We start from the raw sequence: 57671 nt of genomic DNA on the forward strand, positions 1-57671 counted from the left end.
TCTGGACCGATGATGGCGTCCACGGAATGGAGCCCTGGGTGACGGACGGCACGCCCGCGGGCACCCACCTGCTGCGCGACATCCGGCACCAAAACGCCTCCGAGCCCGCGCACCTCACGAACGTGGAGGGGTAGTCAGTGCACGGTGCCGGCCGGGCTCGAGGCGGAGTCCTCGGGCCTGGCCTCCTCGGGCGGGTGCGCGGTGACGGGAGCCAGGGGAAGCCGCACGCGGAAGGTGGAGCCCACGCCGGTGCGGCTCTCCACCTCGATGCGTCCCCTATGGGCCTCGACGATGCGCCGGGCCACGGACAGACCGAGGCCCACGCCCGGAGCCGTCTCCCGGGCGCGCCCCGTGCGGCGGAAGGGCGCGAAGAGGTTGCGCAGCTCCTCCTGGGAGATGCCGATGCCCCGGTCCACCACGGACAGCACGGCCTCGTCGCCCGAGCGCTCGACGAGCACATCCACGCGGCTGCCCATCGGGGAGTACTTCAACGCGTTGCTGACCAGGTTGTGCAGGACCTGCTCCACGCGCGTGGCGTCGGCACGCAGGAGGACGGGCTCCTCGGGCAGCACCAGCCGCAAGTCGTGCGAGGAGCCGCCGGCCAAGTACAGCTCCACCACCTCGCGGGCCAGCTCGCGCGCGTCCCGGTCCTCCAGGCTCAGCTCGAAGCGGCCGGCCTCGATGCGGGTGGCGTCGAGCAGGTCGCCCACCATGCGATCCAACCGGGCCACCTGGCGGCGCACGAGCGCCATCGTCTTGCGCAGACGATCCTCGGGGAGGGGGCGGTCGGAGGTGACGAGGGCAGCGGACATCTTCAGCGCGGAGAGGGGGTTGCGCAGGTCGTGCGCCACGCCGGCGAGGAAGGTGAGCTGCTCCTCCTGCTGGCGCCCCAATGAGTTGGCCATGTCGTTGAAGGTACGGGCGATCTCCCGCAACTCGGTGGGGCCCGCCTCGGGAGCGCGGGTGCGCTTGCGCCCGCCACCAAAGCGGCGCATGGCGAGGCTGATGTCGAGCAGGGGGCGGAAGACGGAGCGGCGAAACCACAGCAGCAGCGCCGCCCCACCGAGCACCAGGAACGCGGCCGCGCCCACCCCAGCGATGTTGGCGAGCTGGTCCCACTGGTCGGCCCGGGCCCGGGCGGCGTGGGCCTCGTTCACGTTGAAGTCCACGAGCCGCGTCAGCGCCTCGAGCGCGTCCTCCAGGGGAGGACCCAACACCTGGGCCAGCTCCTCGTCACTCGACAGGCCGCGCGCCCCTTCACGCTTGTACAGGTAGAGGGAGATGGCCTGCTCGGCCTCGGCGAGCAGCGCCCGCTCCTGCTCCGACTGGGCCTGGAGCCGGGCCTCGGCGAGGTGGACGCGGATGGCGGCCTCCGTCTCGAGGCGCGAGCGGTCCGTATCGGAGGGCAGGCTTCGCGCGGGGCTGGACAAGCGGACGAGGTTGAGCAGGTCGACCTGGAGCGCCTCGGCGAGCCGGACGCCTTCCACGGAACTGCCGAGGCTCTCGGTGGTGCGGTGGAGGTAGCTCGTCAGGAGGACGAGCGAGGCGGCACCCGCCAGCGAGAGCGCCCCCAGGACGATCACGGCGGTGGTCATGACCCGCTTGAGGCTCATCGCGCCTCCGGACGGAAGGAGCACAGGCTGTGCGGAGCGCGGTGGGGGCAGCGAGGGTCCACGCGAGTCCTCCCGGAGTCGAGGGCGCGGACCTCCGCGCCGTACCTTCCCCAACAGGAAGATGTGTCCGGAAGACGCCGCTCCGTGGAGCCCGGCTGGAGGGCAGCCGGGCAACCCCTCCCGCGGCTGCTCGTGTTACGGGCCCACGGGCTTGATGCGCGCGTCGGAGGCCTTGGCGGTATCGGCCTCGGCGTAGCCCGGACCGGAGGCGGGGTACATGGCGGTGAGGTAGTCGGCGAACGCCTTCTGCTCGGTGCCCGGGAGGGTGACGGCGTTGAAGCGCTCCTCGTTCAGCACCTTGTAGTGGGAGAAGGGATAGACGTCGCCGCCCGTGGTCAGGAAGGCGAGGACCACCACGCGGAAGGTGCGGTCGGGGTCACCGGCGAGGGCGCCATTCTCCACCAGGGTGTCCACCACTTCGCCGCTGGCGTTCACGATGACGGCCTTGCGGATGCGCTCACCGGGCTTCGTGACGGAGAGGTCCCCAGTGCTGACGACTTGGGCCTGCTTGCTGGAGTCGTACTCGAAGCGGATGCCGCTCACCTGGGGGAACGCGCCCGGGGTGTCACCGGGACGCACGCCCGAGACACCGTGCTCGAGCACCTCCTTGAGCTGCGCGGCGGTGACGGTGACGAGCGCCAGCTCGTTGTTGAAGCGCAGGCTGTTCTCGATGTCGAGCTGGCTGATTTCTCCCGCCTTCTTGTTGGCGGCGGGGTTGGCGGCGGGAGGGCCGTAGGTGGGGTTGGCGCCGGTGCCCACGGTGCCGATGGAATCACGGATGCCGCCACCGTTCTTGAAGGAGATGACGGTGGAGGGATCAGTCTTCTGGGCGTACCAGAGGTTGGCATCGGAGGTGATGTTGCCGAGGTTGGTCTCCTCGGTGCGGACGGAAGTGCGCAGGCCGTTGAGGTACACCTGGGTCTTGCCGTAGATGGTGCCGTCCTTGGCGAGCACCACGCCCTTGACCGCGTCGGCGATGGTCTTCACCTCGGGGTCCACCTTGGAGGAGGCCTCCAGACGCGCGACGCCCGCCTCGTCGGCGGCGTAGGCACCGTTCCTGGAGGTGTCATGCAGCTCGCGCATGAGCACGCCGGACTCGTCGAAGTTGGCGATGAAGCGGCCCACGTAGCGCCAGTTGGAGGCCACGTTGAGCACGGCGAGGGGCTGGCCGGACTTGGAAGCCTTCCACTGCGGGTACGGCAGGGAGTCCTCGGAGTGGGTGTCGCCGGAGAAGAGCACGTCATCCTCATCGGTCCAGACGGCGTGGTTGCCACCGGAGATGATGATGTCCACACCGTCGAGACGCTTGGGCAGCTCGTCCACCTCGATGAAGTGCTGCTGCATGTGCGCCATGAGGATGATCTTGTCGATGCCGGTGTTGCGCAGCTGATCGACGTGCTTCTGGATGATGGCGGCGAGCCCGTCATAGTCGACGGGGTCGGCGGGCGAGGAGACGACGGAGCCCGGCGAGGAGATGCGCGGGAGCTGGGGCGTGGTGGCGCCGACCACGCCGATCTTCTGACCATTCACGTCGAAGACGACGCTGGCGGAGATCTTGTTGAACATGCTGTTGCCCGGGTTGTTGGCATCGAGGACCTTGCCCGGATCAACGACCTGCGCCTTGAGGTCGCTGTTGGCGCTGAAGTCGAGATTGGAGGAGAGGTAGGGGAACTTCGTGCCGGACCAGGTTCCGTCACTGAGGAGGATGTTGCGGATCTCCCGGGGGCCGCTGTCGAACTCGTGGTTGCCGAACGAGGCGGCGTGGAAGCCCATCTCGTTGAGCATGGCCATGTCGGCGCGGCCGGAGCTCGCCTTGCCGATGGCGGGGATGCGCTCCATGGCCTTGTCGCCACCGGAGTTGAAGAAGACACCGGGGAGCCAGAGGTCGCCGTTGGCGAGCTTGAGGGTCTGGGTGGGGTACTGCTCCTCGAGCGCGCGCAGGACGGCGGAGAAGCGGGGGGCGACGTCGGTGGCGGGGAGACCGGACTCCATGTCCGAGGCGTGGAGGACCTGGAGGGTGAAGGAGGGATCCTTCGGATTGGGAGTCGGAGTGGGGTCCGGCTCGGTGGGCTCACAGCCAGCGGAGAAGGCCAGCGCCAGGAGAGCGCTGGCCAGGGAGACGGGTCGTTTCTTCGAGTGGAGCATGATGCGTTCCGTCGGTGAAAAGGGCCTGGGAGGCCGTTGGGGGGCCCGCAGGGTACCACCGGAAACGCCACTCCACGGAAGGGGTCAGGCGCCGAACCCGCCGAGGGCGGTGCGGCTGAAGCTGGCGGCACCCTGACTGACGCGGACGGCCGATTGACTGAAGACCTGGAAGGCCTTGCGAATGTCCTGGGCGCTCTGACCGGGAGTCAGGATCCACTTGTCCTCGATACCCATCTCGCGGAAGACCTTGCGGAAGTCGGTGCTGCCGTCGTCGATGCCCATGGCGGCGACGATGTGGTTCTCGGAGCGGCGCAGATCATTCACGAGCGAGGCGACATCACGGGGGCGAGCGCTCTGGGAGTGGCAGTCGGCACCATCGGTGATGAGGAGGGTGACGGTGCGAGTGGAGACGCCGTTGCGGGTGAACTCCTGGGACTTGGCGAGGACGGTGCCGAGGAGGACGACGGCCTGGTCATAGAGGGGAGTGCCCTTGTCGGGGTCGTAGTTCTTGGAGTGCATGCGGACGACGTCCTCGAGGGGGCGGAAGGGATTGAGGACGAAGCCATTGAGATAACGGGTGTGGAAGAGGATGCCGTCCTTCTGCTGGGAGGAGAGGAGGGCATCGAGGACAAGGTTGTGCCCATCGCAGACGGTGCGGGAGTGACCGGAGTGCTGGATGGAGCCGGAGTCATCGGGCATGACGGTGACGAGGACGACCTCGCTGGCCTGGACGTCATCGACGCTGATGCCGAGCCCGGCCTGTATCTGGGCACCGAGGTCGACGACGGTCAAAGCCTGAAGGGCCTGGGGGCTGAGGACGCCCTCGGCGTGAGCGGCATCGAAGAGGGAGGAGACATTGACACTGCCGGAACCATTGCTGGACGAGGAGCTCATCTGAGCCTCCGTGTAAGTCCCCTCTCCCTCTGGGAGAGGGCTAGGGTGAGGGTATAGAGGGACGGTGTACCGGCTAGGAGATCCGCAGATCCGGCCACGAAGCGAGAGGATCCGTGGACTTCACGAGGTGCATGCCGGCATCGGCGAAGCGCTTGAGAGCGGCATCGGCCTGGGGAGTGAAGTCAGCGACGAACCCGCCCTTGCCATCGGGGATGGTGACAGCGGACATGCAATCGGTGAGCAGATACACCTTGCGAGCGAGGGCGGCATCCTGGGCGAGGATCTCCCCGAGCAGGTCATCGATGGAGCTCTTGACGCAGTGGCTGGCGGCCTGGCCGGCGATGACGACGGCATCGGCGGTGAGGAGCGTCTTGATGAACTGGGTATTGCGCTGAGCGAGCGGCTGCCCGTCGTGGCGGGTGAGCACCTCGGGGCGGAGCACGGAGTAGTTCTCGGTGAGCGGATTACCGCCCTTGACCTCGGCCCAGGACTGGGCGCCGCGGGCGAACGAGTGGAACAGGCGGGCCTCCTGGACGACACCAGCGATGGCATGCCCGTCGCTGCCGAGGAGGCAGTGAGGAGGCCAGAGGTAGAGGGTGTACTTACCGGCGCGCTCCAGCTCCTCGCAGTAGAACTTCACCTGCTTGAGGAGCCAGGGGTAGTTGCCGCCGCAGAGCCATTTGGCGACGGCGGGGTTGGGGCGCACCTGGCCGCGTTCGATCTGCTCGCGGGTGATTTCGCGGTAGGGGGTGAGGGGCTGGTCGTTCTGGTCGACCCAGAAGGAGGGGAAGAAGATCTGGTAGGCGAAGTGCGTATCGAGGGTGGTGGTGATGTTCGTCAGTGCGCCGAGGTTCTTGTAGACGAACTCGGCGATGCGGCGGCTGTCGTCGATGGCGCCGCGGCCGGAGCGGCCGGCGACGTAGAGGGAGCCCTCGGGGAAGCAGAAGTCCTTCTGGACGTCGATGAGGAGGAGGTGGAGGTTGAAGGAGTCGGTGGCGGCGGCGGAGAGGCCGTGGGCGCCGCGCCAGGTATTGGCCTCGGCCTGGAGGTTCAGGGCGTTGGGGCCGTAGCCGTAAGAGGCGGCATGGGCGGGCTTGTAGAACGACGGGAGAGGCAGCTCCTTCAGCTTCGACGTGGCCTTCATGATGCAACCCTCCGTGGTTGCGGGTGGGGGGCGGAGAGCACCGCTCGCCGCACCACCCTTCGTGTTTCTACAACACCAACATAGTGTCAAAACAACACCATGTCAAATCAGAGTGGACTGCTTGGGGGGAGCCCCCAGGTACGACGGGGTGTCAGGACATGCGCAGGGCGGTGACGTCCTGGCGGCGGACGACGGTGAGCCCGTGGCGCGTGAGGAAGAGGCGGCTGTCGGCGTCGACGAAGGGCTCGGTGTCGGGGAACTCGCGGACGACCTCGAGCTGGCCCTGACGCAGCTCCACGCGGACGAGTCCCGCGTCCGTCGCGGCGAAGAGGGCCTCCCCGGCGGCGCACTTGCCTCGCAGCGAGCCCAGCCACGAGCCATCGCCCGCGTCCGTCCTCGCACTGGCCTTCACGGAGCCATCCGCCCCCACCACGACACAGTGGTGCACCGTGCGGCCCCCTGTCTCCTCCGCGAGGAAGAGCCAGCAGTTGCCTCCATCGAAGACGGCCTCCGCGTCCACCAGCCTTCCCGAGGGCCACGGCAGGACCAGGCCATCCTTGAGACCCGGGCGATCGGCATCGAAGACGAAGGCACCGCGCAACGAGCCCGCGCGGTGGAAGCCGAGCCCGAAGCGAGGCCCCACGAAGAGGCGCGTCTGCCCTGCGAGCACCTCGCCGAGGCGCTCGGGTCCGAAGCTCCCATCCCGCCACAACGCACCGGCATGGGCCCAGTAGCGGTGGTGGGCGTTCGCCGCGAAGGCGGGGCGCTGGTCCGGGGCGTCCACGCCGAGGCGCTCGGGTCTCTGGCCCGAGGCGAGCACGGCGAGCTCCCCGCCCTTCCCCACCAGCGTGGCGCCGCCCTGGAGCCCCCAGTGCAGCGAGGGGTCCATCGAGCCCTGAAGCACGGCCACGCCATCCTCGCGCCGGTACGCCCCCTCCGCGTGGAAGAGCCAGCGCAACGCGCCATCCTCGACGCAGGCGTGGAGGATGACGCCCTCGGTGGTGAAGAGCCGCGTGGCCACCACCTGGCCGCGCACGGTGGTGACGGGAGTGGTGGCCGCCGTCGCGCTGGGGCGGCACGTGGGACACGAGGCCCGCGCATGCTCCACGCCACACGAGGCACAGACGGTGAAGCGCAACGAGTCCAGCAGCGGGAGCGGAAACGGCCCACGAGCGTCCTCGACGAACACCCGGTGGAGACAGTGCAGCAGGTCATCCGGGAGGACACCATAGGGCGTGGCGGGCTTGGGGTACTGGACGTCCGGGTGGAAGACGGTGAGGCGCTGGAGGAGACGCGCGGTGGGCGTGGCCTTGGGCGCGGGAGGCTTGGGGCGGTGGATGCCGCCATAGGGCCCCACGAACAGGAGGCTCTGCATCAACGCGACGGTGAAGGCATACCAGTCACTGTCCGTGGAGGCCGGGCGAGACGGCATGAGACCACTCGTCGCACCGCCCAGGCGCAGCGGGTCGAGGAACTTCTCGGTGAAGACGGTGGCGAGGTAGGGACCGAACTGGAAGCTGTCCGCGTCGATGAGCCAGGCGTCGTTGCCGGTGACGAGGATGTTCAGGTCATTGAAGTCCCCCACCACCACGCCGCTCCCGTGGAGCGAGGAGAGCGTGCGGTGCAGGCCGCGGAAGAGCTCGGCGACACGGGAGGACGGCACTCCGGCGCGGCGGAAGGCCGGCTCACCGAAGCGGCGCAGGAGCTCGGCGTTCTCGAGCTTGCGCATGGCGTAGCCGAGCACCGTCTTCCCCTTCTTGTCCGTGGCGAGCGTCTCGGGCGAGACGATGCGCCCGGGCAGGGGCCGGGGAAAGGCGGGCAGCTTCCGCTGGTGCTCGGCAATGCGGGCGCGGGCGGCGGCCTGCTCGTCGGGGAGGTTGCCGTAGTCGGGGTGCTCGGGCGGTTTGAAGAGCTTGAGGACGCGCCCGTCCCCGAGGTCGAAGACGTCCGCCTCGCCGCCCTTGCCGAGCGCCTTCGTGGGATCCAACCGCAGCTTCTTCCCTTCGAGATAGACGTCCATGGCCTCAAGCCCTCCCCTGCCGGCGGCGCAGGACGACGAGGGTGGTGTCGTCGGTGAGCAGCCCGGGCACTCGCACGAGGCGGCGGGCCGGGAAGTCGGCGCGGACGGACTCGCGGTTGAGGAGCGCGAGCCGGCGGCGCAGCGCATCCGGGTTGGAGAAGTACCGGTCCTCGCTCCAGAACTGGGAGAGCGGGCCCACGGGCTCCTCGCGCTCGGGCACCTGGGCCCCGGCGAGGCCCACCAGGTCCGACACCCCATCCGTGCCGAGCAGCAGCGAGTCCACCTCGGCGGTGGGCCGGAGGGCATTCGCCTTCAGGGCGACGACACCCGGCTTGAGCAGTCCATAGGCGAGGTACGGCGGCGCGTTGCCAGGGAAGGGCCCGAGCCTGTGCACGTCGCCATTGAGGGCCCAGAGCCCATCGCCCGCGGAGAAGACGAGCGTGTGCTCCGGGGTGACGACCGCGCCGACGATGGTGAAGAGGAGGGCCTCTCCGATGGCCCGCTCGCCGAGCTGCCCGGAGATGGCCTGCAGGAAGCAGAGCACGTCCGCGCCCAGGCGCTGGAGGAACTCGGGCGAGTCGACGGGCACCTGCCCCAACAGCGAGAGCGCCCCCTCCACGACGCGCCGGGCGCCGAGCTGCGCCCCCAGCTCGCTCTGCGCTCCGCTGCCGCACCCGTCCGCGACCACGGCGGCCAGGCCGTGCTCGCTGGCCCTCGCCCAGAGGGCATCCTGGTTGTTGCGTCCCGCTCGGGCGTGCTCCCGGCCCAGGACGGTGGCGGCGGCGAGCTCGAAGGGCAGCGAGGACATGGCTCTCCTCTCCGGGTGGCCCGGCATGACTTCGTGTCTACAGGACACATAGTTAGTGTCCTTAAAACACCAAGTCAAGCCAGACCGCTGCCCCGCCCGCTGGCCGTGTCCGGAGGCCTACAGCTCGAAGTTGAAGCCTGCCTTCTCCAGCTGCTTGTACTTCTTGTGGTCGAACCGGTAGAGCCGGGCGGCGCGGTGGGAGACGTCCTGCTCCACCTCGTCCAGCTCCTCGAGCAGGTCCATCGAGAGGATCTTCTTGCGGAAGTTCCTCTTGTCGAGCTCGCGCTCGAGGATCTTCTCGTACATGCGCTGGAGCTGCGTGAGGGTGAACTTGGGGGGCAACAGCTCGAAGCCGATGGGCTGGTAGCGGACCTTCCCCTTCAGCCGCTGCAGCGCCGTGCCCAGGATGTCCGCGTGATCGAAGGCCAGCTTCGGCACGTCATAGACCGAGAACCATGCGGCCTCCTTCGCATCCGTGGCCGCGTGCACCCGGTGGTCCGATAGCTTCACCAGCGCGAAGTAGGCCACGCTGACCACCCGGCCTCGCGGGTCCCTGTCCGGCGAGCCGAAGGTGTAGAGCTGCTCCACCAGGCTGGGACGCACCCCCGCCTCCTCCTGAAGCTCGCGCCGCGCCGCGTCCTCGAGCGACTCCTCCATCCGCACGAAGCCTCCCGGTAGGGCCCACCTGCCCTGGAAGGGCTCCAGCCCTCGCCGGATGAGCAGCACCTTCAGGTCCTCTTCATCCAGGCCGAACACCACGCAGTCCACCGTCAACGCGGGACGCGGGTAATCGTAGGTGTAGCTCACGGGGGCTTCCTTTCGTGTCGTTCTCGTCCCCGCGTAGTGTTGGTGGGACACGAAGTCAAGACGGTGACGGGTACCCTCACCCCGGCCCTCTCCCGGAGGGAGAGGGTGTGTGGGTCCTCCGGAAGGACTCGGGGCTCATCCCCCACCACCGCTTGAAGGCCCGATGGAACGTCGCCGGCTCCCCGTAGCCCAGCAGGAAGGAGACCTCCGCGATGGACATCCGGCGCCTCAGATAGTCCTCCGACAGCTCGCGTCTCACCCCCTCCAGGATGCCCGCATAGCTCTGTCCCTCCTCCGCCAGCTTCCGCTGCAACGTGCGCTGCGGCATGTGCAGCGCCCTCGCCACCGCCTCGAACGAGAAGTCCCCTCCCGCCAGCGTCTTCCTCACGTGCTGCCGCACCCGCTCCGTGAGGCTCGCGCTCACCGGCAGCTTCGCCAACGCGCGTTGCGCCTGCTGCTCGAACATCGAGCTCAACAGCGCATCCGCGTGCACGAAGGGCCTCGCGGCGTCCTCGTGGGAGAACTCGATGTCGTTGTGTGGGGCTCCGAAGACGAGCGGACAGGCGAAGACCGTCTCGTGCTCCCGGATGTCCGCGGGCGCGGGGTGGACGAAGCGCACCTGGAGCGGGCGCACGTCCGCTCCGGTGAAGAAGCGCATCCCCACGGCGAGCTGGACCATGGCGATCTCCGCCATGTGCCGGTGGGCCGGACGCCAGGCCCCCACCGGGGTGAAGCGCATGCGCACCCCACGCTCCGTCTCCTCCACCTTGAAGCGCTCCCCGTCACCCCAGACGCGCTGGTAGCGGCACCCGCGCACCATGGCCTCCTTCAGGGTCGCGCTCGTGAGGATGACGAGTGAGGCGGCATCGTCCGGATCCACATGGCTCATCCGCGCCATGTGCAGCCCCAGGTTGTCGTCCCCCGTCATCTCCACCGACCGCTCCAGGAGCGTGTCCAGCACGGTGTAGGGAATGCGCAGCTCGGGGTCGTCCAGCTCGGCCGGGCGCAGGCCCACCTCGCGGCAGAGCGCCTCGACGGGCACACCGTGCTCGGCCGCGATGTTCAGTGCCTGAAGGACCAGCCGGGAAGAGAGGGCGGCGGGAGGGGATGACATCGCCCGACAGGACGCTAGCGACCGGCTGGCGCCGCCGGCAAGCCGTTCTGGCGTCAGCGGTCAATGCGGGACGGAGACCTCGCTGGCAATTTCCAGCCATGAACGAGACCCTGACCGCGATGACCCCGCTGCCCCGGCTGCACCTCTTCGAGCTGATCGACCAGGACTGGTACCCGCGCGCCCTGAGAGATCTCGGCACGGACTACCTCGAGACCATCAGCAGCCGGATGGGCATGTTCGACGGCGCGGTGGACGTGCTCGCCCGCGCCCTTCGCGCCTCCGAGCGCCAGGAGTTGATCGACCTGGGCTCGGGTGGCGGAGGCGCCCTGCCCGGGTTGCGCGAGCACCTGGCCTCGAAGCACGGGTTGAAGCCCCACGTGCTGCTCACCGACCTGTATCCCAACGCCCAGGCGGCCGAGCGGGCCCGGGCCCTGGGCGTCGACTATCTGGAGCGGCCGGTGGATGCCCTGAAAGTACCCCAGGAGCTCCGGGGCACGCGCACCCTCTTCAATGCCCTCCACCACTTCCGCCCCGAGCAGGTCCGGGCCATGCTCGCGGATGCCCAGGCCAGCGGCGTTCCCATCGCCGCCTTCGAGGTGGTGGAGCGCACGCCCAAGGGCCTCCTCGGCGCGCTGTTCGTTCCGTTGCTGGTGCTGCTCTTCACCCCGCTCATCCGGCCGCTGACGCCGCTGCGCCTGCTGCTCACCTACGTGCTCCCCGTGGCCCCGATCACCATCACCTGGGATGGGCTGGTGTCCGTGCTCCGGGCGCACCGCCCCGAGGAGCTGCGCGCCGTGACGGCCTCGCTCGCCCGCGAGGGCTACACCTGGGAGGTGGGCCAGGTTCCCATGGGCGGCAAGGGCACCCTCACCTACGTGCTCGGGCACCCCACGGCGCGCGCCAACGGCTGAGACGGCACGCGCCGCCGCGCCTCACGCCACCCCGACCAGCCGCCGCAGCTGCCGCCAGTCCACCAGCTGCACGGACTCCTGGGCCAGGCTGAACTCGAGCGAGCGCCGCATCCCCATCACGTCGCCGCCCATCTGGAAGGGCACCTCGCGATCGAAGTCCATGCGCAGGCGCTCGACGAAGAAGTCGTGCATCTTCGGCATCGGGTGCTGGCCACGCCACAGCTTGAACATGTTGCGCGTGGCCTCCAGCACGCCGGCACCGTAGACGCGCACGGAGAGCCGGTGCGGCACCGCCTGCGCGAAGGGGAAGGCCTTGAAGCCGAAGCCCCACTCGGGCGTGGTGGCCGCTCCCGCGACTCCGGCGGGGCCCTCGTAGAGCAGCGCTCCGGTCTCCCCCCGGGGCAGGGGCATCACCGAGCCCCGCTCATCCACGGTGAGCGCCGGGCTCCCCAGGTTGTACACCTTCACCTTCGGGTCTCCCGCGCCGAACGTGTGCCGCGGAATGGTGCGGGTGAACATGGCGCCCAGATAGCCGCGCAGCCCGGCATTGACCTCGCGCAGGGGGCCGGGCGGGAACTTCGCCAGCTGGTCCTTGAAGTCCTGCAGCATCTCCGCGTCCCAGCCGGTGCCGGCGAAGGGCGCCACCTTGTTCTCCACCCGCACGAGCGAGAAGAGGCGCAGGGGCGGCAGGCGCTCGCCACAGGCGGCCAGGTGGCTCAGCGCCACCGAGGGCTTCGGCGCTCCGGTGACGCGCGCCCAGGCGTTGCCCGTGCCCAGCGGCAGCACCCCGATGGCCGGCAGCGACAGCCCCTGCTCGCGCAGCTCGTTGAGCAGCCCGGTGATGGTGCCGTCTCCGCCTCCAGCCAGCAGCAACGTGGGCGGATTGGGCCGGAGCTGCTCGGAGATCCACGTCCGGGCCTCGTCCAACGAACGGGTGAGCGCCAGCCGGGCCCGGGGGAAGAAGCGTTGCACCATCCCACCCACTCGTTCCGAGCTGTGGCGGGCACGCAGGTTGACCATCACGGCGATGTTCATGGCGTTGTCACTCTCCCCGAGCCATGTCATGGCTTGGTCATGAAGGACCAGCCCGGGCGTCACGTTCCGGTGGCGGACACATGGGGGGTGCTTCCCCTCCCCCGCGCCCACCCAGGCTGTGGCGCGCTCGTGTCTGGCGCAAGCCCGGCATCAGGGCCAGCCGTCCACCCGCCAGCAGAAGGCGCCGGGTCCCCTCTTCCTCGTTCCGCCACGCGTGCCGCATCAACCCTCGACCCATTCCCGGAATGGCCGGGAGTCCCCGCCCGGCCGAAGGACCTCCAGTTGACCAAGATGGCGATGGCCCACGGCGACGCACGGGAGCACGCTCCGTTCCCCCGCTGGGCGGGCGGGGTAGCGGTATCCACCCCGGGATGGTCCGTCCATGATCGGGACGGCGGCGGCATCCACGGTGGAGAGGAGGCCACCCCCGAGGAGGAACCACCGTGACGGGTAGGAAGCCCGGCACCCTCCCAAGTCCTTGGAATGAGGGGCTTTTCGCGTCTGGACGGGGAGGTTGTGGGCATGGCGCGGCGGCTGGTATTTCGAGGCCGATCGTCTGGCGGCCGACGGAACGGGCCGTGCAATCGAGCCCACATCATGAATCTCGCCAGACCCCTCAGCCCGCTCCGAGGTGGAGACCCTTCCACGCGGAGTGAACCCCATCGGACCGGGGCAACCCTGAGCTCCTGGGGCTGGACCTACCAGAAGCACCCGCCCACGGCACACGAACTTCCAACGAATCGAGGAACGACATGAAGAAGATGATGGTGGTACTCGCCCTCGCGCTCAGTGGCGCCGCGGGTGCGGCTCCGCGCCGCGTGGTGGTGGCCAGCGGAGACTGCAAGGACGCGGAGCTCAGCAGTCAGACCAAGGCCTTCTACAACGCGCTGATGGCCCGTCCGGGGGAGAACGTCCTCTCCGCGGCGGACTTCACCGAGCGGCTGTTCCCCATGCCCTCCGGCAGCTTCGAGGACATCAAGCGGCAGCTCGACGCCGCCCAGGGCCAGTTCTACGAGGCGCGCTACACGCGGACCGCCCAGGCGCTCGAGGAGGTTCTCAAGCAGGTGGCCCGCCTCCCCGTGGGCGAGGCCCGCTGGAAGCTGTACGTCGAGGCCCAGCTCCTCCAGGCCCTCAACTACCGCGCGATGAACCGCGTGAAGGAGAGCGATGACGCGTTCCGCAACGTGTTGCGGCTCGACGCGCAGTACACGCTCGACCCGGACTACTACACCCCCTCCACGCGCCAGGCCTTCGACAAGCTGCGCAAGGAGCTGGCCAAGACCAAGAAGGTGAAGCTCTCGGTGAAGTCCACCCTGCCCGCCTCCGAGGTCTTCCTCGAGGGCCGGAGCATGGGGCAGACGCCGCTGACCCTGGAGGTCCTCGCCGGCACCTACGAGCTGGCCCTCAAGAATGGCGATGCCGTCAGCTTCCCCCGCCAGATTCCGGTGCAGGGCGAGGAGACGCCCGTGCTCGTGGACCTGGCCTACGAGGGCTCCATCTCGGCCAGCCCCTTCCCCTGCCTGGCCTCCAGCGACGATGACGACCAGGTGCTCTCGCATGCGGTCCGCATGGGCGGCACCCTGGGCGTGGAGGAGGTCATCGTCGTGAGGATGGAGCGGGCGAGCAGCGGCCCCAAGTGGCTCGCCGCCACCGTGCTCAACGTGGAGGGTGGCCAGAAGCTGCGCGAGGGTGGCTTCAAGACGCAGGGGCTCGACGCCCCGGCCGAGTCCCTCACCGCGCTGGTCGACTACGTGACCACCGGAAAGACGCAGCCCAGCGTCGTGGTCGTCAACCCCAACATCCAGCCGCCCTGGGTCTCCACCGCCGACGCGAGCGCAGCCACCTCGACCGAGGCGAAGTCCGGCTCGGTGCGGCCCCTGCGCGTCGCCTCCTATGTCGTGCTGGGCGTGGGAGTCGCGGGACTGGCGGGCGCGGGCGCCATGCGGATCGCCGCGCAGCCGGATTGGACGGCGCTCCAACCCCACATCAACGACAACAACAAGGTCGACGCCAACGACACGGCCGGCAAGGAGATCCTCGGCAGGCTCTCGAAGAAAGCCCAGGTGCTCAATGGCCTGCTCATCGGCTCGGGCGCGGCGCTCGCCACGGGGGCCGTGATGTACCTCCTCTCGCCCGAGCCCCCGCCCGTCTCCGTGGGCGTCACCGCCAGCCCCAACGGAGCGGGCGCCTCGATCTCAGGGACGTTCTGACCCGAGCGCGACACGCCCAACGCGGGCACATGAACTCGATGTGAAACAGGCCTTCTTCGCGTGGGAGCACTCGAACTTCACGTCGAGCCCTCCTTCGCGAAGAAGGCCGTTGTTTTTCAGGAAGTCACGCTCCATCCGCGCCGACGGTTCTCCTTGCGCGGCCAGACCGAATCCTCCCGCTCGGTCCGTGGTGAGCGTTCCCGCTGAATCATTGCCCTCATCGACATCCGCCTGATTCACCCGGCTGTGAAGGGCGGCCAGTCAGGTCGATGTTGTTCGGCCCTCACCTCCAACCGAACCGCCTCGAACCTGAACTCCAGGGCGAACCTCCGCCTCTTTCTTAACGCTTACACGCTGAGTTCCGAGCATCCAACACTCAACCCGTCCTTATCGTTGTTCCCGTGCCCGTCTTATATTATTGAAATATTGCTTTCCGTGAATCCAACACGTGACTGGGTTCTGTCGGGAACAGCGGAATGCACAGCAGCGAGTCGTGGTGGATGAACAGGTCGCTCGGATTCTTGCTGGTGGTCGGCTCCGGGCAGCTCACCGGCGCTCCACTGACAAGACATTGCTCGTGGTGAATGGATCCCCAAGTACGGAGGTTTCAATGCTGAGTCTCCATTCGAACAGCCGATGGGCTGTGGGATTTCTCACGGTCTGGCTGCTCTCTGGCTGCGCCCAAGAAGAACGCACGCATTCCCCAACCAACGAAGCCCCCGCCGACTCGGGGCAGGTGAAAGCTCCTTTCGACGTGCAGAAGGTCATGGACCAGGTGCACTTCGCCTTCCGGCCCCAAGGCCCGGCATGGGAAGGAGGGCACAGCACCTATGCGGTGCGGGTGGAGACCGACGGCTTCAGCGTCACGCCCTATCACTACCCGCGAGCCCAGCCCGAGGGAGCCGAGGCACCACGGCCCACTCAGGAGCAGAGGGCGAAACAGCAGGAATCCCTCACGCATGAACATGTAGAAGGAGACCCTGTGAGCTTCGGCACCGCCCACGTGGCCCGTGGAGGCAGGATGCTGTCGAGCCACGAAGCGAAGGGCCAGGTGCGGGACTCCGGTGGCCTCACCATCGCCCGCGGCGAGGTGGCCGAACACTTCCAGAATACCAAAGACGGAGTGGAACAGAGTTGGAGCTTCGAGCGGAGACCCGGTGGGACAGGGGACCTCGAGGTACGGCTGCCGGTGAAGAACGGACGCTTCATCGGGGAGACGGCCAACGGGTTGCACTTCACCGCCGGGGACACCGGCCTGGGCGTGCGCTACGGCCACGGCACATGGGTGGATGCGGAGGGTCAGCGCACTCCCGTGCCCGCCCGTTTCGAGGCCGACAGCATCTTGTTGAGCGTGCCGGCGCAAGTGGTGGAGGCGTCAACCTACCCGGCCGTGCTCGACCCCATCGTCTCATCCGAGATTGGCATGGACGATCCGGTGTATGGTCCTGCGGATAGTAGCCAATACGAACCCGCGATAGCCCACAACGGGACGAACTTCCTGGTCGTCTGGGAGGACTATCGCAGTAACAGCTCTGACATCTACGGTGCTCGGGTGAGCAATACCGGCACCGTGCTCGACGCCACTGGCATTCGCATCTCCAACGCCATCAGTAGCCAATACGCACCCGCTGTGGTCAGCAACGGGATTAACTTCCTGGTCGTTTGGCATGACTCCCGCAGTGGCTACTATGACATTTACGGTGCTCGGGTGAGCAATACCGGCACCGTGCTCGACATCAACGGTATTCCCATCTCCACCGCCACCTACGACCAAGCCTATCCCGCCGTGGTCCACGACGGAATGAACTTCCTGGTCGTGTGGCAAGACCATCGCAGCAGTAGCAGCAGCAGTACCTCTGATATCTATGGTGCTCGGGTGAGCAATGCCGGCACCGTGCTCGACATCAGCGGCATCCCCATCTCCACAGCCGCCAACAACCAGACAAAACCCGCCGTTGCTAGCAATGGGACGAACTCCCTGGTCGTCTGGCAGGACACCCGCAGCGGCGGCAGTCCTGACATCTACGGCGCTCGGATGAGCAACACCGGTACAGTGCTCAACACCAGTGGCATTCTTATCTCCACAGCTGTCAATGCCCAGGAATCCCCCGCAGTGGCATACAACGGCTTGGACTTCATGGTCGTGTGGCAGGACTCCCGCAGCGGCGCGGGCTACGACATCTACGGTGCTCGGGTGAGCGGGACTGGTGTGGTGCGTAACCCCAGCGGTATCCCCATCTCCACCGCCACCAGCGACCAAAAATACCCTGCAGTGGCGCGCGAGGGGACGAACTTCCTGGTCGTTTGGCGGGACGCCCGTAGCTATGACATCTACGGTGCTCGGGTGAACAGCACCGGCACGCTCCTCGACACCAGTAGCATTCTCATCTCCACGTCCTCCAACTCTGCAGCAATGCCTGCGGTGGCCCACGATGGGACGAACTACCTGGTCGTTTGGCAGGACCAAAGCACCCCCAACAGCCCTAACATCTACGGTGCTCGGGTGAGCAGCACAGGTACAGTGCTCGACACCGCCGACATCTCCATTTCCAAATCCGCGAATGGCCAATACACCCCCGCCGTGGCTCACGATGGAATGAACTTCTTGATCGTGTGGCAGGACCACCGCAATGGATACTCTGCTATCTACGGTGCGCGAGTGAGCGAAACGGGTACGGTGCTCGACAGTAGCGGCATCCTTATTTCCACAGGCTATAAGTACAACCCCGCAGTAGCCCACGATGGAACGAACTTCCTGGTCGTGTGGGATGAATACCGCAGCAGCACGGGCTATGACATCTACGGTGCGCGGGTGAGCAGCGCCGGCACAGTCCTCGACACCAGCGGCATTCCCATTTCTACCGCCATCAACGAACAGTCCAACCCTGTGGTGGCCCACGATGGAACGAACTTCCTGGTCGTGTGGCAGGACTACCGCAATATTACATCCACCACCTATACCTCTGACATCTACGGTGCGCGGGTGAGCAGCGCCGGCACAGTGCTCAACACCAGCGGCATTCTCATCTCTGCCGCCACCAATGACCAGTACTACCCCGTAGTGGCCTTCAACGGAACGAACTTCCTGGTCGCCTGGCAGGACTACCGCAATAATACATCTACCACCTATGCATCTGACATCTACGGTGCTCGGGTGAGCAGCTCCGGTACAGTCCTCGATACCAGTGGCATCCTCATTTCCATCAGCGCCAATTACGAAGAACGTCCTTCGGTGGCCCACAATGGGATGTACTTCCTGGTCGTGTGGCATGAATACCGCAGCAGCACGGGCTATGACATCTACGGTGCGCGGGTGAGTAGCGCCGGTACGGTCCTCGACACCAGCGGTATTGCAATCTCCGCCGCCACCAACACCCAGTACTACCCCGTAGCGGCCTACGATGGGGCGAACTTCCTGGTCGTTTGGCAGGATTACCGCAGCAACACTGGATTCACTGACATCTACGGTGCGCGGGTAGATGAAATGGGCAAGGTGCTCGACACCAGTGGCATTCCCATCTCCACTGAGCCGGAGAATGAAGTCGAGCCCACTGTTACCTCCATGGGAGGGGAAAGCGCCCTCGTCGTCTATCGCCGTTCCAATCCCTCGCCGAGCACCAACAGCGAGCGTGTGATGGCACGACTGGTTCAGTCGCCCTGAGCATCTCGGGGCCTCACACGCGAAAACGTCCGGGGCCCCGTGCGGTGTAACAGACCGGCCCAATGGAGGCGCACCGTGCGCTTCTGTTGGGCCGGTCCCGTCTGGTTTGAACTCACTGATTGTGCTGGTTCGAGAGAGGGCGCGTGCCACTCACTGACCGAACGACTGGGGCGGCAGCGACCTGGCGCTGAATGAGGGCAGGTAGCATTTGCCCTGGTACTCGAAAAGATCTTCCGGGCACGGGGCCTTGAGCTCATGAGGCGCCCAGCAGGCGCCCACCAGTTCGACCTCGGTGTAGCGAGTGCAGGGGGGACGCTTCTGCCCTTTGAGGGGCTCGCGCGGCAGCGGCCGGGCGAGTTCGGATTGTCCTTGGGGCGTGGTGTCCGCGAGCCAGGCACGGAAGTCGGAGTCCTGGCTGTCCCCCTGTACGTCGTGGCTCGTGAGCACGGGTAGAGTCCGCTCCATAGGCTCCGGGTTGCTCGACGGCAGGGACACGGGCGCCGGACGCATCAGCACGAAGAGCAAGGCACACACCGACGCAGCGCTCGCCACGCCCAGACCCAGACGCCACCCGAGGCGCGACTCGTGGGTGTTGGGGAAGGCGCGAGCCATGCGCTGCACCCCCTCGTGCACACGCTCGAACAAGAACGTCAGCGCCTCCACCGAGTGCTTGTCGGGGGCCACGGACCAGGGGGTGTGCACCACCTCCATGGCAACGCAGCCGGATGAGGCCGAGGAGATGAAATGCACCCTCCAGTCCTTCAGTGGTACCGCCCCCTCCTCGTCGGCGGGCTTGAACACGAGGGCCGTCGCCCCGCTCGTCTCGTGCGTGGCCCGGTAGAGTTCCCCCTGCTCGTGAGCGGACTGCGGCACCTGCTCGTGAATCTGGTACGGCCCCAACCGCTCCGCTTCCTCCCAGTTCGATTCTGGCTTCTTCTTCTCGTCCATGCGAGTTCCTCGCTGGCCTCCCGTCCGCTGAGGCCCGAGGCTCTTGTTCGCATGGAGCCGGGCCGTTGTTCCAGGAGGTGCTCGGTGCAATCAGGCGGTTCCTACCTCCCGGGACGTCCTGACGCCGTCTCGGGTACGTTCCCGGCCATGAACGTCCTGCTGGCCCTCCTGCTGGCCGCGAGCACTCCCGCTCCGGCACCCGCGACCTTCCGCGTCGACTACTTCCACACCGGCAACGCCACCGAGGAGCGCTTCAGCCTCGACCGCCTCGTCGTGGAGCCCCTCCCCTGGCCCGGCAATCCCTCCCGCTCCATCGACGAGACCAACCTCGGCAAGTACCTCTTCGAGGTGCGCGACCGCGATACCAACCGCATGCTCTACTCGCGCGGCTTCGCCTCCATCTACGGCGAGTGGGAGACCACTCCCGAGGCCCGTGAGGTGAATCGCACCTTCCACGAGTCCCTCCGCTTCCCCACCCCCGAGAAGCCCGTCCAGGTCATCCTCAAGAAGCGCGCCAAGGACAACTCCTTCCGCGAGGTCTGGAGCCTCACCGTCGACCCCAAGGACATGTTCGTCGACCCCTCCGCCCCCGCCTCCCCCGGCCCGCTCGTGAAGCTGCTCGAGAGCGGCCCTCCGGCCGACAAGGTGGACCTGCTCATCCTCGGCGATGGCTATACCGAGAAGGAGCGCGCCCGCTTCGAGAAGGACGCCCGGCGGCTCGTCGACATCCTCTTCACCTTCTCCCCCTTCAAGGAGCGCAAGTCGGACTTCAACGTCTGGGGCCTCATGCCCTCCTCCCGTCAGTCCGGCATCTCCCGCCCCTCCACCGGCATCCACCGCGATTCGCCCGTCGGCGCCACCTATGACGCCTTCGGCAGCGAGCGCTACGTCCTCACCTTCGAGAACCGCCGCTTCCGCGACATCGCCGCCTTCGCCCCCTACGAGTTCGTCGAAATCCTCGTCAACGGCAACACCTACGGCGGCGGCGGCATCTTCGGCCTCTACAGCACCGTCGCCGCCGACAACCTCTGGTCCCCCTATGTCTTCGTCCACGAGTTCGGCCACCACTTCGCCGGCCTCGCCGACGAGTACTACACCTCCGACACCGCCTACGCTCCCGCCGAGGATCGCGTCGAGCCCTGGGAGAAGAACGTCACCGCCCTCAAGGACCCCGCTCGCCTCAAGTGGAAGGACCTGGTCGCCGCCAGCACTCCCCTCCCCACGCCGTGGAAGAAGCAGGAGTACGAGGAGCACGCGCGCAAGGTGCAGGAGCAGCGCCGCCGCATCCGCGCCGAGCGCCGCCCCGAGTCCGAGATGGATGCCCTCTTCACCTCCCAGCGCGACTGGGAGGAGTCCTTCCTCTCCCAACAGCAGTACTCCGGCAAGGTCGGTGCCTTCGAGGGCGCCATGTACGAGGCCCGCGGCTACTACCGGCCCCAGCTCGACTGCGTCATGTTCACCCGCGACCGCGTCCCCTTCTGCGCCGTCTGCCAGCGCTCCCTCTCCGAGGTCATCGACCTGTACTCCGGCAAGGGCTCCAGGGCCTCCAAGCCCTCCCCCTGAGGCTGCCCTCCCGCTCTCCAGCCATGGGACCCGCTTCGTCCCGCCCCCGCTGCCGCCCGGGTAGGACGTCACCAACCTGACAGGGAAAGGAGGCGGACACACCCATGGCCATGATGCACAATCAGGAGACGGAGTCCTGGTCTGGTGAAGGTGTAGGAACGAGCGTGGAGTCCTTCCTCGCGCGCATCAACCGCGAGGTCCCCGAGTACTCCCCGTCCGAGGCGGCCGACGCCGTGATGAGCGCGCTCTGCGAGCGGCTCCCCGGTGGGCTCGTACAGGAGCTCAAGGAGCAGTTCCCCGAGGGGCTCCGCAGGCTCTTCGAACGCAGTTGGAAGGACCGCACTGCTCCCGCTCAGAAGTTCGACAAGGACGACTTCTACCTGGACATCGCCGAGCGCATGCAGATCGAGGCCGAGAACGTCCGCCTCGTCCTCCACGTCGTCTTCGCCTCCATCCACTCGCAGATCACCGAGCGGCTGGCCGAGAAGATCGACAGCGAGCTGCCTCCCAACATCTCCGGCACCTGGAACGCCGCGCGCCGCGCCGCCGACCTGCCTCGCTGAGTCTCCACCAGGCCCCGGTGGGCCCTCCCGCCCCCGGGGCCTTCCCCTGCCCTATCGTCCCTGCCCCTGCCCCGGCTCGATGGCGAACACCAGCGTCACCCGCGCTTGGATCGTCTGCTCCTGGGGTTGGATCGGCGTCGTCGCGTCCTGCGCCGCCTCACTGGCCATCGCGAAGCGCGCCACCACCGGAATGGGCCGCTCCGGCTCCGTCACCGTGCTCGCGTCCAGCACCGGCCCCAGTCTCACCCCCAGCGACGTCGCCAGCACCTGCGCCGATTGTCTCGCACGCTCCACCGCGTTCCTCAACGCCTCGCCCTGCGCCACCTCCGGCTTGCTCAGCCCGAAGCGCACCGACTCCACACGGTTCGCCCCCGCCCCCAGCGCCGTGTCCAGCAGCACCCCCACCCGCGCCAGCTCGCGCACGTGCACCTCCACCGTGTTGCTCACCCGGTAGCCCCTCAGCTTCGGCGCCTCCTCCGGCTTCGTCGGCGGGTGGAACTCCGGGTACACCGTGTAGTTGCGCGTCTCGATCTCCCCCCGCGGTATCCCCGCCTTCACCAGCGCCTGCACCACCTTCTCCATCTTCCTCGCGTTCTCCTCCGCCGCCGCCTTCGCCGTCGGCGCCAACGTCTCCATCCCCAGATCGATGAAGGCTTCGTCCGGCCCCACCTTCACCTCCCCCAGCCCCTCCACCCGGATCGTTCTTTCGCTCCTCGCCACCAGCGGGACCGTGGAACCCGGCGCCGGCGGAGGGGGGACCTTCGGCTGTGCCACGGCGACCGTGGACAGCGTGCTCATCAGTAGGACGGGCAGCAGGGTTGTGCGCAGCACTCCGGGCATCGACGTGCCTCCTCACAGGTGGGCTCACTCTCAAGGTGGGACGTCCGCGGGGCGTGAGAGTGTTCCGCCCTGGGCCAGTATGCTCCGGTCGCTCGGCCGGGAGGGACTCGGGTTGATCTCGGGATGACCCTCACCCCAGCCCTCTCCCAGAGGGAGAGGGAGCAGACACGGGTTCAACCCGGGGGACGGATACCCTCACCCCCGTCCCCTCTCCCGATGGGAGAGGGAGCGGTTCGTCGCACGGTGGCTCCTCATCCCCTTGTCTCTGGCCCTACAACCCTTCCTCCTCTGTATCGCGCCAGGGCTGTGTTCCCCGGTTCTCCAGATGAAATTGATGAACCCGACGGTGTCCTCCGCCTAGCGAAGGGCGAGCCCTCAGGTGCATTGCCACCCCGAAAAGCACTGCCCATCCTCACGACGGCCAGACCGGGGGTTCTCGATTCACCCGGCGAGGCCCTGTCGTCGAGGGGGGAAAACACCGTGGCCCATCACACCCTGCGCCTGCGCGTGCGGCGCATCACGCCCGAAGCCGAGGGCATCCTCTCCTATGAGCTCGTTGCCTCCGACGGCGGCCGCCTGCCGCCCTTCGAGGCCGGCTCCCACCTGGATGTCCACGTCCCCGGTGGTTTCCTGCGGCAGTACTCCCTCTGCAATGACCCGGAGGACACCCGCCACCGCTACGTCATCGCCGTTCAACGAGATGATCACGGCCGCGGCGGCTCCCGCGCCATGCACGAGCTCGTGCGCGAGGGCGACGTGCTCACCACCAGCTACCCTCGCTGCGACTTCCCTCTCCTGTACGCTCGCAGCTATGTGCTGGTCGCGGGCGGCATCGGCATCACCCCGCTGCTGTCCATGGCCTATGTCCTCCGGCGCCAGCGCGTCCCCTGGCACCTGCACTACTGCACCCGCTCGCCCGAGCGCACCGCCTTCCGCTCGCGGCTCGTCTCCTCCTTCGCCGGACGCGTCACCTTCCACCATGACCAGGGAGACCCCTCCCAGGGTCTCGACGTGAAGGCCCTGCTCGCCACCCGCACCGGCGGCACCCGCCTCTATTGTTGCGGCCCCGCCGGCCTCATGCGCTCCGTGCGCGAAGCCGCCATCCTCCACCAGTGGCCCCGCGAGAAGGTCCACTTCGAGGCCTTCTCCGCCGAAGCCACCGGCGCCATCACCGACCGGGCCGACACCGAGTTCCAGGTCGTCGTGCGCAGCACCGGCGCCACCTTCCCCGTTCCCCCAGGGCGCACCGTCCTCAATGTGCTCCGCGCCAACGGAATGCGCGTCCCCAGTGACTGCGAGGCCGGCTCCTGCGGCACCTGTCTCACCCGCGTCCTCGAGGGCGAGCCCGACCACCGCGACTCCTTCCTGCCCGAGCCCCAACGCACCACCTGCCGCAACATGCTCGTGTGCGTCTCCCGCGCCCGCTCGCGCAAGCTGGTGCTGGACCTGTAGGCCCCCCCTCATTCTCCGCGTATCCGGCGGCCCAGCCACGCGGAGACCGGCGCTGGCAGGCCCTGGAGCACCACCTCGCGATAGAGCGCGTGGGAGAAGCCTCCCTCGTGCACCACCCCCGCCGCGAGCAGTTCGTCCCACCGCCCGGCCAGTTCCACCGGTTGGAGGCCGAGCACCTCGGCGGCCAGCTCCAGGGAGAACCGCTCCCGGGCCACCGCCAGGGTGCGCGCCAGTTGCAGCGCCGTGGGGGACAGCCGCGCCAGCCGCCGCGAGAGCAGTGCTCCCACCGTGTCCGGCACGGGCAGCCGCTCCGGTGGGGTGGGGGCCAGCTCCCCGGACTCGATGAGGTGCTTGAGCGTCTCCACCACGAACAGCGGGTTGCCCCCGGTATGGTGGGCGAGAGGATCCGCCAGGGCCTTCGCTCCCTCCACCTCCGTTCCCCACAGGAGCTGGCCCACCTCCCTGGAGGTGAGTGGCTCCAGTTCCACACGGATGGCGAGGCCCGCGTCCACCAACCGGGTGATGAGCCGCTCCACGTCGGGTGAGACATCCCACGAGCGCAGCGCGGTGATGAGGCGGGGCAGCTCCAGGGCCTCCGGCAGCCGGCCCAGGAGGTACGCGGTGACCTCCAGGCTGGCCAGGTCGCTGGAGTGCAGCTCGTCGACGACGAGGGCGGCGAGGCCCCGGCCCGCCAGCCGCATCAGCTCCAACTGGGCCTCGAAGAAACGCGGCCGGTCCAGCTCGGGGCCGCTCGGGACGGGCGCCTCCCCCATCTCCGGCATCACGCGCGCCAGCTCCCGCTTCACCCAGGCGGGAAGCGTGAGCCCGGGCTGTCCGGCCAGCAGCGTGCGCCACCATCGCACGCACAGCGAGTAGGGCACCGCGCTGTCCCCCGGCCGGGCTTCCAACAGCAGCGTGCGCTCGCGCCGGGACGCGGCGAGCTCGGTGAGGAGGCGGGACTTGCCCAGGCCCGGAGCGCCGGAGATGAACACCGCCTGCCGCGCGTTCCAGGCCTCCTCCAGGCGGGCCCACACCCGCTCCCGCCCGGCCAGCACACGCGGACGCAGCACGGACGGAGGCACCTCCCGCCGCGTCCGCGCCGTCCCCACCCAGGGCGCGGCGCCCGTCTCGATGAGCCGCGCCAGCGCGTGCGTCTCCTCCGCGGGAGCCACGCCCAGCTCGCGCTCGAGCACCAGGCGGCAGCGGTCATAGGCACGCAGCGCCGCACCGCGCTCCCCCAGGAGCAGGTGCAACCGCATCGCCCGGCGCCAGGCTTCCTCCTGGGTGGGGTCCTCGTCGAGCACGCGCCGGTTCCACTCCAGCGCGGCATACACCGCGCCCGCCCGCTCCAGCCGGGCCGACTCCTCCTCGCGGGCGCGCTGGCGCAGCTCGTTCACGCGGCGGCGCTCGCCGTGCACCCAGTCATCCAGCTCCGGGCTGTCGTCGTAGTCCAGGCCGGAGAGCAGCTCTCCCTCCATCCGCGCCACCTCCGAGGCACGTCCGGCCGAGGCCCACTGCTCCAGCAGCACCACGTCCACCCCTAGTTGGGGCACCAACCGCAACACGTCCTCCTCGCCCTCCACGAGCGCCACCGCATGCGTCTCGCGCAGACGCAGCAGCAACTGGCGCAGGGCGGCACGGGCCGTCGTCACGGGCGCCTCCGGCCACAGGAGCGCGGCCACGTGCGCGCGGTGCTGGGCACCCTTCAAGGCCAGCCGCGCCAGGAGCGCGGCTGCCTGGCGTCCCAACCTTTCGGACCGCCCCTCGGGACCGTGCAGGGTGGCGCCCCCGAGCAGCCGCAACATCCACGCTCCAGCCTCGGGGTGCGGGGGTGGGGTCTTCCGGCGAGCGACTCTTCGAGAGGTCCCCTCCATGTGAATCCGCTAGTACGCACTCCTGTCATGCCCTGGGGAGGGGGAGCGTGACGCGAGACCCCTCGGGGCGGTCACGCCGCCGTGACGCCCCGCCTGCGACAGAGCCGCCCGCACGCAACGCGGAGAAGGGTCATGAGGCAACAGCTCGCGGAAGCACGGCTCCAGGTGGAGTCCACACCCGCAGTTCCAGGAGAGCGCACCCTCCGGGAGGACATCACCGCCCCGGAGCGCATCCGGTCCCTGCTGGCGGCCGTGGCCGCCCTGGGAGGCAAGGGGCTGCTGCGCCGCGACGGCCGGGCGGTGCGCGTGACGCTGGAGCGCGTGGACACCGGCGCCGGAGCGCTCCACTGGCGCACCGTGCCGGGCGAGGGCTGGGGCCCACCGCCCCACGAGGTGGAGGTGGTGGGCTACAGCTCGGTCCTCCACCTGCGCCTGGACGGGGGCACGCGGGAGGCGGAGCGGTACGTGACGCCGCTGCCGACGCGCCTCGAGCGGGTGCGCCATCGCCACCACCAGCGCTTCCCGGCGCAGCCGGGCACGTGCCTCCAGCTCCCCCTGCCCGGATGGCTCGGCCGGGAGCGCGAGGTCGTCGATGTGTCCTTTGGCGGGTTGGCGCTGAGGCTCCGGCCCGGAGAGCAGCTCGCGCCGGGCCGGGTGTTCCAGCCCGTCATGCTGGTGGCGGAAGGCGGTGAGCGGCTCTTCCTGCGCGCGGAGGTCCGCCACGTGTCCACGGGCCTCGAGGGGGACACCGTCTGTGGCTTCCGGGTGGAGCCCCTCTCCGGGCGTGACGCGGAGCGCTGGTGGAGCCTCGTGGCGCGGGCAGCCTGTCCCATGGTGCGCACCGACGGAGCCCTGGTGGAGGAGATGTGGCGGCTCTTCATCGACTCGGGCTACTTCAACCTGGCGGGCCGTTCGGCGGAGTGGTTCGAGGAGCAGCGCACGCACTTCGTCGGCCTGGGGCGGCGTGCCGCGCACCTGCCGCACATCCTGAGCGAGGCGGTGTGGTGCTCGGAGCGGGGCGTGGAGGCCACCATCTCCGTCATGAAGCCCTACCGCTCCCTGTGGCTCCTCCACCAGCTCGCGAAGCGGCAGGGGGGCTCGCGGGCCGAGCGCATCCCGGGGCAGCTGCTCCGCGACCTCTACGTGCGCATGTTGGAGCACGCGCGAGGCGACCCCGGTCTCCGCTGGCTGGCGGCGTACATCGAGACGACGGTGCCCTTCATCCACCGCACGCACGTCGGCTTCGCGCAGCGGATGGCGGGCAGGGCCGGGGTGCTCCTCCTCCCCCTGCGGATGATCGACGTCCACTGCGCCGAGCTCAGCGGGCAGGGCGCGGAGGGCCTGGACATCGGTCCCGCGACAGCCAGCGAGCGGGTGCTCCTCGCGGAGGAGATCGCCCGGACGCGGCCCGCCAGCTACGTCGAGGCCCTGGACCTGGGCCCCGAGGCCCTGGACCTGGAGGAGGGCGCCCGGCCGTGGCGTGACGCCGGGCTGGAGCGCGAGCGGCACATCCTGGTGGCACGCCGCGAGGGAAAGCCGCTCGCGGCGGCGGTGCTGGAGCTGGGGCAGCGCGGGACGAACCCCTTCCTCCTGCTGGATGCCACGCGCCTGTTCCGGCTCGACCAGGAGGGAGGAGCCGCCTGCGTGGCGCTGCTGGACGAGGCACGCCGCTGGTACGCCCGCCGGGGGCGCGAGAGCTTCGTCTTCATGCGCGAGGACGGCGACGGCAGCTACGCCGCGGCCGCCCGCCTGCACGAGGACTCCGCCGGCGCGGAGCCGTGCCTCTGGATCATCCCCGCAGACCTCGTGCCCGAGTTCCTGGAGCACGTTCACGAGCAGACGGTAGGCCGTCTGCCCCATACCCACGAGAAGGAGTCGTCATGAACCTGGTGAAGACGCAGTACCTGCCGCACGTGCTCGAGACCCGCGCGCGGCTGGAAACGGACCCCGTGGTGCGCCAGCTCCTGTCGCCGGACATCTCCCCGGCGCTGCTGGAGCGCTTCCTCATCGAGTGGTCGGCGCGCGGTGCGTACATGACCGAGCCGGTGGAGGGGTGGATCCGCGGCGCGGGCGAGCGCTGCATCGCGCTCGGACAGGAGAAGCTCGGCCAGCAGCTCGTCACCCACGCGCGGCACGAGTCCGGGCACCACCTGATGACCCTCGAGGACGCCCGGGTGCTCGCGCGGCGCTGGAACACGCGCTACACGCAGCCGCTCGACGTGGAGGCCCTCATCGGCCAGCAGCCCACGGAGGCCATGCGCCAGTACCGCCAGGTGCATGACGAGGCCCTCTCGAGCGACCAGCCCATCGGCCAGGCGGCCATCGAGTACGAGGTGGGTTACCTGGCGGTGGTGCTGGTGCCGCGCATCCTGGAGCAGGTGACGAAGGTGCTGGGCAAGGAGACGACGGACCTGCTCACCTTCCTCAACGAGCACGCCGCGGTGGACGTGGGTCACACGGCGCTCAACGAGCGGATGATGGAGGAAGTCCTCTCCCAGAAGCCGGAGGAGGCCCGCCGGCTGGCCGGGTTCGGCGCGCGGGGGCTGGACTGCTACCTGCGCTTCCTCGACGACTGCCTGCGCGCGTCCCGAGGCACCTGGACCGCTCGGAGCGCGGCGGCCTGAGCCCCGCCTGAACCGGGAGCGCCGTCCCCGCTGCCAGGGATGGCGCTCCTCACGGCCTCACACCCGGGCCCTCACGCCGCCTGGCCCGGCTCCGCGTTGCGCGCCTTGACCACCCAGTCGCGCACCTGCTCGCGCAGCTTCTGCGGATCGAATGGCTTGTCCACCCGCGCGTTCTGCACCTGATCCATGAACGCCCGCGCCGCCGGCGTGAAGGCACCTCCGGTGAGGAACACCATCCGCCGTGCCACCTCGGGCGCCGCCGCCGTCAGCTCCGCGTGCAGGTCCATCCCCGTCAGGTCCGGCATCATCAGGTCGCACAGAATCACGTCCAGCTGCTGCCCCTTCGGACCCTTGAGCAGCTCCAACGCCTGACGCGAGCTCGTCACCACTTCCACGTCATGCTCGCGCGCCAGCGTGCGCCGCACCGCCGAGCTCACCATCACATCGTCGTCCACGATCATCACTCGGCCACGCACGCGCACACCCTCCTGCTCTTGTTGCACCGGACGTACTCCCTGCTGGGGCTGGGGGGCCACGGGCGCCACCGCCACCTTCAGTGTCACACGAACCACCGTGCCCTTGCCCGGCTCACTCTCCACGGTGATGTCTCCCCCCATCGCAGTGATGTAGCGATGACACAGCGCCAGGCCCAACCCCGTACCCACACCCACCGGCTTGGTGGTGAAGAAGGGGTCGAAGATGCGACCCAGGACCTCGGGCGGTATCCCACACCCCGTGTCCCGCACCTCCGCCACCATCCGCTCCCCGTCCCGCCGCGTCACCAGCCTCACCTCGTTGCGCGCCGCCTGCCCCTCGGGCAGCGCCTGCGCCGCGTTGATGATGAGGTTGAGGAACACCTGTGCCAGCCGGGACTCGTTGCCGTCCACCCACGCGGAGTCCACGTACTCCTTCTCCAGCCGCGCCCGCGGGGTGAGCTCGTTGCCCGCCAGCTTGGCCGCCGAGTCCAGCACCGCGTTCAGGTCCACCGGCCCGCGTGACTCCTCGTCGCCCCGGGAGAACGTCTTCAAATCCCTCACGATGCGCCGCACCCGGTCCGCCCCGTGCCAGGCCTCGCGCAGCGCCCGATCCATGTCCTCCAGCCGCTTGCGGCCCGGTGCGTGGGCGGGCAGCTCCTTGCCCAGCGCCGCCGCCTCCGTGCTCGCGAACTCCAGGTTGGAGACGATGTAGGCCAGCGGGTTGTTGATTTCGTGCCCCACGCCCGCCGCCAGCGTGCCCACCGCCGCCATCTTCCCCGCCTGCACCAGCTGGGACTGGGCCTGGCGCAACGCGCGCAGGTTCTCGTCCAGCTCGCGGTTGGCGGCCGCCAGCTCGCGCGTGCGCTCCTCCACGCGCGCCTCCAGCCAGCGCTCGCGCCTCTTGAGCCGGACCGCCTTCAGCGCGTACCCGCCCAGAGCCACCACCCCCAGCACGCACAGGGCGTAGAACCACTTCGTCTGGTAGAAGAGCGGAATGAGCTTCAGCTTCACCACCGCGCCGGGCTCCGTCCACACCCCGTCCCGGTTGGCCGCCGTCACCACGAAGCGGTAGTCCCCCGGCGGCAGGTGCGTGTACGAGACGGCGCGCCGGTCCTCCGCGTCCACCCACTCCTTGTCGTACCCCTCCAGCTGGTAGCGGATGGGCACCCGCGTGGAGTCGCCCAGCGACAGCGCGGTGAAGCGGAACTCCACGTCCCGCTGCCCGGGCTCCAGCACCAGCCCGCCGGTGGCCGGCACCGGGCCCGGCTTGCCCTGCACCCGCACCTCCTCCAGACGGGGCTCGGCCGGCGGCCAGCGCACCACCACCTCCGCCGGCTCCACCGCCACCACGCCCCGCAGCGTGGGGAACCACAGCCTCCCGTCCCTCGAGCGCCACCCCGCGGGGAACATGGCCCCGTTGCACTCGGAGCTGCGCATGCCGTCGCGCCGGTCGAAGATGAGCGGCTGCACCGTGGTGCGCTGGCCCTGGGCCACCTCCTCCAGCTCGCGCCGCGACAGCCGGGAGATGCCCTTGTTGCAGCTCATCCACAGGTGCCCCTCCGCGTCCTCGAGGATGCGGAAGACGGCGTCGTCATAGAGCCCCTGCGCGGTGGTGAAGCGGGTGAAGCGCCCGCCCCGCAGCAGGGTGAGCCCCTTGCTCGTCCCCACCCACAGGCCTCCCCGCGGGTCCGCGTACACGTCCAGCACCCGGTTGCCCGTCAGCCCGTCCGCCGTGGTGTAGCGCGCGAAGGTGTCGCCCGACAGCCGGTACAGCCCCGAGAAGGAACCGAACCAGAGCGCCCCCTCGGAGTCCTCCGCGACGGAGACGACGGGCTGATCCGGGCCCCCGCGCTCCGGACCGAAGTACGTGAAGGTGCCCGCGCGCAGGCGGCTCAGGCCCTTGCTGGTGCCAAACCACACGTCCCCGCGCGAGTCGACGAAGAGGGAGAAGAGAACCTCGCCCACCAGCCCCTGCTCCTCGCCCACCCGGGTGAAGCGCTGGCCGTCGTAGCGGAAGGCGCCTCCCGTGGTGCCCACCCACAGCGTGCCCTCCCGGTCCTCGGCGAGCGCGCGCACGTTGCCCTGCGGCAGCCCCTGCTCCGGGCCGAAGACGGTGGTCACCCCGTCCTTCATCCGCGCCAGCCCGCCCGAGAAGGTGCCCACCCACAGCGCACCCTGCCGATCCTCCATCACCACCGAGGTCAGCTCATCCGGAATGCCCTCGGGCTGGCCGAAGGAGACGAAGGTGCCGTCGCGCAGCCGGTTGAGCCCGCCCGTCATCGTCCCCACCCACAGGGTGCCCTCACGGTCCTCCAGCAACGAGGGCACGCTCGCGCCGGACAGGCCCTCCTTCAGGCCGAGCACCGCGAAGGTCTCGCCCGCCCAGCGCGCCAGCCCGCCCCCATCCGTCCCCACCCACAGGTTGCCGTGCCGATCCTCCACCAGCGAGAGCACCTTGTTGGCCGGCAGCCCGTCGCGCGTGGTGAAGAGCCGGGTCCGGCCCTCGTCCAGGCGGATCAACCCTTCGTCCGTGCCGATCCACACCGACTTGTCATGGGCCTCGAGCAGCACGCGCACCGACGAGCGGCCCGGGGGCCCGGCCGGCAGACGCACCGGCTCCAGGTGCTCCCCGTTCAGGCGCACCAGTCCCCGGGCCGTCCCCGCCCAGACGGTGCCTCCATGGTCCACCAGCACCGCGCGCACCCGCTCGTCGGGCAGTCCCTGCGCGGCGCCGTAACGCCTCGCCCGCCCGTCCTCGAGGGAGAAGAGTCCCTCGTCCACGCCCACCCACAGACGGCCGTCCGCACCGGGCGCGAGCGCGCGCACCTCCACTTCTCCCGGCCCCGACTCCACGTCCACGCGCTGGAAACGGCCCTCCCGGTACGAGACGAGCCCCCGCACCGTGCCCACCCACAGCGTGCCCGCGGCGTCCTCGGCGAGCGCGCGGATGACCTCGTCGCGCAGCTCCGGCGTGTTGCGCCTGTCATAGGTGGTGAAGTGCACGCCGTCGAAGCGGACCAGGCCCTCCCACGTGCCGCCCCACAGGTAGCCGTCCCGCGTCTGCGCGAGCGTGAAGACGGTGTTCTGCGGCAGCCCGTCCTCGTCCTTCCAGAAGTCGTGGCTGTACTGGGTGACGCGACGGGTGGGATCCAACGCGAGCGCGGGCCCGCCCAGGCCCAGCATCAACGCGATCGCCAGCCCCAGCAGGCCGTGCACCCTGTCTCGCCGCATTCCAGCCAACATGTGCCATGTCCGACACTCCGGGAGCAAACCCGGATCTCAACGCACCGCGGTCTGACAGGCGGGCGCTCGCCACACCCGGATGCCGGAGCCGGGTGTGGCCCTGTGACCTACACCACCTCACCCCGTGAGAAGATGCGCCGCAGCAGGGCCTCTCCCTCGGAGCGGGGAGGCGCCGGAGACAGGAACGACGGCACCTCCCGCGTCACGACGCGAGGGGAGTCCCGTCGCTGGCCCTTCGCCCAGCACGGGAGGGGGGAGCGGAGACAGGCCGTGTCCGGCCTGGTGAACGGAAGCTGTCCGGTCTGGCGGAACATGGGGACTCCTTGGAAAGGAACGGCGCACCAGACGCAGTGTGCCCTCCGGGCCTGACATGTCAGGTCGTCCCGGCCCGTATTCCCTCCTGCCTGCCCCTCCCCTACCGTCCGTTGGACTCCAGGCGAGGAGCCGGACCCCTCGCTTCGAGCCATTGCCACCCTCTCCGCCTCAACCCCAGCTTGCCAGCGGACACTCGAAAGGAGTCCATCACCATGAAGTCCGTCATCCGGATGGGTTTGTGTGTCGCGGCGCTGTGGGGCGGCGCGGCACTCGCGGGAGACGACAGCTGGAAGCAGCCATACGGCGGCTCCGGACAGGCCGGGCAGGATGAGCCACGACCGGTATACCGGACCGTGGAGAGAGGGGCGGACACGGGCCTCTACATCCTGCTGGGCGGCGGCACCGACGGCTACACCGGCCAGCTCGCACCCGAGCTGAACCCGGGCTTCGCCTATGGCGCCACCGTCGGTGTGAAGCCCTCGAAGATCCTCGGCCTGGAAGTGGGCTACAGCGGCGGCATGAACGACATCGACCTGGCGGGACCGGGCGGCGTGGCCGATGGCGCGGACATCGTGCGCAACGGCGCCCAGGCGGCCGTCACCGTGGGACTCACCCCCACGCGGCTGCAGCCCTACGTCATGGGCGGCATCGGCATCGAGAACTTCAACGTGCGCGGCGCCGGCCCGGTGTTCGGCTTCCAGGATGACACCAGCGGGTACGTGCCCGCCGGCGTGGGCCTGCGCTACAACATCGGCAGGCTGCTCACCGCGGATGCCCGGGTGAACTACAACATCCCGTTCGAGCAGGACTTCGCCCCCGTCGACAACAACATCGGCAACGGGCGCTACCAGGCACTGCTCCAGTTCGGCGGTACGTACTAGCCGTCCGGACCTCAGGGGAAGCGCGCGAGGAAGGCACCCAGCTTCACGCCCGCCTCGCGCGTGGCCGGGTCCAGGCTCTTGGGCCCGGCCGCTGGGAGTTGCATCGCCAGTTCCACCAGGGCTGGCTTCATCTCGTCCCAGGCCGCCGTGGCTTCCGGCTCGCTGTCGAAGTAGCGGCGGTGCACCAACCACCCCGAAATCCCGCACGTCAGCGCATGGAACGAGCGCGAGGGGTCCTCTTCCAGGGTGAGCCGCAACCCCGCCGGGTGCTCCTCGTCCCGGACGATGGTGCCGCCCTCCGCGCCACCCAGCCCCAACGTGCTCCCGCCCTCCGCCGGCCTCCAACTCTGCTCGTCGCTCATCGCCTCACGTGCCTCCCGCGTGGAGTCCACCCGCCTGGCGAGCGACCCGCAACCGCCCGCGTGCCCGCCCGTACGGTACCGGGCAACGGAGCGCTCCTCCTCCAGGGCGCCCCACGAGCGTCCTCGAGTGGAGCGGACCTTAACGGGAGTCGCGGCCCAGGTGGCACTCCTCGTACCTCAAACCGCTGCCACACCAGCAGGGATCGTCCCCCCCGGGAGGCGTCGGGAGTGGGGACATCGAGTCGAGCATCCGCCACAGCATCCCGCCGAGCCACCGCCGCGAGCGCCGGGCCCGCTCGAGCTTCTCGCGCTGGGCCGCGTCGAGCGTCCCGCCGAGCTTCACGAGGGCACTCTCCAGCTCGATGAGGGCCTGGTTGGCGAAGAGATCCTCCACGTCCTCGTCCACCGGACACGCATCGAAGGCCCGCTTCAGGGGCTCGATGGCCCGAGGGTCTCCGTAGCGCGCCAGGGCCAACGCGCCCTGACCGGGGTCCTCCTGGAGCAGCTCGAGGAGCGCCTCGAAGATGCGCTCGTCCCGCGCACCGCTGTGAGCCAGCACGGAGAGCTGGCCGAGGCGCGCATCCAGGGTCCGGGCCTCGGCGAGCACCTCCAGCGCGACGGGGGCCACCGCGGGCCCCAGGTCCTCCAGCGCGTAGAGCAGCGCGTCATGGAGCACCTCCCCGGGCCGGGTGAGCAGGAGCCGCCGCACCAGGGGTTCGAGGGCCTCGGGAGCCCGGAGCTCCGACAGCAGCTCCGCCGCGTGCACGGGCGCGTACCCGCCCCCCGGCGCCTCCTCCCGGGTCAACGACTCGTCCCGGAGGAGCGCCAGCAACGGCTCCACCGCCTCGGAGCCACGCGCGAGGATGTCCGCGCGCAGCCGGGAGGGGACGAGGCGGGTGTGCTCCAGGAGCTGGCGCACCAGCTCCCGCGTGTCCCGCTCAGCCATGGGGCCACCCTCCGCGCAGGGACTGGTGGGCCTCGTCCACGAGTTGGGGGTCGTTCGACACCGTGAGCTGCTCGGGCAGGGACGCGAGCACCTCCCAGACGCGCTCCCACCACTCCGCCAGCTCCGGCTCGCTCACCAGCCCGAGCCGGTGCAGGTACTCGCTCCACGGGCGCAGCGCCATGGCCGTGGCCGCGTGCACGTGCGGGTGCAGGCTGCGCTCATCTGGGATGGAGCGCACCCAGTGCTCCAGGTCCTCCGGCACGGGCAGCAGCACGTGCATGGCGCGAGTCATCACCCCCTGGTAGCCGAAGGGACCGGGCAGCAGGTGGAAGAGCTCCGGGAAGACGAGCTGCGTGCGCCCCCACGGCCAGCCCCACCGCGCACGCAGCTCCGGCTCGAAGGACAGCAGCAGCGTCCGCTGCTCGTCGAAGAACGCCTCTGGAGACATGCTGAGCAGGAACTGCTGGGTGCGGCGCTTCCAGGGCTCCCGGCCGGTGCGCAGCGCCAGCGCCCGCTCCACCCAGTGCGGCACCGCCCTGGCGAAGGTGGACAGGCGCGCGTTCAACGCCTCCAGCCCCAGGTCCGGCGCCTCGCGCAGCGCCACGTCCATGCACGTGAGCACCGAGCGCGACACATAGTCGACGCGCGTCCACTCGGCGAGCGTCTCGTCCTCGCGCACCTGGGGCCACGCCTCCAACAGGCCCGCGAGCGCCTCCTCGATGCGGCCCCGGTAGAGACACCACTCGGCGAGTCGCATCACCAGGGTCGCATCCCCCGTCTCGCGAGCCAGCGCGGTGAGCGCGCCCTTCACGTCCCGGCCGGGCAGGCGCAGGGACAGCTCCGCGCGCCAGGTGCGCACCGCCGGCTCCGCGTCGTGCACGCGAGGGACCCGCTCCCGCCAGTCATCGAGCAGCCCCTCGAGCTCCTCGTACCGGCCCGCCGCTTCGAGCGCCTCCTCGACGCGGCTGCCCACCTCGAAGGCATCCTCCTCGTCGAATCCCGGATGCATCGCGGCCTCGCGCGCCAGCACCAGCTTCTCGTCGACGGAGGCCTCCGCCAGCCGCTCATAGAAGGAGAGGGGCAGCTCCTCGCGCTCCGTCCCCTGCCGTGGATCGTTTCCCATGCGCGGAGCACTGTAGACACGACCGCAAAAGTTGGCATGGAAATACGACCTTAAATGTCATAATGTGCGAAGCCTGCTCGTCGGCCCAGACGTGCTCGGCCGGGTGCATGCAACCCATTGTGAGAGGTTGTGCCGTGCCATGCGGAAGTTCCTACTGCGTCAGCCGCCCCTGCTGCTTCTCCTCATGGCGTTCGCGGCCGTTGCCAGGGAGCGTGAACCCAACGTGCGCAACGTCTATGTCCGGGACGATCCAAAGGACGAAGCGAAACGCGTGTACGTCACCGGCGAGGTGGTCACCGTTCTCCGGTTCCAGCAGCCCTGTGACCCGGAGCGAACGAAGATGCTGGGCTGGGAAGGCCGCTTCGAGCCCGTGCAGTGCGCCGGAAAGTCGGTGCTCATCGTACCGCTCCAGGACCTCGAACCCGAGGATCGCTTCCTCCTACTGGTGACGCTCACGGACGGGAAGGAACTACCGTTCACCGTAACGGCCACCGGGAAGAAGGAGCGGGAGCGGCCCGACCAACAAGTGAATGTGTTCCTCGATCCGGAGACCCGGGAGGCCCTCCAGGCGCAGCTGAAGGACGCACGCACCCGGGCGCAGCTTCTCGAGGAAGCAAGCAGACGTCATTGGAAGGAAGATACCGAGGACCACGCGCTCGCCAGATTCCTGGCGAAAGACTCTTTGAGGCTCACGCCGCTTCGTGCCCGGAAGCGCTGGTACTTCAAGAACAAGGGGGCGACCATCGAGGCCACCGTACTCACCGGCAAGGCCAAGGCAGCGGTCTTGTTCCATGTGACCAACAGCGATCCGACCAGGCCTTGGAGCTTGTCCGGGGCGCGTCTCCTGACCACACGACCAGGAGAGAAGGCTCCCGTGTTGTTCGGAGAGGCGAAACCGTTCGCGCTACAGAAAGACTGGGACGAGCTTGGCCCGGGCGCATCCGGTTCCCTCGCTGTCGTCGTGGACAAGAGCGCGTTCACTTCACGAGAGGGTCCTTGCGACCTGACCGTGGAGTTGTACCGCCAGGATGGTCTGCTGGAGACCCATATTCTTCTAGATCGTCGTCTTGTCCGTGAGTAAGAGCGCCAGCCATGCCTTCGACCAGAGCACTGCGCCCACTCGTGGTTGTAGTCCTGCTCATCGCGACCTCGGGCTGCCCTTCGGGCGGCGTGCTCCTGAGGCCAGACGGCAGCCCCGGACCGGAGAAATGCCCGGAAGAAGCCCTCAAGGCCATGCGGATTCTGCGTCTGCGAGTGGGGGACTCCGCCTTTGTCGAGCTCGACGTGAACCAGACAGACACCAGTCCCATCACTCTGTACGAGGGACCTGTCGAGAGCATGCTGAACGGAGACCTCGGTCCCCTCGAATCGCCCACTCGCCTCTACGGACGCGTCTGGACGGGTGGCCCGCAGGTCGTCGTCCGGTATTACGAAGCGAAGCCACCGGACGGGGACACCATTCCGATCTGTGCGGTGGCGAGGCTCGCACATGGCCAGCTCAAGAAATTGCCCGGCTCGAAGCCAGGGATGGCCGTACTCGAGTTTTCGGGGGCTGGGGTCTACATCGTAGACTCGTTCCGGTGAGAGCCGGGTGACGCAGACCCTCACCCCGACCCTCTCTTGGTGGGAGAAAAAACGGTTCTCCAAGAGTTTCGGGCACCTGGCTTGAATTGATGGGGGGTCAAAAACCATCAATTCAGGTCTCCCCTGGCGCTCGCAGCTACATTCTCCACTACGCGGGACCTGCACCAGAAGTGCACCGACCGGCGGGGGCGTTCGGGCAGGGTGTCCCGGGCTTCGACTCGGGGCGCTTCCTGAGTTGACCGTCTCCAAGTCGAGCAACCGCGCAAATGGGCACGGTATCTCCGTCCGGTGGTTTCGCCTCGTAGTACCGGACGACAACCTGTGGCCCACTCGTCCACACCCGTCCGTAAAGCCGTGTGGCGGGCTCAAGCGTGCCAAGCGAGCCATCAAGCACGCTCTCGACCGGCCCCTCCTGGAGCGTGATGGGCCTTGCGCCAATCTGGTTGGCGTCGAGCTCAACGTCCGTAGCGTCACTGACGTGCATCCGAAGAATCCGCATCGTTTTCAGGGCTTCTTCCGGGCACTTCTCCGGTCCAGGGGTGCCATCCGCTCTCAGGGACACTCCCGCCGATGGGCAGCCAAGAGACGTAAGAATCAAACCAATACGACGGGTGGACGGGTGATTGCCACGATTGCCTGCGGTTGTGTGAAGGGCAGCACAAATGGCCTACCAAGAAATGCCACTGACCCTCAAATGCAAGTGCGCACATGAACGGTGAGACCGATTGGGACGATGTGTGGGAATTGGCTCGTGCCGTGCTCGAAAACGGCGCCCCGTTGAACCTCACCGACGAGACGCGCGCCCTCCTTCTGCGGGTCGCTCAGGAGGTGGCCATCAGCAAGCAGGATGCGGAAGATGCTTTGCGCAGCTTGCCCGCCGCCACGACGATGCTACGGGAAATTGACCGGCGCATCCATGATGGATCTTGGCGCCTGACCGACGCTCGAAACCGGGCGAAGAAGCTGCGAGACGAGGGGGACTTCGACGGGGCACAGCAAGTCATGCATGACGTGCTCGCCGTGGAGGTTGTCCCCTTCTACCGGGAGCAAGCCGAAATCACGCTGGAGAGCTTGGCTGGGCTGGCGGAGGTGCACGCAACCGGGCGGCTCAATCCGAACCTACACGACCGGCAGCAACTCGCGGCGCTTTCCCTCCGAGTCCAGCAGGGTCACGCCCTGGCACTCACCGACGACTTGTGCGCCCTTCTTCGCCGGACCGCCCCCACGGCAGCCATCAGCGAGACCGAGACGGAAGAGGCCCTGAAGAGCCCGGAAGGCGCCGAGGCCCTGATGGGGATGGTCCTCTCTCGTTTCCGGGAGAGCGAGCGCCGATTCTTGAATTCGATGTACCGGATGACGAGCCTCCGGGACTCGGGTGACACCGAAGGTGCGCGCCAACAGATGCGTGACGTGCTCGCCGTGGAGATCGTGCCGCAATACCGCCGGATGGCCGAGGAACAACTAAGGGGCCTCGACAGTTCGCCCCCGGAGTCGTGACGGCTGGGGACGCCGGTCAAACATGAGTCGTGTGCTCACCGTGCCGGTTTTGACAAAGGTGATGCGTGCCCTCGTGTTGTCCTGGGAACCAGACTGGGGCGGAGTGATTTCATACGGCTACCAACATCTCAGGGACGAACCCGTGGGCCCTCCTCACACGGGCTGGCTGATGTACTTCTCACGCCGCCGGGGAGAGGTGCCCCCCCTGCCCGCGCCCGTGCGCGTCGAGCCCGTGGAGGACAAGGGCTCGCTCGTCATCCTCACCCCCGAGCGCTTCACCGTGGACAACCCGGCCCACGTCTCACTCGCCGATGAGGTGCGCACGTTGCTCGACCGGGCCGGCTTGTTGAAGGAAACAGGCGACGGTGGCCCCGTCCAGGCGTAGGAGACCTCCGCCAGACCCTCACCCCGACCCTCTCCCAGAGGGAGAGGGAGGGAAGGGCGCGGAGCTCCGGGCCAGGGAGATCAGCAGCGCCGACATCTCCGAGGGCGTGAGGATCTGACTCGCCGCCCCCATCGCCCTCGCCGCTCCCGGCATCCCATCCACCACGCAGCTCGCGCCGTCCTGCACCACCGTGAGCGCTCCCGCCCGGCGCATCGCCAGCAACCCCCTCGCCCCGTCCTCTCCCATCCCCGTCAGCAACAGCCCCACCGCCCTCGCGCCGTGGAACCCCGCCACGCTCTCGAAGAGCACGTCCACCGAGGGCACCGACACCCCCCTCGCCGGCTGCGTCTGCAACCGCCCTCCCCGCACCACCAGGTCCCGGTCCGCCGGTGACACGAACACCGCCCCCGGCTCCAGCCACTCCCCCCCCATCGCCACCACCGTCCGGTGCCCCGTCCCCCCCAGCCAGCGCGCGAAGCTCGGCTCGAATCCCCGGATGATGTGCTGCGCCACCAGCACCGGAAAGGGTGCCGGCGAGGGCAGCGCCCGCAGCAGCTCGTACACGAGCGGCGGCGCCCCCGTGGAGCCTCCAATCGCCAGCAGCGCGCATGACTTCCCCTCGGAGAGGGTCGTCACGGGCCGCGCCACCTGCACCACCGGCATGTTCGGGGGCGTCCGCCTCCGTCCCACCACCCGCGCGTGCGCCATCACCCGCACCGTGCGCAGCAGCCGCTCCCGGAACTCCTTCACCGCGTCCAGCCCCCCCGCCGTGGGCTTGGCCAACACGTCCACCGCTCCCGCCCTCAGCGACTCGAACGTCCGGTCCCTCCCGGGCGTGTCCAACTGCCCGCTGAGCACCACGATGGGACAGGGCGCCGTGGCCATGATCTCCGCGATGGCATCCACCCCATCCATCCCCGGCAACACCAGGTCCATCAGCACCAGCTGGGGATTCCAACGACGCACCGCGGCCACGGCGTCACGGCCGTCCGTCACCTGTGGCAACAGCTCGATGTCCGGCTCGCGCCGGAGGATCTGCTCGAGAAAGGCGGCGACGGAGCGCGAGTCCTCAACCAGCAGCAGCTTCACCTGAGCGGCCTCCCCGGCCTGTCAGCTCTCGCATCAGACCCAGGAAGAAGGCCTGTTCGAACCCACCTCTTATCACGTACGCGTCCACGCCCGCCTCTCCTCGCACGGAGTGAGAAGGACCCGGGGCTCCACCGGCCATGACGGGAATGCCCCTTGCGAGCGGGAAGGACTGCCCCAGAATGTCGCGCGCATGACGGACGTTCCCGCGGCCGGGCGGCGTCCGAGCTCCTCACCCACCGGGTCTCCCTTGGTCCCAAGACTCCTGCTCTGCCTCCTGCTCTTGCCCGGCCTGGCCATGGCCCAGACGCCCCAGCCCCTGCCCGCCTTCGAGCTGGAACGGCTGCAACTCGAGCCGTCCGGATTGGGCTCGCTGGTGGTGGGCACCGGCCGCACGTTGGACCCGGGCGTCGTCCGCGTGTCGCTCCAGGCGCACTTCGAGCACCTGCCCCTCAACTTCGCCAGGACGTGGGATCCGGTGGTCCACTCCATGGCCCTGGTGCAGAACCGGCTCACCGGGCACGTCACCGCCGCCGTCGGCGTGCTGCCCTGGCTCCAGCTCGGCGCGCAGCTGCCCTATATCGTGGACCAACAGGGAGACTCCTTCCGGGGCATCACCCCGCCCGAGGGCCGGGGAATGGGCACACCCTGGCTGTCGGTGCGTGCGGCCCCACTCCAGGTGAAGAACGGCGCGCCGTTGAACCTCGGCCTGGAGCTCTCGGCCGGACTGCCGGTGGGCAGCACGGAGCTGCTCGCGCGGGACACGTTCGCGGTGAACCCCCGGGTGCAGGCCAGCATCCAGGGCGAGGGCTACCAGGTGGGCGCCGAGGTGGGCGCCCTGCTGCGCCCCGGGTATGACCTGTCGCCACTGTCCCAACGCACGCAGGACGTGGTGGGCAGCGAGCTGCGCGTGGGCGCCACCGTCACCTCGCGCGGAGAGAATGGCACCTCCACCCGGCCCGAGCTCAGCGTACTGCTGAACCTTCCGCTCCAGGGAGGCCGGCCCAGCGGCGAGGTGCTGCTGGGCGTCCGCAAGCACGCCCTGAAGGGGTTGGATCTCTACTTCCTCGGAGGGCCCGGCATGGGCACCGCCGTGGACATCCCCGTCCTCCGGTTTCTCGTGGGCGCCTCCTTCGTCACGGGAGAGGCGGACTGACCGGGGGGCATGGTCCCGCACGGTATTCCGGGGTTACAGTGCTCGCATGAGTCGTCAACCCTTGCGTCGCTGGATGCTGGCGGGAGCCCTCGCTGGCTCCCTGGGCCTGTCGTGCACGGAGCCCGAAGAGCCTTTCCCCAACCTCGACGAGCTCGAGCTGCTCCAGAACCTGCACAGCCCCACGCGCAACCCGCCCAGGGACCCGACGAACAAGTACGGCGACAACCCGGTGGCGGCGGCGCTGGGCCATCGGCTCTTCGACGACCCGGGCCTGTCGAGCTGCGGCACCATCTCCTGCAAGAGCTGCCATGACGGCGAGGGCCGCACGGTGGACACGGCGGTGGCGGAGGGCTGCAACGGCAAGCTCACCGGGCGCAACCCGCCCTCCATCCTGAACACGGGCTACAGCACCTGGTTCATGTGGGACGGGCGCGCGGACCGGCTGTGGAACCAGGCACTGCTGCCGCTGCTGAGCCCCATCGAGATGGACTCCAGCGCCGACCTCCTGCGCGCCCGCCTGTCCGAGGCCTACGCGGAGGACTACCGCGGCCTCTTCGGCAAGCTGCCCTCGGAGGAGGAGGACGACGAGCAGCTGCTGGCCAACTTCGGCAAGGTCATCGCCGCGTACGAGCGCACGGTGAACCGCACCGACGCGCCTTTCGACCAGGACGTCATCCGCTTCCTCGCCGCGGTGGCGGCGGGCACGGCCGAGAAGGACCCGGCGTACCTGGGGCTGAAGACCTTCGTGCGCAAGGGCCAGTGCGCCGCGTGCCACAAGGGCCCGATGCTGAGCGACGACCAGTTCCACAACATCGGGGTGAAGGACCAGAGCGACAGCCAGCGCGGCGTGATGGCGGCGGCCGACACGCTGCTCGCGTGGACCTTCAACTCGGCGGGACCCTACAGCGACGCGGCCGCGGGCAGCGTCGAGTCGGGACGGTTGCAGCGGTTGAGCAGCGACGTGAAGCAGAAGAGCGCGGAGCTGGAGGGCGCCTACAAGACGCCCACGCTGCGCAACGTGACGCTGACGGCGCCGTACATGCACACCGGCGAGCTGAAGACGCTCGAGGACGTCATCGACCTGTACGACAAGGGCGGCGAGCCCCGGGGCAACTACGCGGGCGAGGTGTCCATCACCATCAAGCCGCTGGAGCTCACCGACGAGGAGAAGAAGGCGCTGGTGAAGCTGCTGGAGTCGATGACGGGGGCGCCGAGGTAGCCCCGGCGGGCCGGGGCGGCTGGATGAGCGGCCAGGCGCGCTTGAGGGTGACGGCGACGGAGGCGGCCACGGCCGCCTTCACGCAATCACCGGGAAGGAAGGCGAGCGAGCCCAGGGCGGCCTTCGCGAGCGGCAGGTTCGCCGCCACGGCGAGCCACGGAATCCCCACGGCGTAGAGGACGCCGATGCCGCCGAGCACGTTGATGGCGAAGGCGAGCGGCACCGAGAGGCGTGACCAGGCGCGCTCGGTGAGCCAGCCGATGACGAAGGCCCCGGGCAGGAAGCCCACGAAGAAGCCACCGGTGGGCCCCACGTAGACGGAGAGCCCGCCATTGCCTCCAGCGAGCAGCGGCAACCCCGCGGCCACGAGCAGGTGGAAGAGCAGCAGGGACAGGCCCGCCTTGCGCGCGCCGAGCGAGGAGCCGGCGAGCATCACCCCGAGCGTCTGGGCGGTGATGGGGACGGGGATGAAGGGCAGCGCGAGGGGAGGCATCAGCCCGAGCGCGGCCACGATGGCGGCGAACAGGGCGACATGGACGAGGTCGCGGGTCTTCACGAGGGTTCCTCGGGGTCGAAGCAGCGCGCGTCGATGGCGTCGGCGAGCGTGTCGGCGGTGCGGAGTGTCTTGACGAGCAGCGGGACGAGCACGGCGAGGGGATTGCGTTCCAGGCCGCGCACGCGCTGGGCCTCCTGGATTTCACGCAGCCAGGTGGCCAGCAGGGGGATGAAGCGCAGGGTGAGGGAGAGCAGCAGGCCCAGCCGCGCGGGACTCAGCCCGAAGCGGGCCAGGGGGCGGAAGGCGCGCTCCAGGGACTCGAGCATGTCCGAGGCGCGCGTCGTCTGGGAGACGAGCGTGGCGAGCAGCAGCAACACGGCGAGCCGCAGCACGGACTCCAGCGCGAACACCCAGCCGGACAGCCACACCTGCATGAGGAAGAGCGGGCCGAGCACGAAGGCGGAGAGCCGGAGGACGGGGGCGACCTCGCGCGGGCGCAGGCGCGCGAGCCCGTAGAGGCCGAGCGTGACGGCGAGCGCGGCGGAGACGACGGGCAGGGAGCGGAAGAGCAGCAGCCCCGTGCCGGCCGCGAGCAGCGCGAGCATCTTGGCGCCCGCAGGGACGGCGTGGAGGGGCGAGTCCCGGTGGAGGTAGACGCCGAGGCTCACGCCATCATCCGGACGTAGGCGTCGAGGGCGACGGAGGGGACGTCATCGAGGACGATGCGGCCCTCGTCGAAGACGAGCACGCGGTCGAAGTCGCGCAGCAGCTCCAGGTCGTGCGAGACGACGATGGCCGTCTGGGGCATGTCGTGGATGGCCCGGGCGAGACGGCGCTTGTTGCGCAGATCGAGCAGCGTGGTGGGCTCGTCGAAGACGACGTAGCGGGGCTCCATGACGAGCACGGAGGAGAGCGCCAGGAGCTGCTTCTGACCGCCACTGAGGAGGTGGGCGGGGTGTTGACGGAAGCCCTCCAGACCGTAGCGGCGGAGGATGGAGGTGACGCGCTCGGAGATTTCGGCCGGAGGGAGACGGAGGTTCTTCAACCCGAAGGCGATGTCCTCCTCGACGGTGGGGAGGACGATCTGGTTGTCGGGGTTCTGGAAGACGAAGCCCACCTTGCGGCGGACGGCACGGGCGTCCTTGCGGGTATCGAGCCCCTCGACGAGGACCTGACCCTGATCGGGAACGAGGAGCCCGTTGAGGAGACGGACGAAGGTGCTCTTGCCGGAACCATTGGAACCGACCACGGCGACGCGGCGCTCGGAGAGGGAGAGGTCGAGCCCCTTGAGGACGTGGTGCTCACCGAAGTGGTGGTTGACGGCGCGGAGCTGGATCATCGCTGCGGAAACGAGCGAGTGACTGTAGCGCCTTTTTGGTTCCGTGCATGTCCCCTCTCCCTCTGGGAGAGGGCTAGGGTGAGGGTATTTCGTCCTCCCGGTGCGCCCCCCGTCACACGGAGAGCAACCCGGGACCCGTATACCCTCACCCCGTCCCTCTCCCAGAGGGAGAGGGTCTGACCCGGGTCACTCAGTGCATGTGCGTCGGCTCGGGCTCGGGCCGCGTCAGGCCGACACCGGGGTGCTCCTCGCCGTGAGCCTCGGCGTCAGGAAGCGCCTGGGTGGACTGGATGGGAGGGAGCTTCCCCGCATGCAGGCCGGTGATGAGCCGCACGTCCCGCCGCTTGGTGAGATACGTGTAGGCCCAGTCGAACATCACGGCCAGCTTGTTCCGGAAGCCGATGAGGAAGGTGATGTGGATGCCCAGCCACATCAACCAGGCGGGCTTGCCGCGCAGGCGGACCTTGTCGTAGAGCACGCCGATCGCCGAGCCCCGGCCGATGACGGCGAAGGAGCCCTTGTCGTGGTAGCGGAACGGCTCCAGCGGCAGGCCCTCGATGCGGCGGCGGATGTTCCTGGCCACGTGCCGGCCCATCTGCATGGCCGCCGGGGCGATGCCCGGCACCGGCTTGCCGTCCTGCATCAGCGAGGCGAGGTCACCAATCACGAAGACGTCCTCGTGGCCGGGAACGGTCAGCGTGGGCTCCACCTTCACGCGGCCGGCCCTGTCGAGCGGCACGCCGAGCGTACGAGCCAGGGGAGAAGCGGCCACGCCGGCGCCCCAGAGCACCGTGCGCGCGCGGATGCGGGTGTCGCCAACGGAGACGCCCTCTTCGTCCACGGCGGTGACCATGGCACCGGTGCGCACCTCCACGCCGAGCTTCTCGAGGTCCGCGCGCGCCCTCTGTGAGAGCTCCTCGGGATAGGTATTGAGGACGCGGGGGAGGCCCTCCAGGAGGAGGACGCGAGCCTGGGAGACGTCGACGCGGCGGAAGTCCCGGGGCAGGGAGTGCCGGGTCATGTACGCGAGGGCGCCGGCCAGCTCCACGCCGGTGGGGCCGGCACCGATGATGACGAAGGTGAGCCACTCGCGCCGGCGCTCGGGGTCGGGATCGCGCTCGGCGGCCTCGAGGGCCAGCAGCACGCGCTCGCGGATGGTCCTCGCGTCGTCGATGGTCTTGAGACCGGGGGCGAACCGGGCCCACTCCGGATGACCGAAGTACGAGTGCGTGGCGCCGGTGGCGAGCACCAGGGTGTCGTAGGGGATGTCGCCGCCGTCACAGACGACCACCTTGCGCTCCATGTCGATGGAGCTGGCCTCGGCGAGCAGCACGGTGGTGTTGCGGCCGCGCAGCACCTGGCGGATGGGGGCGGAGATGTCACCCGGGCTGAGGACGGCGGTGGCCACCTGGTAGAGCAGCGGCTGGAACAGGTGGTGGTTGTACCGGTCGAGCACGGTCACCTCGACGGGGGACTTCCGCAGCTTGCTCGCCGCCTGAAGTCCACCGAAGCCCGCGCCGACGATGACCACACGATGCCTCTGCGGGTTGTTTTCCATGCGCACAAAGGTGGTCCGTGGTGGGCGCATCGACCAGCGCCCCCGTGAACACCTGGCACCTGGGGTGGGTGACGCATGCCCGCTCGCCCTGGGAGCGGGAGCCCCAGCGCCCGCTCCAGACCGGAGAGCCTCGCGAGCCCTACCCCAGCACGCGGAAGAACCAGACGGCCAGCGCGTAGAGCGCCGAGAGGCCGAGCAGCAGGAACTTCACTCCGGCCGCGATGGCCGCGAACTGGAGCAGGTGCTCGGGCGGCTGCTGGAAGGCGTCCAGCGCGCGCCAGAGCGCCGCGTCCTCGAGTGCATCGAGGAGCGCCGCGACGAACGGGGCCAGGCCGAGCCACGCGCCCAGGCGCGCATACTTCCCGGGCGCGGCCCTCGCGGCCAGCAGCGTCAGGGCGGAGACCAGGAAGGGATAGGCCAGCAGGAAGGGGACGTCGTGGAGCAGTGAGCTCCGCGCCGCGTTCCTCCCCGTCTCACCCCAGACCGAGAACATCTGCTTCGCGCGCTCGGCCGACCAGGCGAACTCATACCCGATGATGGTGTACGGCTTCAGCTCCCGGTCGATGGCGGACAGTCGCAGGAAGAGCGCGACCGACAGGGCCCCGGAGATGGCGGCGATGAGCAGGAGGGTCTTCTTGCTCGGACGGGTCAGCAACGGCGTCATGAGATACGGCCTCTCCTGCTCACGAGGGACGTCCTAGCGCACCAGGTGGAACGCCGTCTGCCGCTGGAGCGCCCAGCGCACCTTCCCGCTCGCGTCGATGATGACGTCCTCCTCCTGCGCCGAGCGAACCTTCTGCCCGCCCCACTCGGCCACCGGACTCGTCGCCTGCAACTCGATGGAGAACCACTGGTTCGGGATGACCCCGTGGTCTCCGTTCCCGGGCACGCCCTCCTGCCGGTCCCACAGGCCGATCATCGGCCCGGCCCCGTGCCCGTTCAGCCCGATGGGGTGCGAGTACACCGTCCCGTCGATGCCCTCGGCCCGCATCCGCTCGAGCGATGCCTTCAGGATTTCATTGCCCGTGCGCCCCGGACGCAGCTCCTCGAACACGATGTCCTGCAACCGGTTCGAGCGCGCCAGGGCCGCCTTCAGCCCCGCCGGTGCGTCCGTCTCGCCCTCGCGCAGCACGTAGCCCATGTGCTGGGTGTCCGTGTTCAGCCCCAGCGCCGTCACGCCGAAGTCGCAGTGCAGCACGTCACCCCGCTCGATGACCGGATCCTCGCCCAGCTCCGCCTCCGTCTTCCCCTGCCGCTGCACCTCCACCGACGGCTGGAACCACGTCCCCAGCCCCAGGTCGTTCACCCGCTGGCGCATCCACCACACCACGTCGCTCGTGCGCGTCTTGCCGGGGATGACCACCTGGTTCGAGAACCCCGTCTCGATGATGTTCCACGCGACCTTCGTCAGGTCCGCGTAGAAGCGCTCCTCGTCCGCGCTCCGCCACGCGATGAGGTCCACCGCGAGCCCGCCAGCCGGCTTCATCTTCGCCGTCCACTCGGGCCCGAGCGCCTCGGCCATGCCCTCGTACTCGCCATGCGTCAGGCCATCCGCGAAGGCGAACGTGCGCGACACGTTGATACCGATGACCTGGGGCTTGCGCTCCTCCAGCACCGCCTTCAACACCTTCCACTGGTCCGGCCCCCACAACTCGGCCTGCCGGGTCGTCCCGCCCCGGTCCACCTGCATCTGCGCGCGCCGCGTCTCGTACACCCCGCCCTGCGACCCGCCGCCCAGCGCGAGCCGCTGCACCCCCAGCTGCGGACCCCGGTCATGGAAGACGTAGATGGTCCGCCGCCGAGCCGCGAACGTCGTGGGCGACACCAACGCCGGGAAGACGGGATCCTCGTTGTACTCGCGCATCGGCACCACCCACATCTCGATGCCGTACTTGCGCATCAGCATGGGGAGCGCCGTGTCCATGCGCTCGCGCAGCCAGGCCTGCTGCCGGGTGGCCTGGTCACGCAACGTGCCGAAGGGGCGCTCGGGCGCGGCCGCCTCCGGTGCGGGGGAGGCGGGGGCGGTGGTGGCACAGGCGGAGGAGACGAGGAACAGGGGGACGAGGAGACGAATCCAGGTGTTCTTCATGGCGGCGCAGCTTCGCACGTTGCGCCGCCGCGTCTACCCTCGTGAAAACCGCGCTTCTCACCGCGTGGCGAACACGAGGTCGTCCACGTCATCGAAGACGCCGCCGGGGCACGGCTCGGCGCTGCCCGCGTAGCGGAACACACCCCGCACCGCCTGCAACGCGCCCCCCGGCAGCACGAACGTCGCCGACAGCACCTGCACCCCCGGACGGCTCGGCGTGAGCGTCGCCAGGTACGTCCACGCCGGATTGCGCGCATCCGCCGCGAAGTACAGGTCCAACCGGTTCTCGCCCGGATCCGTGTACGCCCACACCGTGGCCTCCACCCGCACCGTCTTCCCCGGCGCCAGCGTCCCTCCCTCCACCGTCACCACCCGCAGCCCGTCGAGCGCCTCGTCCCGCTCGTGCTTGCCACCGTCGCCGTCCTCGCACGAGCCCCACAGCGTGTTGGGCGCGTTCGACTCCGGGCCGAGCCGCCCCCGTCCCGTCAGCAGCGTGCCCGAGGTGCACCCCTGCTCCACCCCATCACACCGCGGCGCCCTCAGCTCCGGGTCGAACATCGCGCGCTCCACCCCGCAGCCCTCCGGGCCACACCGCGACTCCACCGCGCAGGGGCCGCACTCCAGCGTCCCTCCGCACCCGTCCGGCACCGCGCCACACACCCGGCCCGCCGCCTCGCACGTCAGCGGCAGGCACACGCCCGGCGCGTACCGCTCGCTCGTGGCCAGCGTCCCCTCCAGGTCGTTGGAGCCGCCCACCACCAGCACCGCGCCGTCCGGCAGCCGCACCAGCCCCGCCCCTCGCCGCGCCGTCCCCAGCGCCGGCTCCGCGCTCCACGTGTCCGACGCCACGTCGTAGCTCTCCACCGACGCGAGCGCCCCCGACATCACATGGAAGCCTCCCACCACCCGCACCCGCACCCGCCCGTCCCCACCCTCCTCCACCCACGCTCCGTGCCCCTCGCGCGGCGTGCCCGGCGCCTTCGCCAACAGCCACTCGCCGCTCGCCGGGTCGTACAGCTCCGCCGTGGCCGCCGCACGCGACGTGGTGCCTCCCACCACCAACACCCGCCCATCCGGCAGCCGCGTCACCGTGTGCCCCGAGCGGTGCGTCCCCGCCGCGCCTCCCACCGGGCCCGCCTTCGTCCACTGGCCGCTCGCCGGGTCGTACAGCTCCGCCTGCAGCCCGCTCACGAAGAGCACCTTGCCGCTCGCCAACACCACGCCCGTCTGGGCACCACCGCGCGCGGACGTCGGCGCGCCCGTGCGCGTCCACCGCCCCGTCGCCGGCTCGAACAGCTCCGCCGAGCGCACCGGGTGCCGGTCCACGTCGAAGCCGCCCGCCACCAGCACCCGTCCGTCCGGCAGCAGCACCGCCGCGGGGTCGTTGCGCGCCTCGGCCATGTCCGCCACCGCCGTCCACCGGCCCGTCGCCGGGTCGTACACCTCCGCGCTCGCCAGCGCGCCGAAGGACGCCGAGTACGTGCCGCCCACCACCAGCACGCGCCCGTCCGTCAGCGCCACCGCCGCGTGGTTGCGCCGCGCCGTGCGCAGCGCCCCCGTGGCACGCCACTCCCCCGTCTCCGGGTCGTACACCTCGCAGCTCGCGAGCGTGCGGCTGCCGTCGTGCCCTCCCGCGGCCAGCACCCGCCCGTCCGCCAGCGCCACGAAGGGCAGCAGCTTGCGCGGCGTGGTCAGCCCGCGCGCCACCGTCCTCTCCGACGGCTCCTCCGGTGCCGGCGCCGAGCTGCACGAGAACACCCATGTGAAGAGCGCCACCATGGCGCAGGACGTCGAAACCCTTTTCATGACCCTCCCCACTCCGTTCCGAGAGGGACGGGTCTACACTCAGGGTCTGACATCCCCGGGCCGCACTTCTCCTGTGATTCCCGGGAGTTATCGTCCTCTTCACGACAGGCCTGACGGGTTGTGCGGGATTCGTGCCGCGGCCCGTCATGGGCCCGTCACAGGTGTGTCAGGGAGCCGTCCAACCCATGACCCATGGGGTGCTCCTCCTCCTCGTCCACGTTCACGTTCACCGGCTCCGCCTCCAGGCCCTCGCTGTGCCGCGGGGGCAGCGCGCCACCGTCGTCGTCCTCCAGCTTCAGCAGGTGCGGGGTGCGCTCGAGGTACAGCTCGCCGTCGCGCACGTGGCGCACGTCCGCGTATTCCACCAGGAACTCGTCGCGAGACAGCAGGCGCGGCTCCAGCTCGAAGTGGCTCTCGCCCACCGCGCCCACGCGCCCCACCTTCCGGCCCTCCGCGTCCCGCACCACCATGCCCTCACGCACCTCTTCCAGCCGTACCATGACGTCCTCCTCACGAGCCCCCGCGCCCTCCCGCACCGGGCCCCTCTCCTTCTGAGTGGGGAACACCCGGCGCCACGGCAAGGGCTGGCAGGAGGGGCGGCCCTGGGGACAGGGGGTGGCTCCTCGCCCCGGCGCGCATGCGGCGAGTGGAGGCGTGGGGCCAGCGGGGTGCGCGGTGCCTAACGTTTCCGCGAGGAGGAAGCCGTCATGCTCCTGGAAATGACCGCCGTGGAGGCCCGCGAACTCAAGGAGGTCCTCGACTCGTCCCTGCGTGAGTTGCTCGACGAGATCGCCCACTCGGACCATCGCGCCTACCGAGAGATGCTGCAGGCCCGTTACAGCCGGCTCGAGCAGCTCAACCACCGCCTGGAGGCGTCCGTCGAGAGCGATCAGGTCTACGCCTGAGCCCTCCCGGCGTGCGCGAAAGTGTCGCGTGCGTGCGCCCCCTCAGGGCGCGAAAGGTGCGCATTCTCGGGACGTCCGGCATGCTTCGAGTACGGAGGCGCTCCGGGGAGCCCCGGGCGCCCGCGAAGACATGCACGTGACGATACCGGCCGCGCCCCTCCGTTTCCTCCTCTCCCCGTCGCTCGGAGAGGTGAAGGAGCACGTGCGGGCCGAGCTCTTCGGCCGGGCACTCGCCCAGCGGCTGGGCCGCCCGGTGGTGGTGGAGCTGGCGCCCTCGTACGAGGCCCTGGAGCGGGAGCTGGTGGAAGGCCGGGTGGACCTCGCCTGGGGCACCGCCGAGCAGTGCACCGCCTTCGAGCCGGAGTCGCGCGCGGTGCTGAGGGCCGTGCGGGCGGGGCGCTGGTACTACCACGCGGCGCTGGTGTGCAGGGCCGAGCGGCCGCTCACCCTGGAGACGTTGAAGGGCACGCGCGCCGCCTGGGTGGCTCCGCGCTCCACAGGCGGATACCTGCTGCCCGTGCGCCACCTGCAGGCCCGGGGGCACACCGCCTCGGACACCTTCCACGAGGAGCGCTTCCACGGCACCTACCGCAAGGCGCTACAGGCGGTGCTGGCCGGCGAGGCGGACGTGGCCACCATCTACTCGAGCCACCCGGAGGAGAACACCGTCCGGGCCTACCTCGCCGAGCACGTGGGTGCGGACGAGCGCCTGCTCATCCCCTTCGAGTTCACCGAGCCCACGCTGGCCGACGGGCTCATCCTCACGTCGCGGTTGCAGGAGGCGGACGCGGCCGCGCTGGTGTCCATCCTCACCACGCTGGCAGTGGGGGGCGCGGGGCTGGAGCCACTGCTGGGCCTCTTCGACAGCGAGGGTTTCGTGCTCTCCTCGCTGCCGGTACCCCGGCCGCCCCCGCTCCGGGCGGCGCGGCACACGGAGTACCTGGCGGCGGAGCTGGACGCGCAGGAGCGGTGCATGCGGCTGTGGACGCCCACGGGCTCGGCCTTCGGGCGGGACACGCGCCACGCCGAGGGCCGAGCGCTGGAGACGGTGCTGGGGCCCGAGGCGGGAGCCGCGCTGGTGGCGCTCGCGCGGGCGGCGAGGCACAGCGGCGTGGGAGGACGGGTGGAGTACCGCCTGGAGGTGGAGGGAGACACACGGTGGTACGCGGCCGAGGCCACGGTGCGAGCGCCGGCCCCGGGCAGCACGGCGAGCACCACCACGGCGCTGCTGGTGCGGGACGTCACCGAGCTGCGCGCACTGGAGGAGGAGCTGTACCGGCTGGCCTCCTTCCCACTGCTGCACCCGGAGCCGATGCTGGAGGTGGGGATGGACGGGGCGCTGCGCTACGCCAACCCGGCGGCGCACACGGCCTTCCCGGATCTGCTGGTGCGTGGGGCGGGGCACCCGCTGGTGGAGGCGACACTGGCGTGGGCGAAGCGGGGCGCGGAGGTGGGCGAGTCCCCGCCCACGGTGCAACTGGGAGGGCGGCACTGGGAGCTGACGGTGGCGCTGCTGTTGGACCCCGAGGGGCTGCGGGTGTTCGCCAAGAACGTGACGGCGCGCAAGCAGATGGAGGCCCAGCTCTTCAAGGCGGACCGGATGGCGGCGCTGGGCTCGCTGGCGGCGGCGGTGGGGCACGAGATGAACAATCCGCTGGCCTACATGCTGGCCAACCTCAGCTTCGCGACCGAGGAGCTGGAGCGGATCCGGAAGGCATTGCGCGAGCAGGGAAGCGAGCTGGGAGAGGACCTGGGCGACGTGGAGGAGGCGCTGGGCGAAGTGAGGGACGGGGCGGACCGGCTGAAGACGATCGTGCAGGACCTGCGGATGCTGTCGCGCGCACCGCCGGAGCAACGGGAGCGGGTGGAGCTGGTACCGGTGCTGGAGCACGCGCTGAGCCTGGTGCGGGGTGAGCTGCGGCACCGGGCGAAGCTGGAGAAGGACTTCCGGCCGGTGCCGCTGGTGGACGGGGACGAAGGACGGCTGGGCCAGGTGTTCCTCAACCTGCTGTTGAACGCGGTGCAGGCGATGAGCGAGCTGGACGCGGCGCGCAACGTGCTGCGGGTGGCGACGTACACGGGGCCTGGGGGCGAGGTGGTGGTGGAGGTGCAGGACACGGGGGTGGGGATGGCGCCGGAGGTACTGGCGCGGCTGTTCGAGCCCTTCTTCACCACGAGGCCGGCGAGCACGGGGCTGGGGCTGTCGGTGAGCCACGCCATCGTGTCGAGCCTGGGAGGCACACTGCGAGCGGAGAGCCGCGAGGGAGTGGGCACGACCCTGACAGTCATCCTGCCGGCCGCGCCGTCCCACAACAACCCCTCTCCCTCTGGGAGAGGGACGGGGTGAGGGTATCGAGCCCCCGGGTTGAATCCGTCGAGGAGGCTGGGAGCTGAGAGTCGCCTCGCGCCTCAGCTACGGCGCATCGCGGTCTCCGCGCGCCGCACCTGGTCCACATCGAGCATGTACTTGAGCGAATCCGCCCGGTCGTAGACGACGGTGACCTCCTGACCCACGACGTACGCGTCCTCCGCGAAGAACGTGGAGTAGGAGCCTTCGCGCTCCAGACCGTCGCCGTCCTCGAACCGGAAGGTGAGCCGGCCGAGGCTCTTGGGCGAGTGCTGCACGTGGGTAATCCACCCCACCGTTGGCACGCCGTTGCGCAGCAGTTCCCCCTGCGCCTTCCGCATGCGCAATCCATGGAAGCCCAGTCCCGCGCCGCCGGCGATGAACACGAGGCCCAGGAGCAGCCTGGCGGGATCGCCGGAGGGGGCCGGTTCCCGTGGACGAGTCACGTGCAAGCGTATGGGTCTGGCGACGGTGACATCCTCCTCCTGAGCCTCCTCGCCGCCAGAGAAGGAGGGGAGCGCGTCGTAGCTGAAGAACACGCCCGCCAGCAGCAGGGTCAGTCCCATGAGGCTCTGGCCGATCGGAGTCTCGCGAATCATCGTGGGAGAGACTCTATCGCGAGGATCGCCTGCCAGCGCATGCACGCCGACATTACGGGGCACCAAAGTCGAAGTACCATCGCGCATCAAATGAGACGATTACTCCCACTGCTCGTACTGCTGGCTGGCTGCGAATGGGTGGCCAACCCCATGAACTTCACCCGGGAAGAGGTCCCGCGCTTCAAGGCGCACGCGGACCACCCCGCGCCCGTGACGAATCCCACGTCCCTCAAGGTGATGGCGTGGAACGTGAAGTACGGGGCCTGCCGCATCGACTTCTGGTTCGACTTCTGGGGCGACCGCGTCCAGATGTCCTCCACCGAGGTGACGGACTGTCTCACCAAGGTGGCGGCGCTCGTCCGCGAGTACGACCCGGACATCCTCATGGCGGAGGAGATCGAGGTCGACTCGAAGCGCAGCGCATACATCGACATGGTGCGCTTCCTGCTGGAGAACACGAACCTCCGTTACGCGGCCTACATGTCCACCTGGGACTCGCGCTACGTGCCGTCCGAGGGCGTGGGCCGCATGAACCTGGGCAACGCCATCTTCTCGCGCTACCCCATCACCAAGGCCGAGAGCATCCGCCAGGTCGACCGCACGGACCAGGACGTGGTGACGGCGACCTTCTACATCAAACGCGTCATCGGCCGGGCCGAGGTGGACCTGGGCAACGGGCGCACCATCGCCGCGTACGTGGTGCACACCGAGGCGTATGACCAGGACGGCACCAAGCAGAAGCACATCCAGCAGATTCACGACCTCCTGCGTGCGGAGAAGCTCCCGTGGGTCATCGGAGGTGACTTCAACGAGCTGCCGCCGGTGTGCGACGAGCGCGCGCCCGCGGAAGCCCCGGAGTCCTGCGACGGCAAGCTGCGGCTGTCCGGCTTCCTGGACGAGCGCGAGAGCAGCAAGGGCACCGAGTTCGAGCAGCCCCCCTACACGCCCAGCGTCATGAAGCCGTTCTACGAGGACTTCGAGCCGTTCATCCCGCTGGCCCGCTACGGCGTGGGCGAGGCGAACCAACGGCCCTACTTCACGCACTCGATGCTCGGTCCGGACGCGGTGAACGACCAGGGCGTGCCCGGCTTCTGGAACCGCACACTGGACTACCTCTTCATCCGAAAGGGCGAGGTGTGGACGGACACGGACGTCATCCAGGAGCCCGGCCGCCTCGGCGTCCAGAGCAACGCCCTCGAGCTGTCCGACCACGCCCCCGTGGCCGGCACGTGGAGGCTGCCATGAGAGCCCTGCTTCTCCTCGTCCTGCTGGGCGGCACCCTCTCGCTCGCGGAGCCACTGCCCGCCCGGGACACCGCCGACGTGGGCCCGCGCGGCTCCTGGAGCGTGGGCGTCTTCAACCCGCTGCGCATCGCGGTGCATGACCGCGTCGAGCTCCAGACGCATCCGCTCCTCTTCTTCGTGGCCCCCCACGTGGATGCCCGCGTCGCCCTGGTGCGCTCGCCGCTCCGGCTGACGGGCGAGGCCGGCCTCTCGGTGCCGACGTTCGCCCTGCGCCTGGCCAAGGGGTTCTTCTTCCCCTCGTGGGACACCAGCCAGAACGACATCGGCTGGATGCTGGTTCCACGGGCCGGCCTGCTGCTCTCCGGAGACGTGCTCGCGCACGACGTGTGGACGCTCCGGGCGGAGGCCTCCTTCCGCGTTCCGTTGGGCCCCAACAGCGCCGAGCCGCTCAACTCCTTCCTCACCCCGTTGGATCTCCTGCTCGCGGCGCCGCTGACCGGCTTCCGCTCGCGCGTGGGCGGCGCGTACGACCACGCCTTCAACGAGCGCCTGCGTCTGCGCGGTGAGCTGAACCTCTACGTCACCGGCCCGCAGGGAAACCTCGAGGTGTCGGGCGTGGACGTGGGGCCGCTCGCCCCGCTCTCTCCGCTCATCGTCACCGCCCATGCCGGGCTCGACATCGCCCTCTTCCAGCACAGCCGCCTCACCCTGGGCGTGTTGTGGGCCAACGCGGACCAGGGGGCGACCAAGGTGGTGACGGGCAGCGACGGCTTCAGCGAGCGCGTCCGCGTTCGGGGGAACAACTTCCTCCCGACGCTGGACTTCATCTGGGCGGGTTTCTGAGCTTGTTGGAGTAGATCCGGAACGTACACACCTCCCGGAAGCCCATCCGCCGGTAGATGCCCAATCCATCCGGCGAGGCCTGCAGGGCTCCGCGCTTCGCGCCGAGCCCGCGCGCGAACGCGAGCGTGTAGTGGGTGAGCGCCGAACCGTAGCCCCGGTTCCGGTGCTCGGCCCGGGTGCTGATGTCGAAGATGTGCGCGCCGTCCCCGCTCAAGTAGAGAGAACTCGTCCCCACCGGCTGGCCATCGACGAGCCCGAGGAAGAGCTTCAGCGGACGCTCCGCGAGCTGCCCGAGCCGGGCCACCCGCTCGTAGAAGTGCACCACGTGGGCATCCGGCGGCTCGAAGAGCGAGGCGATGACGCGGCCGAAGGCCTCCACCTCCTCCGGCCGCTCCACCACCTTGATCTCCAGCCCGGCGGGAGGGCGCATCTCCGGGAGCTCGCGGAGATCGGCGACCATCCCCACGTCGACCTCATCCTCCAGGAAGTCGTGGCGCCGGAGTGACTCCAGGACCGCATCCTCGCGGAGCTCGTCGCAGGTCCACCACGCCGCGGGCCGCCGCGCGGCGTTGAACGCTCCGCAGATGCGGTCGGCCAGCGCCGGACCCTCCGCGCCCAGCCGCTTGCTGATCACCAGGTTGAAGGTGTCGGTCTCGTAGCCGGAGTCGATGACGGCGTAGTGCCCGGTCCGTTCGACCCTCGAGGGGGGCCCGACCAGACCTGGATAGTAGGTGTTCTTGCCGATCAGCCCCTCGAACAGGAACTCGAGCTGCGCATCCATGGAACCTCCCTGGGTCTGTGTGGCGGCTCTCCTACCAGAAGCGACCCCGTTCAGGACACACGCAGAGTCATGGCCTTCGAGCAGAAGCCGCCGCTGGTTCGTCAGGGTCGGGTTCTTCAGCGAGGATGACAACGCACCACCCGCGCACGGGTCAACACACACGCCAGCACGACGAGCCCGAGTCCCCACGCGCCACCGCCCGAGGCCACGCCACACCCGAAGCCCACCCGCAGGCCGAGCATGCCGCCCACGGTGAAGCCGAGCGGCGCCGAGAGGGCGCTCCGCATTCCGAACTGCTCGGCCCAGGCCTGGGCCTCGTGGGACCCTTCCGCGAGCGCCTCGGGAGGCACGACGGAGAAGACCCCAGACGCATCCGCCACCACGGGGGCTCCGACGGGCGAGCCATCGAGGAACACCTGCACGGAGGCACCGGGCGCCGTCCTGCCCTCGAGCTGGGGCTGAGCGGCGACCCCGGCCGCGCCACTCCCGGGGGAGACCCAGGTGGGCACGGGAGGCGCGGCGAAGGCCTGAGCGATGACCTCCACGCGCCCCTCGAACTCGGGCGCGCCCGCGACGATGGGCTCGGCGCCCCGGGCCCCCTCGGGCGTGTAACCCGAGAGCCCCGCGCTCGCGGATGCGGCGCATTCCGAGGGCACACCACCGGCCGCCTGGACGAGCAGAAGCCCCCCTCCACCACCGCCTCCAGGAGAGGTGTCACTGTCCGCGCCCACGCCGCCCTTCGCCGAGAGCACCGTGCAGCCGAGCTTCTCCGCGACACGCACGTGCACCGTACCGCCCGCGCCACCGCCACCACCGCCCCCATGAAGCGTCGTGGCCGAGGGCGCGGCCAGCCCGTTGGCCGTGATGATTCCGCGAGGACGAGGACCCTGGATTTCACGGGCACGCACGAAGACGATGCCTCCCCCCGCGCCTCCACCCGAGCCCTCGATTCCCGCGCCACCGCCGCCGCCGAACAGCAGGCGCTCCACGGAGCTCGAGTAGCGCAGCGCCATGCCGCCACGGCCTCCCACGTCGCGCTCGAGCGCTTCCTGCGAGGAACGGCCGCCCTGCCCTCCCCTGCCGATGTGGCCTCCCCCGCCTCCGC

49 protein-coding genes and 1 pseudogene (2 of these 50 running past the window's edge) are annotated in these 57671 nt (G+C 69.4%); 20 read left to right on the top strand and 30 right to left on the bottom strand.

The features are described 5' to 3' along the window. On the top strand, positions 1–134 hold the end of the coding sequence (locus NR810_RS12155; RefSeq protein ID WP_257451639.1) for a hypothetical protein. 1336 nt of this gene lie to the left of the window's left edge; only the last 134 of its 1470 coding nucleotides appear in the window; its start codon lies off the left edge, out of view; it ends in the stop codon at positions 132–134. Here NR810_RS12155 and NR810_RS12160 read toward each other — a convergent pair whose 3' ends face one another. The 8 genes from NR810_RS12160 to NR810_RS12195 all read right to left on the bottom strand — a co-directional run bounded on the left by NR810_RS12160 (position 135) and on the right by NR810_RS12195 (position 10605). Next, positions 135–1613 (bottom strand): sensor histidine kinase, encoded by a 1479-nt coding sequence (locus NR810_RS12160; protein WP_257451642.1) that lies wholly within the window; start codon positions 1611–1613, stop codon positions 135–137. 195 nt (positions 1614–1808) lie between these two features. Beyond that, the gene (locus NR810_RS12165; protein ID WP_257451644.1) at positions 1809–3818 is read right to left on the bottom strand and encodes a bifunctional metallophosphatase/5'-nucleotidase; all 2010 of its coding nucleotides are present in this window, start codon (positions 3816–3818) and stop codon (positions 1809–1811) included. Between the two features lie 84 nt (positions 3819–3902). Continuing rightward, positions 3903–4712, bottom strand: coding sequence for a hypothetical protein (locus tag NR810_RS12170; RefSeq protein ID WP_257451645.1), 810 nt, complete (start codon positions 4710–4712; stop codon positions 3903–3905). Positions 4713–4785: 73 nt separating this feature from the next. After that, positions 4786–5856: a cysteine hydrolase family protein gene (locus tag NR810_RS12175; protein WP_257451648.1), complete on the bottom strand. Its 1071-nt coding sequence runs from the start codon at positions 5854–5856 to the stop codon at positions 4786–4788. A 151-nt stretch (positions 5857–6007) separates the two neighbouring features. Continuing rightward, positions 6008–7876: a hypothetical protein gene (locus NR810_RS12180; RefSeq protein ID WP_257451649.1), complete on the bottom strand. Its 1869-nt coding sequence runs from the start codon at positions 7874–7876 to the stop codon at positions 6008–6010. A gap of 4 nt (positions 7877–7880) precedes the next feature. Further along, positions 7881–8684, bottom strand: a complete 804-nt coding sequence (locus NR810_RS12185) for a protein phosphatase 2C domain-containing protein (protein ID WP_257451652.1) — start codon at positions 8682–8684, stop codon at positions 7881–7883. Positions 8685–8801: 117 nt separating this feature from the next. Next, complete coding sequence (locus tag NR810_RS12190) at positions 8802–9491, bottom strand: NUDIX hydrolase (RefSeq protein WP_257451654.1); 690 nt, start codon at positions 9489–9491, stop codon at positions 8802–8804. A gap of 76 nt (positions 9492–9567) precedes the next feature. Then, on the bottom strand, positions 9568–10605 hold the full coding sequence (locus NR810_RS12195) for an AraC family transcriptional regulator (RefSeq protein WP_257451655.1): 1038 nt from the start codon (positions 10603–10605) through the stop codon (positions 9568–9570). Between the two features lie 98 nt (positions 10606–10703). Here NR810_RS12195 and NR810_RS12200 point away from each other — a divergent pair, with 98 nt between their 5' ends. Further along, a complete protein-coding gene (locus tag NR810_RS12200) occupies positions 10704–11516 on the top strand; it encodes a hypothetical protein (protein ID WP_257451656.1) in 813 nt (270 codons plus the stop codon). A gap of 21 nt (positions 11517–11537) precedes the next feature. On the opposite strand, the gene NR810_RS12205 is transcribed toward NR810_RS12200, so the two are convergent. Next, positions 11538–12551, bottom strand: coding sequence for a diacylglycerol/lipid kinase family protein (locus NR810_RS12205; RefSeq protein WP_257452001.1), 1014 nt, complete (start codon positions 12549–12551; stop codon positions 11538–11540). Between the two features lie 752 nt (positions 12552–13303). On the opposite strand from NR810_RS12205, the gene NR810_RS12210 reads away from it, so the two are divergent. Further along, positions 13304–14761 (top strand): PEGA domain-containing protein, encoded by a 1458-nt coding sequence (locus NR810_RS12210; protein WP_257451657.1) that lies wholly within the window; start codon positions 13304–13306, stop codon positions 14759–14761. Here NR810_RS12210 and NR810_RS52800 read toward each other — a convergent pair. Continuing rightward, positions 14761–14919 (bottom strand): annotated as a pseudogene (locus tag NR810_RS52800) (IS3 family transposase); the annotation flags it as partial. The gene NR810_RS12210 and the pseudogene NR810_RS52800 overlap by 1 nt on opposite strands. A gap of 452 nt (positions 14920–15371) precedes the next feature. Here NR810_RS52800 and NR810_RS12215 point away from each other — a divergent pair. Beyond that, positions 15372–18422, top strand: a complete 3051-nt coding sequence (locus NR810_RS12215) for a hypothetical protein (RefSeq protein ID WP_257451659.1) — start codon at positions 15372–15374, stop codon at positions 18420–18422. A 150-nt stretch (positions 18423–18572) separates the two neighbouring features. Here NR810_RS12215 and NR810_RS12220 read toward each other — a convergent pair whose 3' ends face one another. Further along, complete coding sequence (locus NR810_RS12220; protein ID WP_257451661.1) at positions 18573–19370, bottom strand: hypothetical protein; 798 nt, start codon at positions 19368–19370, stop codon at positions 18573–18575. Positions 19371–19517: 147 nt separating this feature from the next. On the opposite strand from NR810_RS12220, the gene NR810_RS12225 reads away from it, so the two are divergent. Then, a complete protein-coding gene (locus NR810_RS12225) occupies positions 19518–20933 on the top strand; it encodes an IgA Peptidase M64 (RefSeq protein WP_257451663.1) in 1416 nt (471 codons plus the stop codon). A 104-nt stretch (positions 20934–21037) separates the two neighbouring features. Then, positions 21038–21496 carry a DUF2267 domain-containing protein gene (locus NR810_RS12230; RefSeq protein WP_257451666.1) on the top strand — a complete coding sequence of 153 codons (459 nt, stop codon included), beginning with the start codon at positions 21038–21040 and terminating at the stop codon, positions 21494–21496. 51 nt (positions 21497–21547) lie between these two features. Here the strand turns inward: NR810_RS12230 and NR810_RS12235 are convergent, their stop codons facing one another. Continuing rightward, the gene (locus NR810_RS12235; protein ID WP_257451670.1) at positions 21548–22336 is read right to left on the bottom strand and encodes an SIMPL domain-containing protein; all 789 of its coding nucleotides are present in this window, start codon (positions 22334–22336) and stop codon (positions 21548–21550) included. A 480-nt stretch (positions 22337–22816) separates the two neighbouring features. Between NR810_RS12235 and NR810_RS12240 the strand changes: the two genes are divergently transcribed. Then, entirely contained in the window at positions 22817–23788 is a 972-nt protein-coding gene (locus tag NR810_RS12240) for a PDR/VanB family oxidoreductase (RefSeq protein ID WP_257451671.1), read from the top strand. A gap of 8 nt (positions 23789–23796) precedes the next feature. On the opposite strand, the gene NR810_RS12245 is transcribed toward NR810_RS12240, so the two are convergent. Then, on the bottom strand, positions 23797–25593 hold the full coding sequence (locus NR810_RS12245) for an AAA family ATPase (RefSeq protein WP_257451672.1): 1797 nt from the start codon (positions 25591–25593) through the stop codon (positions 23797–23799). A 201-nt stretch (positions 25594–25794) separates the two neighbouring features. Here NR810_RS12245 and NR810_RS12250 point away from each other — a divergent pair, with 201 nt between their 5' ends. Continuing rightward, the gene (locus NR810_RS12250) at positions 25795–27546 is read left to right on the top strand and encodes a PilZ domain-containing protein (protein WP_257451673.1); all 1752 of its coding nucleotides are present in this window, start codon (positions 25795–25797) and stop codon (positions 27544–27546) included. Next, positions 27543–28286 (top strand): hypothetical protein, encoded by a 744-nt coding sequence (locus NR810_RS12255; protein WP_257451674.1) that lies wholly within the window; start codon positions 27543–27545, stop codon positions 28284–28286. Before NR810_RS12250 ends, NR810_RS12255 begins: the two co-directional genes overlap by 4 nt. A gap of 71 nt (positions 28287–28357) precedes the next feature. Here the strand turns inward: NR810_RS12255 and NR810_RS52090 are convergent, their stop codons facing one another. Both NR810_RS52090 and NR810_RS12270 read right to left on the bottom strand, forming a co-directional pair. Then, complete coding sequence (locus NR810_RS52090; RefSeq protein ID WP_306818081.1) at positions 28358–32005, bottom strand: two-component regulator propeller domain-containing protein; 3648 nt, start codon at positions 32003–32005, stop codon at positions 28358–28360. 107 nt (positions 32006–32112) lie between these two features. Then, a complete protein-coding gene (locus tag NR810_RS12270; protein ID WP_257451675.1) occupies positions 32113–32319 on the bottom strand; it encodes a hypothetical protein in 207 nt (68 codons plus the stop codon). A gap of 213 nt (positions 32320–32532) precedes the next feature. Between NR810_RS12270 and NR810_RS12275 the strand changes: the two genes are divergently transcribed. Continuing rightward, positions 32533–33201 carry a porin family protein gene (locus NR810_RS12275; protein WP_257451676.1) on the top strand — a complete coding sequence of 223 codons (669 nt, stop codon included), beginning with the start codon at positions 32533–32535 and terminating at the stop codon, positions 33199–33201. 11 nt (positions 33202–33212) lie between these two features. On the opposite strand, the gene NR810_RS12280 is transcribed toward NR810_RS12275, so the two are convergent. From NR810_RS12280 to NR810_RS12290, 3 genes are all read right to left on the bottom strand, one after another. Next, positions 33213–33563: a hypothetical protein gene (locus tag NR810_RS12280; RefSeq protein ID WP_257451677.1), complete on the bottom strand. Its 351-nt coding sequence runs from the start codon at positions 33561–33563 to the stop codon at positions 33213–33215. Positions 33564–33702: 139 nt separating this feature from the next. Then, positions 33703–34509 carry an SEC-C domain-containing protein gene (locus NR810_RS12285; RefSeq protein WP_257451678.1) on the bottom strand — a complete coding sequence of 269 codons (807 nt, stop codon included), beginning with the start codon at positions 34507–34509 and terminating at the stop codon, positions 33703–33705. Next, positions 34502–35632 carry a hypothetical protein gene (locus NR810_RS12290; RefSeq protein ID WP_257451679.1) on the bottom strand — a complete coding sequence of 377 codons (1131 nt, stop codon included), beginning with the start codon at positions 35630–35632 and terminating at the stop codon, positions 34502–34504. Before NR810_RS12290 ends, NR810_RS12285 begins: the two co-directional genes overlap by 8 nt. Positions 35633–35771: 139 nt before the next feature. On the opposite strand from NR810_RS12290, the gene NR810_RS12295 reads away from it, so the two are divergent. The 4 genes from NR810_RS12295 (at position 35772) to NR810_RS12315 (ending at position 39098) form a co-directional block, all read left to right on the top strand. Continuing rightward, positions 35772–36713, top strand: coding sequence for a DUF2381 family protein (locus tag NR810_RS12295; RefSeq protein ID WP_257451680.1), 942 nt, complete (start codon positions 35772–35774; stop codon positions 36711–36713). A gap of 11 nt (positions 36714–36724) precedes the next feature. Next, positions 36725–37216 carry a serine/threonine protein kinase gene (locus tag NR810_RS12300; RefSeq protein ID WP_257451681.1) on the top strand — a complete coding sequence of 164 codons (492 nt, stop codon included), beginning with the start codon at positions 36725–36727 and terminating at the stop codon, positions 37214–37216. A 708-nt stretch (positions 37217–37924) separates the two neighbouring features. After that, positions 37925–38713: a DUSAM domain-containing protein gene (locus NR810_RS12310; protein ID WP_257451682.1), complete on the top strand. Its 789-nt coding sequence runs from the start codon at positions 37925–37927 to the stop codon at positions 38711–38713. A 22-nt stretch (positions 38714–38735) separates the two neighbouring features. Next, on the top strand, positions 38736–39098 hold the full coding sequence (locus tag NR810_RS12315) for an immunity 52 family protein (protein ID WP_326522498.1): 363 nt from the start codon (positions 38736–38738) through the stop codon (positions 39096–39098). Between the two features lie 18 nt (positions 39099–39116). On the opposite strand, the gene NR810_RS12320 is transcribed toward NR810_RS12315, so the two are convergent. Continuing rightward, on the bottom strand, positions 39117–40187 hold the full coding sequence (locus NR810_RS12320) for a chemotaxis protein CheB (protein ID WP_257451684.1): 1071 nt from the start codon (positions 40185–40187) through the stop codon (positions 39117–39119). A gap of 247 nt (positions 40188–40434) precedes the next feature. On the opposite strand from NR810_RS12320, the gene NR810_RS12325 reads away from it, so the two are divergent. Then, the gene (locus NR810_RS12325) at positions 40435–41340 is read left to right on the top strand and encodes a flagellar motor protein MotB (protein WP_257451687.1); all 906 of its coding nucleotides are present in this window, start codon (positions 40435–40437) and stop codon (positions 41338–41340) included. 61 nt (positions 41341–41401) lie between these two features. Beyond that, positions 41402–42559, top strand: a complete 1158-nt coding sequence (locus tag NR810_RS12330) for a cytochrome-c peroxidase (protein WP_257451690.1) — start codon at positions 41402–41404, stop codon at positions 42557–42559. Here the strand turns inward: NR810_RS12330 and NR810_RS12335 are convergent. The 8 genes from NR810_RS12335 to NR810_RS12370 form a co-directional block, all read right to left on the bottom strand. Further along, on the bottom strand, positions 42495–43115 hold the full coding sequence (locus NR810_RS12335; protein ID WP_257451692.1) for a biotin transporter BioY: 621 nt from the start codon (positions 43113–43115) through the stop codon (positions 42495–42497). The two genes, NR810_RS12330 and NR810_RS12335, sit on opposite strands and share 65 nt — an antisense overlap. Continuing rightward, a complete protein-coding gene (locus NR810_RS12340) occupies positions 43112–43723 on the bottom strand; it encodes an energy-coupling factor transporter transmembrane component T family protein (RefSeq protein WP_257451694.1) in 612 nt (203 codons plus the stop codon). The genes NR810_RS12335 and NR810_RS12340 overlap by 4 nt, the downstream gene beginning before the upstream one ends. Beyond that, on the bottom strand, positions 43720–44394 hold the full coding sequence (locus NR810_RS12345) for an energy-coupling factor ABC transporter ATP-binding protein (RefSeq protein ID WP_257451698.1): 675 nt from the start codon (positions 44392–44394) through the stop codon (positions 43720–43722). The genes NR810_RS12340 and NR810_RS12345 overlap by 4 nt, the downstream gene beginning before the upstream one ends. Positions 44395–44584: 190 nt before the next feature. Beyond that, positions 44585–45952, bottom strand: a complete 1368-nt coding sequence (locus NR810_RS12350; RefSeq protein ID WP_257451700.1) for an NAD(P)/FAD-dependent oxidoreductase — start codon at positions 45950–45952, stop codon at positions 44585–44587. A 139-nt stretch (positions 45953–46091) separates the two neighbouring features. Beyond that, positions 46092–46616, bottom strand: a complete 525-nt coding sequence (locus tag NR810_RS12355) for a hypothetical protein (protein ID WP_257451703.1) — start codon at positions 46614–46616, stop codon at positions 46092–46094. A gap of 33 nt (positions 46617–46649) precedes the next feature. Continuing rightward, positions 46650–48041, bottom strand: a complete 1392-nt coding sequence (locus NR810_RS12360; protein WP_257451706.1) for an aminopeptidase P family protein — start codon at positions 48039–48041, stop codon at positions 46650–46652. A 57-nt stretch (positions 48042–48098) separates the two neighbouring features. Continuing rightward, complete coding sequence (locus NR810_RS12365; RefSeq protein WP_257451707.1) at positions 48099–49847, bottom strand: Kelch repeat-containing protein; 1749 nt, start codon at positions 49845–49847, stop codon at positions 48099–48101. A gap of 155 nt (positions 49848–50002) precedes the next feature. Further along, entirely contained in the window at positions 50003–50347 is a 345-nt protein-coding gene (locus tag NR810_RS12370) for a DUF2171 domain-containing protein (RefSeq protein ID WP_257451709.1), read from the bottom strand. Positions 50348–50554: 207 nt separating this feature from the next. On the opposite strand from NR810_RS12370, the gene NR810_RS12375 reads away from it, so the two are divergent. Further along, positions 50555–50752: a hypothetical protein gene (locus NR810_RS12375; protein WP_257451711.1), complete on the top strand. Its 198-nt coding sequence runs from the start codon at positions 50555–50557 to the stop codon at positions 50750–50752. Between the two features lie 136 nt (positions 50753–50888). After that, complete coding sequence (locus NR810_RS12380; RefSeq protein WP_257451713.1) at positions 50889–53099, top strand: sensor histidine kinase; 2211 nt, start codon at positions 50889–50891, stop codon at positions 53097–53099. 62 nt (positions 53100–53161) lie between these two features. On the opposite strand, the gene NR810_RS12385 is transcribed toward NR810_RS12380, so the two are convergent. Then, positions 53162–53698, bottom strand: coding sequence for a DUF3592 domain-containing protein (locus NR810_RS12385; protein ID WP_257451715.1), 537 nt, complete (start codon positions 53696–53698; stop codon positions 53162–53164). Between the two features lie 150 nt (positions 53699–53848). On the opposite strand from NR810_RS12385, the gene NR810_RS12390 reads away from it, so the two are divergent. Further along, positions 53849–54943 (top strand): endonuclease/exonuclease/phosphatase family protein, encoded by a 1095-nt coding sequence (locus NR810_RS12390; RefSeq protein WP_257451720.1) that lies wholly within the window; start codon positions 53849–53851, stop codon positions 54941–54943. Further along, positions 54940–55785 carry a hypothetical protein gene (locus tag NR810_RS12395; protein WP_257451722.1) on the top strand — a complete coding sequence of 282 codons (846 nt, stop codon included), beginning with the start codon at positions 54940–54942 and terminating at the stop codon, positions 55783–55785. Before NR810_RS12390 ends, NR810_RS12395 begins: the two co-directional genes overlap by 4 nt. On the opposite strand, the gene NR810_RS12400 is transcribed toward NR810_RS12395, so the two are convergent. Together NR810_RS12400 and agmC are read right to left on the bottom strand one after the other, a co-directional pair. Further along, positions 55766–56566, bottom strand: coding sequence for a GNAT family N-acetyltransferase (locus NR810_RS12400; RefSeq protein WP_257451723.1), 801 nt, complete (start codon positions 56564–56566; stop codon positions 55766–55768). The two genes, NR810_RS12395 and NR810_RS12400, sit on opposite strands and share 20 nt — an antisense overlap. Positions 56567–56682: 116 nt before the next feature. Beyond that, on the bottom strand, positions 56683–57671 hold the 3' portion of the coding sequence (agmC, locus tag NR810_RS12405) for an adventurous gliding motility protein AgmC (RefSeq protein WP_257451725.1). 784 nt of this gene lie beyond the right edge of the window; the window shows 989 of its 1773 coding nt (coding positions 785–1773); the start codon falls outside the window, past its right edge; the stop codon is at positions 56683–56685.

Origin of the sequence: Archangium lipolyticum (assembly GCF_024623785.1) — a bacterium.
In the GTDB taxonomy this organism is placed as follows: Bacteria; Myxococcota; Myxococcia; order Myxococcales; family Myxococcaceae; genus Archangium; species Archangium lipolyticum.

Coding starts and splice junctions, on each gene's coding strand:
- NR810_RS12160 (WP_257451642.1), bottom strand. CDS start 1,613: ATGAGCCTCAAGCGGGTCATGACCACCGCCGTGATCGTCCTGGGGGCG.
- NR810_RS12165 (WP_257451644.1), bottom strand. CDS start 3,818: ATGCTCCACTCGAAGAAACGACCCGTCTCCCTGGCCAGCGCTCTCCTG.
- NR810_RS12170 (WP_257451645.1), bottom strand. CDS start 4,712: ATGAGCTCCTCGTCCAGCAATGGTTCCGGCAGTGTCAATGTCTCCTCC.
- NR810_RS12175 (WP_257451648.1), bottom strand. CDS start 5,856: ATGAAGGCCACGTCGAAGCTGAAGGAGCTGCCTCTCCCGTCGTTCTAC.
- NR810_RS12180 (WP_257451649.1), bottom strand. CDS start 7,876: ATGGACGTCTATCTCGAAGGGAAGAAGCTGCGGTTGGATCCCACGAAG.
- NR810_RS12185 (WP_257451652.1), bottom strand. CDS start 8,684: ATGTCCTCGCTGCCCTTCGAGCTCGCCGCCGCCACCGTCCTGGGCCGG.
- NR810_RS12195 (WP_257451655.1), bottom strand. CDS start 10,605: ATGTCATCCCCTCCCGCCGCCCTCTCTTCCCGGCTGGTCCTTCAGGCA.
- NR810_RS12200 (WP_257451656.1), top strand. CDS start 10,704: ATGAACGAGACCCTGACCGCGATGACCCCGCTGCCCCGGCTGCACCTC.
- NR810_RS12205 (WP_257452001.1), bottom strand. CDS start 12,551: ATGAACATCGCCGTGATGGTCAACCTGCGTGCCCGCCACAGCTCGGAA.
- NR810_RS12210 (WP_257451657.1), top strand. CDS start 13,304: ATGAAGAAGATGATGGTGGTACTCGCCCTCGCGCTCAGTGGCGCCGCG.
- NR810_RS12215 (WP_257451659.1), top strand. CDS start 15,372: ATGCTGAGTCTCCATTCGAACAGCCGATGGGCTGTGGGATTTCTCACG.
- NR810_RS12220 (WP_257451661.1), bottom strand. CDS start 19,370: ATGGACGAGAAGAAGAAGCCAGAATCGAACTGGGAGGAAGCGGAGCGG.
- NR810_RS12225 (WP_257451663.1), top strand. CDS start 19,518: ATGAACGTCCTGCTGGCCCTCCTGCTGGCCGCGAGCACTCCCGCTCCG.
- NR810_RS12230 (WP_257451666.1), top strand. CDS start 21,038: ATGGCCATGATGCACAATCAGGAGACGGAGTCCTGGTCTGGTGAAGGT.
- NR810_RS12235 (WP_257451670.1), bottom strand. CDS start 22,336: ATGCCCGGAGTGCTGCGCACAACCCTGCTGCCCGTCCTACTGATGAGC.
- NR810_RS12245 (WP_257451672.1), bottom strand. CDS start 25,593: ATGTTGCGGCTGCTCGGGGGCGCCACCCTGCACGGTCCCGAGGGGCGG.
- NR810_RS12250 (WP_257451673.1), top strand. CDS start 25,795: ATGAGGCAACAGCTCGCGGAAGCACGGCTCCAGGTGGAGTCCACACCC.
- NR810_RS12255 (WP_257451674.1), top strand. CDS start 27,543: ATGAACCTGGTGAAGACGCAGTACCTGCCGCACGTGCTCGAGACCCGC.
- NR810_RS52090 (WP_306818081.1), bottom strand. CDS start 32,005: ATGTTGGCTGGAATGCGGCGAGACAGGGTGCACGGCCTGCTGGGGCTG.
- NR810_RS12270 (WP_257451675.1), bottom strand. CDS start 32,319: ATGTTCCGCCAGACCGGACAGCTTCCGTTCACCAGGCCGGACACGGCC.
- NR810_RS12275 (WP_257451676.1), top strand. CDS start 32,533: ATGAAGTCCGTCATCCGGATGGGTTTGTGTGTCGCGGCGCTGTGGGGC.
- NR810_RS12280 (WP_257451677.1), bottom strand. CDS start 33,563: ATGAGCGACGAGCAGAGTTGGAGGCCGGCGGAGGGCGGGAGCACGTTG.
- NR810_RS12285 (WP_257451678.1), bottom strand. CDS start 34,509: ATGGCTGAGCGGGACACGCGGGAGCTGGTGCGCCAGCTCCTGGAGCAC.
- NR810_RS12290 (WP_257451679.1), bottom strand. CDS start 35,632: ATGGGAAACGATCCACGGCAGGGGACGGAGCGCGAGGAGCTGCCCCTC.
- NR810_RS12295 (WP_257451680.1), top strand. CDS start 35,772: ATGCGGAAGTTCCTACTGCGTCAGCCGCCCCTGCTGCTTCTCCTCATG.
- NR810_RS12300 (WP_257451681.1), top strand. CDS start 36,725: ATGCCTTCGACCAGAGCACTGCGCCCACTCGTGGTTGTAGTCCTGCTC.
- NR810_RS12310 (WP_257451682.1), top strand. CDS start 37,925: ATGAACGGTGAGACCGATTGGGACGATGTGTGGGAATTGGCTCGTGCC.
- NR810_RS12315 (WP_326522498.1), top strand. CDS start 38,736: ATGAGTCGTGTGCTCACCGTGCCGGTTTTGACAAAGGTGATGCGTGCC.
- NR810_RS12345 (WP_257451698.1), bottom strand. CDS start 44,394: ATGATCCAGCTCCGCGCCGTCAACCACCACTTCGGTGAGCACCACGTC.
- NR810_RS12350 (WP_257451700.1), bottom strand. CDS start 45,952: ATGGAAAACAACCCGCAGAGGCATCGTGTGGTCATCGTCGGCGCGGGC.
- NR810_RS12355 (WP_257451703.1), bottom strand. CDS start 46,616: ATGACGCCGTTGCTGACCCGTCCGAGCAAGAAGACCCTCCTGCTCATC.
- NR810_RS12360 (WP_257451706.1), bottom strand. CDS start 48,041: ATGAAGAACACCTGGATTCGTCTCCTCGTCCCCCTGTTCCTCGTCTCC.
- NR810_RS12365 (WP_257451707.1), bottom strand. CDS start 49,847: ATGAAAAGGGTTTCGACGTCCTGCGCCATGGTGGCGCTCTTCACATGG.
- NR810_RS12370 (WP_257451709.1), bottom strand. CDS start 50,347: ATGGTACGGCTGGAAGAGGTGCGTGAGGGCATGGTGGTGCGGGACGCG.
- NR810_RS12375 (WP_257451711.1), top strand. CDS start 50,555: ATGCTCCTGGAAATGACCGCCGTGGAGGCCCGCGAACTCAAGGAGGTC.
- NR810_RS12385 (WP_257451715.1), bottom strand. CDS start 53,698: ATGATTCGCGAGACTCCGATCGGCCAGAGCCTCATGGGACTGACCCTG.
- NR810_RS12390 (WP_257451720.1), top strand. CDS start 53,849: ATGAACTTCACCCGGGAAGAGGTCCCGCGCTTCAAGGCGCACGCGGAC.
- NR810_RS12395 (WP_257451722.1), top strand. CDS start 54,940: ATGAGAGCCCTGCTTCTCCTCGTCCTGCTGGGCGGCACCCTCTCGCTC.
- NR810_RS12400 (WP_257451723.1), bottom strand. CDS start 56,566: ATGGATGCGCAGCTCGAGTTCCTGTTCGAGGGGCTGATCGGCAAGAAC.